Origin of the sequence: Actinosynnema sp. NPDC053489 (assembly GCF_044544865.1) — a bacterium.
Lineage (GTDB): Bacteria > Actinomycetota > Actinomycetes > Mycobacteriales > Pseudonocardiaceae > Actinosynnema.
The window spans coordinates 56,462-114,132 of the sequence record NZ_JBITXT010000015.1; the positions used below are offsets into that span (position 1 = coordinate 56,462).

Annotated in this window: 48 protein-coding genes (1 of these 48 cut by a window edge); 16 read left to right on the top strand and 32 right to left on the bottom strand. The window is 74.1% G+C overall.

From position 1 onward, the window contains the following. Positions 1-4,181, top strand: partial view of an SbcC/MukB-like Walker B domain-containing protein gene (locus ACIGNX_RS28760; RefSeq protein WP_396543940.1) — the 3' portion only. It extends 22 nt beyond the left edge of the window; the window shows 4,181 of its 4,203 coding nt (coding positions 23-4,203); its start codon lies beyond the left edge, outside the window; its stop codon occupies positions 4,179-4,181. Here ACIGNX_RS28760 and ACIGNX_RS28765 read toward each other — a convergent pair. Next, a complete protein-coding gene (locus ACIGNX_RS28765) occupies positions 4,178-5,380 on the bottom strand; it encodes an ROK family protein (RefSeq protein WP_396543941.1) in 1,203 nt (400 codons plus the stop codon). The genes ACIGNX_RS28760 and ACIGNX_RS28765 overlap by 4 nt on opposite strands. A 49-nt stretch (positions 5,381-5,429) precedes the next feature. Then, positions 5,430-5,897: a MarR family winged helix-turn-helix transcriptional regulator gene (locus tag ACIGNX_RS28770; RefSeq protein ID WP_396543942.1), complete on the bottom strand. Its 468-nt coding sequence runs from the start codon at positions 5,895-5,897 to the stop codon at positions 5,430-5,432. 58 nt (positions 5,898-5,955) lie between these two features. Here ACIGNX_RS28770 and ACIGNX_RS28775 point away from each other — a divergent pair, with 58 nt between their 5' ends. Then, the gene (locus tag ACIGNX_RS28775) at positions 5,956-6,819 is read left to right on the top strand and encodes an NmrA/HSCARG family protein (RefSeq protein ID WP_396543943.1); all 864 of its coding nucleotides are present in this window, start codon (positions 5,956-5,958) and stop codon (positions 6,817-6,819) included. A 20-nt stretch (positions 6,820-6,839) separates the two neighbouring features. Here ACIGNX_RS28775 and nudC read toward each other — a convergent pair whose 3' ends face one another. The 4 genes from nudC to ACIGNX_RS28795 all read right to left on the bottom strand — a co-directional run bounded on the left by nudC (position 6,840) and on the right by ACIGNX_RS28795 (position 12,434). Beyond that, entirely contained in the window at positions 6,840-7,790 is a 951-nt protein-coding gene (nudC, locus tag ACIGNX_RS28780) for an NAD(+) diphosphatase (RefSeq protein ID WP_396543944.1), read from the bottom strand. Continuing rightward, positions 7,787-9,175 (bottom strand): M16 family metallopeptidase, encoded by a 1,389-nt coding sequence (locus tag ACIGNX_RS28785; RefSeq protein ID WP_396543945.1) that lies wholly within the window; start codon positions 9,173-9,175, stop codon positions 7,787-7,789. Before ACIGNX_RS28785 ends, nudC begins: the two co-directional genes overlap by 4 nt. Further along, complete coding sequence (locus ACIGNX_RS28790) at positions 9,172-10,458, bottom strand: M16 family metallopeptidase (protein ID WP_396543946.1); 1,287 nt, start codon at positions 10,456-10,458, stop codon at positions 9,172-9,174. The genes ACIGNX_RS28785 and ACIGNX_RS28790 overlap by 4 nt, the downstream gene beginning before the upstream one ends. 335 nt (positions 10,459-10,793) lie before the next feature. Further along, the gene (locus ACIGNX_RS28795; RefSeq protein ID WP_396543947.1) at positions 10,794-12,434 is read right to left on the bottom strand and encodes a DUF2207 domain-containing protein; all 1,641 of its coding nucleotides are present in this window, start codon (positions 12,432-12,434) and stop codon (positions 10,794-10,796) included. A 249-nt stretch (positions 12,435-12,683) separates the two neighbouring features. On the opposite strand from ACIGNX_RS28795, the gene ACIGNX_RS28800 reads away from it, so the two are divergent. Both ACIGNX_RS28800 and ACIGNX_RS28805 read left to right on the top strand, forming a co-directional pair. Continuing rightward, positions 12,684-13,751, top strand: a complete 1,068-nt coding sequence (locus ACIGNX_RS28800) for a neutral zinc metallopeptidase (protein WP_396543948.1) — start codon at positions 12,684-12,686, stop codon at positions 13,749-13,751. A gap of 15 nt (positions 13,752-13,766) precedes the next feature. Next, a complete protein-coding gene (locus ACIGNX_RS28805) occupies positions 13,767-14,666 on the top strand; it encodes a neutral zinc metallopeptidase (protein WP_396543949.1) in 900 nt (299 codons plus the stop codon). Here ACIGNX_RS28805 and ACIGNX_RS28810 read toward each other — a convergent pair. Further along, positions 14,636-15,073, bottom strand: a complete 438-nt coding sequence (locus ACIGNX_RS28810) for a hypothetical protein (RefSeq protein ID WP_396543950.1) — start codon at positions 15,071-15,073, stop codon at positions 14,636-14,638. The two genes, ACIGNX_RS28805 and ACIGNX_RS28810, sit on opposite strands and share 31 nt — an antisense overlap. Positions 15,074-15,961: 888 nt before the next feature. Here ACIGNX_RS28810 and ACIGNX_RS28815 point away from each other — a divergent pair. Then, complete coding sequence (locus ACIGNX_RS28815) at positions 15,962-16,645, top strand: response regulator transcription factor (RefSeq protein ID WP_396543951.1); 684 nt, start codon at positions 15,962-15,964, stop codon at positions 16,643-16,645. Further along, positions 16,642-18,441 carry a sensor histidine kinase gene (locus ACIGNX_RS28820; RefSeq protein ID WP_396543952.1) on the top strand — a complete coding sequence of 600 codons (1,800 nt, stop codon included), beginning with the start codon at positions 16,642-16,644 and terminating at the stop codon, positions 18,439-18,441. Before ACIGNX_RS28815 ends, ACIGNX_RS28820 begins: the two co-directional genes overlap by 4 nt. Before the next feature lie 2 nt (positions 18,442-18,443). Here ACIGNX_RS28820 and ACIGNX_RS28825 read toward each other — a convergent pair whose 3' ends face one another. Beyond that, positions 18,444-19,511, bottom strand: a complete 1,068-nt coding sequence (locus tag ACIGNX_RS28825) for a potassium channel family protein (RefSeq protein ID WP_396543953.1) — start codon at positions 19,509-19,511, stop codon at positions 18,444-18,446. Further along, positions 19,508-20,920 (bottom strand): M20/M25/M40 family metallo-hydrolase, encoded by a 1,413-nt coding sequence (locus ACIGNX_RS28830; protein ID WP_396543954.1) that lies wholly within the window; start codon positions 20,918-20,920, stop codon positions 19,508-19,510. The genes ACIGNX_RS28825 and ACIGNX_RS28830 overlap by 4 nt, the downstream gene beginning before the upstream one ends. A gap of 68 nt (positions 20,921-20,988) precedes the next feature. Here ACIGNX_RS28830 and ACIGNX_RS28835 point away from each other — a divergent pair, with 68 nt between their 5' ends. Together ACIGNX_RS28835 and ACIGNX_RS28840 are read left to right on the top strand one after the other, a co-directional pair. Then, a complete protein-coding gene (locus ACIGNX_RS28835) occupies positions 20,989-21,369 on the top strand; it encodes a hypothetical protein (RefSeq protein ID WP_396543955.1) in 381 nt (126 codons plus the stop codon). 79 nt (positions 21,370-21,448) lie between these two features. Further along, the gene (locus tag ACIGNX_RS28840; RefSeq protein ID WP_396543956.1) at positions 21,449-21,988 is read left to right on the top strand and encodes a hypothetical protein; all 540 of its coding nucleotides are present in this window, start codon (positions 21,449-21,451) and stop codon (positions 21,986-21,988) included. Here the strand turns inward: ACIGNX_RS28840 and ACIGNX_RS28845 are convergent. Together ACIGNX_RS28845 and ACIGNX_RS28850 are read right to left on the bottom strand one after the other, a co-directional pair. Beyond that, positions 21,985-25,389 (bottom strand): UvrD-helicase domain-containing protein, encoded by a 3,405-nt coding sequence (locus tag ACIGNX_RS28845; protein ID WP_396543957.1) that lies wholly within the window; start codon positions 25,387-25,389, stop codon positions 21,985-21,987. The genes ACIGNX_RS28840 and ACIGNX_RS28845 overlap by 4 nt on opposite strands. 63 nt (positions 25,390-25,452) lie before the next feature. Next, entirely contained in the window at positions 25,453-28,668 is a 3,216-nt protein-coding gene (locus tag ACIGNX_RS28850) for an ATP-dependent helicase (RefSeq protein ID WP_396543958.1), read from the bottom strand. Positions 28,669-28,726: 58 nt separating this feature from the next. On the opposite strand from ACIGNX_RS28850, the gene ACIGNX_RS28855 reads away from it, so the two are divergent. Continuing rightward, positions 28,727-29,050, top strand: coding sequence for an MGMT family protein (locus ACIGNX_RS28855; protein ID WP_396543959.1), 324 nt, complete (start codon positions 28,727-28,729; stop codon positions 29,048-29,050). Here the strand turns inward: ACIGNX_RS28855 and ACIGNX_RS28860 are convergent. The 12 genes from ACIGNX_RS28860 to ACIGNX_RS28915 all read right to left on the bottom strand — a co-directional run bounded on the left by ACIGNX_RS28860 (position 29,016) and on the right by ACIGNX_RS28915 (position 43,738). Continuing rightward, complete coding sequence (locus ACIGNX_RS28860) at positions 29,016-29,402, bottom strand: tetratricopeptide repeat protein (protein ID WP_396543960.1); 387 nt, start codon at positions 29,400-29,402, stop codon at positions 29,016-29,018. The two genes, ACIGNX_RS28855 and ACIGNX_RS28860, sit on opposite strands and share 35 nt — an antisense overlap. A gap of 177 nt (positions 29,403-29,579) precedes the next feature. Then, positions 29,580-30,245 carry a sirohydrochlorin chelatase gene (locus tag ACIGNX_RS28865; RefSeq protein ID WP_396543961.1) on the bottom strand — a complete coding sequence of 222 codons (666 nt, stop codon included), beginning with the start codon at positions 30,243-30,245 and terminating at the stop codon, positions 29,580-29,582. Continuing rightward, on the bottom strand, positions 30,242-31,357 hold the full coding sequence (locus ACIGNX_RS28870; RefSeq protein ID WP_396543962.1) for a uroporphyrinogen-III synthase: 1,116 nt from the start codon (positions 31,355-31,357) through the stop codon (positions 30,242-30,244). Before ACIGNX_RS28870 ends, ACIGNX_RS28865 begins: the two co-directional genes overlap by 4 nt. Further along, positions 31,354-31,674 carry a nitrite reductase small subunit NirD gene (gene nirD, locus ACIGNX_RS28875; RefSeq protein WP_396543963.1) on the bottom strand — a complete coding sequence of 107 codons (321 nt, stop codon included), beginning with the start codon at positions 31,672-31,674 and terminating at the stop codon, positions 31,354-31,356. The genes ACIGNX_RS28870 and nirD overlap by 4 nt, the downstream gene beginning before the upstream one ends. Then, positions 31,671-34,181, bottom strand: a complete 2,511-nt coding sequence (gene nirB, locus ACIGNX_RS28880) for a nitrite reductase large subunit NirB (protein ID WP_396543964.1) — start codon at positions 34,179-34,181, stop codon at positions 31,671-31,673. Before nirB ends, nirD begins: the two co-directional genes overlap by 4 nt. Positions 34,182-34,300: 119 nt before the next feature. After that, positions 34,301-35,653, bottom strand: a complete 1,353-nt coding sequence (locus ACIGNX_RS28885; RefSeq protein ID WP_396543965.1) for an MFS transporter — start codon at positions 35,651-35,653, stop codon at positions 34,301-34,303. A gap of 98 nt (positions 35,654-35,751) precedes the next feature. Then, complete coding sequence (locus ACIGNX_RS28890; protein WP_396543966.1) at positions 35,752-37,194, bottom strand: FAD-dependent oxidoreductase; 1,443 nt, start codon at positions 37,192-37,194, stop codon at positions 35,752-35,754. Further along, positions 37,191-39,221, bottom strand: coding sequence for a molybdopterin oxidoreductase family protein (locus tag ACIGNX_RS28895; RefSeq protein ID WP_396543967.1), 2,031 nt, complete (start codon positions 39,219-39,221; stop codon positions 37,191-37,193). Before ACIGNX_RS28895 ends, ACIGNX_RS28890 begins: the two co-directional genes overlap by 4 nt. A 95-nt stretch (positions 39,222-39,316) precedes the next feature. Beyond that, complete coding sequence (locus tag ACIGNX_RS28900) at positions 39,317-40,111, bottom strand: TIGR02569 family protein (protein ID WP_396543968.1); 795 nt, start codon at positions 40,109-40,111, stop codon at positions 39,317-39,319. 213 nt (positions 40,112-40,324) lie between these two features. Further along, positions 40,325-41,497, bottom strand: a complete 1,173-nt coding sequence (gene moeZ, locus ACIGNX_RS28905; RefSeq protein ID WP_396543969.1) for an adenylyltransferase/sulfurtransferase MoeZ — start codon at positions 41,495-41,497, stop codon at positions 40,325-40,327. A gap of 102 nt (positions 41,498-41,599) precedes the next feature. Next, positions 41,600-42,634 (bottom strand): DUF3152 domain-containing protein, encoded by a 1,035-nt coding sequence (locus ACIGNX_RS28910; RefSeq protein WP_396543970.1) that lies wholly within the window; start codon positions 42,632-42,634, stop codon positions 41,600-41,602. A 120-nt stretch (positions 42,635-42,754) separates the two neighbouring features. Next, positions 42,755-43,738 (bottom strand): alpha/beta fold hydrolase, encoded by a 984-nt coding sequence (locus tag ACIGNX_RS28915; protein WP_396543971.1) that lies wholly within the window; start codon positions 43,736-43,738, stop codon positions 42,755-42,757. 139 nt (positions 43,739-43,877) lie between these two features. Here ACIGNX_RS28915 and ACIGNX_RS28920 point away from each other — a divergent pair, with 139 nt between their 5' ends. Then, a complete protein-coding gene (locus ACIGNX_RS28920) occupies positions 43,878-44,525 on the top strand; it encodes a TetR/AcrR family transcriptional regulator (RefSeq protein ID WP_396543972.1) in 648 nt (215 codons plus the stop codon). Between the two features lie 132 nt (positions 44,526-44,657). Here the strand turns inward: ACIGNX_RS28920 and ACIGNX_RS28925 are convergent, their stop codons facing one another. Then, positions 44,658-45,536 (bottom strand): alpha/beta fold hydrolase, encoded by an 879-nt coding sequence (locus tag ACIGNX_RS28925; RefSeq protein WP_396543973.1) that lies wholly within the window; start codon positions 45,534-45,536, stop codon positions 44,658-44,660. Continuing rightward, positions 45,533-46,432, bottom strand: a complete 900-nt coding sequence (locus ACIGNX_RS28930; RefSeq protein ID WP_396543974.1) for a diiron oxygenase — start codon at positions 46,430-46,432, stop codon at positions 45,533-45,535. Before ACIGNX_RS28930 ends, ACIGNX_RS28925 begins: the two co-directional genes overlap by 4 nt. A gap of 66 nt (positions 46,433-46,498) precedes the next feature. Between ACIGNX_RS28930 and ACIGNX_RS28935 the strand changes: the two genes are divergently transcribed. Next, a complete protein-coding gene (locus ACIGNX_RS28935) occupies positions 46,499-47,254 on the top strand; it encodes a TetR/AcrR family transcriptional regulator (protein ID WP_396543975.1) in 756 nt (251 codons plus the stop codon). Then, entirely contained in the window at positions 47,251-47,556 is a 306-nt protein-coding gene (locus ACIGNX_RS28940; protein ID WP_396543976.1) for a DUF4873 domain-containing protein, read from the top strand. The genes ACIGNX_RS28935 and ACIGNX_RS28940 overlap by 4 nt, the downstream gene beginning before the upstream one ends. Positions 47,557-47,630: 74 nt before the next feature. Here ACIGNX_RS28940 and ACIGNX_RS28945 read toward each other — a convergent pair whose 3' ends face one another. After that, positions 47,631-47,861 carry a DUF3107 domain-containing protein gene (locus ACIGNX_RS28945; RefSeq protein ID WP_396543977.1) on the bottom strand — a complete coding sequence of 77 codons (231 nt, stop codon included), beginning with the start codon at positions 47,859-47,861 and terminating at the stop codon, positions 47,631-47,633. 41 nt (positions 47,862-47,902) lie between these two features. Beyond that, complete coding sequence (locus ACIGNX_RS28950; RefSeq protein ID WP_396543978.1) at positions 47,903-48,601, bottom strand: ferritin-like fold-containing protein; 699 nt, start codon at positions 48,599-48,601, stop codon at positions 47,903-47,905. A 354-nt stretch (positions 48,602-48,955) separates the two neighbouring features. Here ACIGNX_RS28950 and ACIGNX_RS28955 point away from each other — a divergent pair, with 354 nt between their 5' ends. The 4 genes from ACIGNX_RS28955 to ACIGNX_RS28970 all read left to right on the top strand — a co-directional run bounded on the left by ACIGNX_RS28955 (position 48,956) and on the right by ACIGNX_RS28970 (position 54,638). Continuing rightward, positions 48,956-50,635, top strand: coding sequence for a DEAD/DEAH box helicase (locus ACIGNX_RS28955; RefSeq protein WP_396543979.1), 1,680 nt, complete (start codon positions 48,956-48,958; stop codon positions 50,633-50,635). A 1,024-nt stretch (positions 50,636-51,659) separates the two neighbouring features. Further along, positions 51,660-53,036, top strand: a complete 1,377-nt coding sequence (locus tag ACIGNX_RS28960; protein WP_396543980.1) for a PQQ-binding-like beta-propeller repeat protein — start codon at positions 51,660-51,662, stop codon at positions 53,034-53,036. Between the two features lie 42 nt (positions 53,037-53,078). Beyond that, positions 53,079-53,951, top strand: a complete 873-nt coding sequence (locus ACIGNX_RS28965; RefSeq protein WP_396543981.1) for an alpha/beta fold hydrolase — start codon at positions 53,079-53,081, stop codon at positions 53,949-53,951. 195 nt (positions 53,952-54,146) lie between these two features. Further along, positions 54,147-54,638 carry a ricin-type beta-trefoil lectin domain protein gene (locus tag ACIGNX_RS28970; RefSeq protein WP_396543982.1) on the top strand — a complete coding sequence of 164 codons (492 nt, stop codon included), beginning with the start codon at positions 54,147-54,149 and terminating at the stop codon, positions 54,636-54,638. A 73-nt stretch (positions 54,639-54,711) separates the two neighbouring features. Here the strand turns inward: ACIGNX_RS28970 and ACIGNX_RS28975 are convergent, their stop codons facing one another. From ACIGNX_RS28975 to ACIGNX_RS28995, 5 genes are all read right to left on the bottom strand, one after another. Continuing rightward, positions 54,712-55,014, bottom strand: coding sequence for a hypothetical protein (locus ACIGNX_RS28975; protein ID WP_396543983.1), 303 nt, complete (start codon positions 55,012-55,014; stop codon positions 54,712-54,714). Between the two features lie 10 nt (positions 55,015-55,024). Beyond that, positions 55,025-55,831: a RecB family exonuclease gene (locus ACIGNX_RS28980; RefSeq protein WP_396544073.1), complete on the bottom strand. Its 807-nt coding sequence runs from the start codon at positions 55,829-55,831 to the stop codon at positions 55,025-55,027. 78 nt (positions 55,832-55,909) lie between these two features. After that, positions 55,910-56,767 carry a PHP domain-containing protein gene (locus ACIGNX_RS28985; RefSeq protein WP_396543984.1) on the bottom strand — a complete coding sequence of 286 codons (858 nt, stop codon included), beginning with the start codon at positions 56,765-56,767 and terminating at the stop codon, positions 55,910-55,912. 14 nt (positions 56,768-56,781) lie between these two features. After that, positions 56,782-57,342, bottom strand: a complete 561-nt coding sequence (locus ACIGNX_RS28990) for a PH domain-containing protein (protein ID WP_360453820.1) — start codon at positions 57,340-57,342, stop codon at positions 56,782-56,784. Positions 57,343-57,380: 38 nt separating this feature from the next. Beyond that, positions 57,381-57,539, bottom strand: coding sequence for a hypothetical protein (locus ACIGNX_RS28995; protein ID WP_198932907.1), 159 nt, complete (start codon positions 57,537-57,539; stop codon positions 57,381-57,383). Between the last annotated feature and the right edge of the window lie 132 nt (positions 57,540-57,671).

The following is a 57,671-nucleotide window of genomic DNA, read 5'->3' on the forward strand; positions in this document are numbered from 1 at the left end:
GGGGCGGCATCGTCAACATCTGGCAGTACACCGAGCAGACGTTCGACTTCTCCGGTGGGCGCGCGATCTTCCAGGGCACCAACGGGTCGGGCAAGTCGCGCACGCTGGAGCTGCTGCTGCCGCTGTGCCTGGACGGCGACCTGCGGCAGGTCGGCTCCAAGGGCTTCGACACGGTGTCGCTGCGGCGGCTCATGCTGGACGACTACGACGGCGGGCCCAACCGGATCGGCTACGCGTGGGTCGAGCTGACCCGTGGTGACGACGAGTTCCTGACCTGCGGGTTGGGGGTGAAGGCCTCCAAGACCTCGCAGGCCATCACCGACTCGTGGCGGTTCGTCACCCCGTCCCGCGTCGGGCACGGCCTGGCGCTGGTGGGCGCGGACCGCACGCCGCTCGGCCCGGCGCAGCTGCGCGACCTGATCGGCGCGGACTGCGTGCTGGAGGAGGCGGCGTTCCGGGCGCGCGTCGCCGAGACCGTGTACGGCGTGCCCGCGCCCCGCTACGGCGACCTGCTGCACCTCCAGCGGACGCTGCGCAACCCGGACGTCGGGTTGAAGGTGCTGGAGGGGCAGCTGGAGCAGATCCTGTCCGACGCGCTGCCGCCGCTGGACCAGGCGATGGTCGAGCAGCTGGCGACGTCGTTCGACGACCTGGAGTCGATCCGGGAGAACATCACGCGGCTGTCGTCGGCCGACGCGGCGCTGGGGACGTTCCTGAAGACGTACTCCGACTACGCGTTCGGCGGGTTGCGGGCGGCGGCGGAGAAGGTGGGCGCGGCCGAGGACGGGGTGCGCAGGCTGGAACGCGCGTCCGCCCGGCTGTCGGCGTCGTTGGAGGAGGCGCTGTCGGCGCGGGCGGCGGCGGAGCACTCGTTGGCGTCGCTGGAGGCCGGCGAGCAGCGGGCCGAGGAGACGATCGGCGCGTTGAAGGAGCTGCCGGCGTTCCGCGACCTCCAGGACCTGCGGACCCGCGAGAAGCTGGTGGCGGAGAAGCGCTCGTCGGCGGTGGCGGCGCTGGACACGGCGAACAGGCAGCGGTTGCAGGAGGACGGCGCCGTCGACGGCGTGCTGCGGCTGCTGCGGCGGTTGGCGGAGGACCTGGGGTCGGCGCGGGAGCTGGTGGAGCCGTTGCGCCACCACCTGCGCGTGGCCGGGTTGTCGGCGGACACCGTGCCGGAGCTGCCCCGGGTGTCCACTTCGGACGCGGTCGTGCGCACCGAGTCGGTGCGGGCCAAGCCGGACCCGGAGAGCGAGCCGCTGCCGATCGAACGCCGGGTGCCGCCCGAGGTCTCGGTGGAGGCCGGTGCGCTGGAGGAGGCGGCGGCGCGGGCGGAGGAGGTCGCTTCGGCGGCCCGGCAGCGCGGTGCCCTGGCCCTGGCGCTGGCCGCGCGGGCGGCGGAGCTGGACGCGGCGCGGCGGGAGGTGGACGCGCTGCGGCAGACGGCGCGGGATGCCCGGCACGCGGCGACCGAGGCGGCGGCGCTGCGCGACCAGGAGGCGCGGGAGCTGGCGGAGGTCGCCCAGGCGTGGCTGGCCGACGTCGACTCGTGGCGCACCTCCGGTCCCTTGGCGGAGACGCCCCCGGAGCACCCGCTCCCCCTGCCGAACTCGGCCGACCCGACCACGGCGCGCGCTCTGACCACGGCGGCGCGCGAGTGGGCGAGCCCCTCGGTCACGGCCGCCCGCGCCGACGCGCACGCGGTCTCCCAGCGCCGGAAGGACCTGGCCACCGCGATCAACGCCCTGGACGCGGAACTGTCGGCCCTGCGGTCGGGCACGGGCCGGACCCCGGTGCGGGGCCGGTTCACGGCGGCGGACCGGGACAGCGCCACGGGTGCCCCGTTCTACCGCCTGGTCGACTTCCACCCGTCGGTGGACGAGGCGTCGCGGGCGGGTCTGGAGGCGGCCCTGGAGGCGTCCGGCCTGCTGGACGCCTGGGTCACCGCGACACTTCCGGGTGAAGAATCCGCCGAAGTGTACGGAAACACCGTTACCACACCTCGGTTGAAAACGAGCGGCCCCGCCGAAACCACCCCCGACCGCCCAACCCCGCCGGCCGTGCCCAGCACCCCGCTGGCCGTGCCCGGCACCCCGGTGGACGGCCCGTCCCTGGCGACGGTCCTGATCCCGGCCGTCGAGCCGAACTCCCCGGTCCCCGCCGCCGCGGTCGCCGACCTGCTCGCCTCGGTCAGCCTGCACCCCCTGCCCCCGGCCCCCGCCGCTCCCGCGCCCACTCCTGCACCCGCGGACGCGGACGCAACCCCGCCCCCTGCCCCCGGCACGGGCTTCGCGGTGTCGCCGGACGGGCGTTGGCGGGCGGGCGTGCTGACCGGCGCGTGGCACAAGGACGCGGCGGAGTTCATCGGGGCCGGTGCCCGCGAAGCCGCCCGCCGCCGTCGCATCGCGGAACTCGAGGACGAGCTGGCCACCCTGCGCGCCGACCTGGGCGCGGCCGAAGCCGACCTCGCCGCCGCGCACGCCCGGGTCGGGCAGTGGGAGGCCCACCTCGACCGCTTCCCCGCCGACCGCGAGCTGGTCGCCCGGCACGGCCGCCTCCAGGCCGCGCAGGAATCCGCCGACCGGGCCACCCGCCGCGCCGAGGAGCTGCGCGACGAGCTGGCCACCGCCCAGGCCCGCGGTGAAGCCGCCGCGGCGGAGGTCGTGCGGCAAGCCGGCGACGCGGGCCTGCCGGCGACCACCGACGGGCTCCGGCAGGCGCAGCAGGCGGCCGCCGAGGCCCAACGCACGGCCGACCGGTTGGGCGACGTGCTGCGCCGTCAGTGCCGCAGCACGGTCGCCGACCTGACCGACGCGGCGCACCGGTACCACGCGGCGGTGGAGGACCGGGTCGCGGCGGAGGCCGATGCGCAGGCGCGGTGCGTGGACTACGGGTCGCAGGCGTCGACGTTGGCGGAGCTGACGGACGCGATCGGCGGCGAGGCCAAGGAGATCGCGGACCAGCTGTCCACTCTGGAGCGTTCACGGCGCGAGATGCGCGATGAGCTCAAGGGGGTCCGCGAGCAGGTCGCGTCGGCGCGCGAGCAGGCAGCGAAGCTGTCCGCGCAGCTGGAAACGTCCGCCGAACAGCTCGCCACCGCCCGCGACGCCCTCACCCGCGCCACCGAGCACTTCAAGGCCACCGTGCGGGCCCCGGGCATCCTCGTCGCCGCGCTCCCCGACGTCCCTGAGGACGTCACGTCCGTCCGTGCGGCCCTCGCGGCGTCCGACCGGCGCGGCGCGGGCGAGGCCACGGTGATCACCAAGTTGCAGGCGTTGCAGACGTCGCTGGCGGGCAGCCACGACATCGCCGCCGAGCAGCACGTCGGCCTGCTCACGGTCACGGTCACCGGCGAGGAGGGCGCCCGCCCGGTCGCCGTCGCCGCGCGGCAGGTCACCGCGAAGCTGGCCGAGCAGCGCGGTTTCCTCGACGAGCGGTACCAGAACATCTTCGCCGACTACCTGATCCGCGACCTGGCCGAGTGGCTGCGCGGGCAGATCGCCGTCGCCGAGGACCTGTGCAAGCGGATGAACGAGGTGCTCGGCAAGGCGCGGTCGAGCCAGGGCGTGCACGTGAAGCTGGCGTGGAAGCCGTCGGCGGCGCTGGAGGAGGAGACGCGCGACGCGTTGGCGCTGGTCCGCCTGCCGTACGCGGAGCGCGACCCCGAGCAGGACGCCACCCTGCGCCGCGTGTTCACCGAACGCATCGAAGCCGAACGCGACGCCCACACGGGCAACTACGCCGAGATCCTGTCGCGCGCCTTGGACTACCGCACGTGGCACCAGTTCACGGTCACGGTCGCCGACACGGGCCCGGACGGCAACCCGCGCGAACGCCGGTTGCGCCAGCTGTCGTCGGGCGAGACGCGGCTCATCTCGTACGTGACGCTGTTCGCGGCGGCGGCGTCGTTCTACGACGCGGTCAGCGGCGAGTTCTCGCCGCTGCGGCTGGTGCTGCTGGACGAGGCGTTCGAGCGGCTGGACGACCCGACGATCGCGCGCATGCTGGGCCTGCTGGTGGACCTCGACATGGACTGGGTGATCACCTGGCCGAGCGGCTGGGGCGTGTCCGACAAGATCCCCCGCATGCACATCTACGACGTGCTGCGGCCCAAGAACGGGCGCGGCGTGGCGTGCACGCAGACCACGTGGGACGGCGCGGCGCTGGACCGGATCGACCCCTAGACGGCGCGGCTGGCCGCGCGGCGGCGCACACCGCCCGCGGCCAGGAACTCGGCCACCGGCAGCGTCGCCGCACCCAGGGCGACCGACTCCGGGCCCAGCTCGCACAGGGTGATCGACGCCTGCTCGAACGGTCGGTGCAGGGCGTGGCGCGAGGCCTGGGCGCGGATGTCGTCGAGGATCCGCGCGCCCAGCAGCAGGCCGGCCCAGCCGCCCACGATGACCTGCGACGGGTTGAACAGGTTGATCAGGTTCGCGATGCCGAGGCCGGCGTAGCGGGCGGTCTCGGCGAGGACGTCCCGGGCGGCGCGCGACCCGTCCTCGACCAGCGCCGCCAGCGCCGCCTCCTGCTCGGCGGGCACGTCGGCCTTCACCGCGCGGTACCGCCGCACGACGGCCGACGCGCCGATGTACGCCTCCAGGCACCCGTGCGCGCCGCACCGGCACGGGCGGCCGTCCAGCGCGACCGTCGTGTGCCCCCACTCCCCCGCGCCGCCCGACGAACCCCGGTACAGCACGCCGCCGGTGATGACGCTCGCGCCGACGCCCGACCCGATCAGCGCGACCACCGCGTCACCCGTGCCGCGACCGGCGCCGAACCACACCTCGGCCTGCCCGAGCGTGTTCGCGCCGTTGTCCAGGAACAGCGGCAGGTCGGTGCCGGTCCGCAGCAGGTGCTCCAGCTCGACGCCGTGCCAGCCGACGGTCTGCGCGTACACCAGGCCGTGCTCGACCTGGCCGGGCACGCCGATGCCGACGCCGAGCACGTCGTCCACCCCGCTCGCCGCGAGGCACCGGTCGAGCCCTTCCAGGACGCGCCGGGCCACGTCGTCCACCGAGTGGGCGTCGGGCTCCATCGGGAAGGTCGCCTCGGCCAGCCGCCGCAGCGTCAGGTCGAACACCTCGACCAGCACGTGCGTCTCGCCGACGTCGACGCCCACCACGGCCGCGTGCGCCGGGTTCACGCGCAGCAGCACGCGCGGCCGCCCGCCGTCCGAGTCGACCTGCCCGGCCTCGACCACGACGCCGTCGGCGATGAGTTCGGCGACCACGTTGCTGACCGACGCCTGGCTGAGCCCGGTGAGGCCGGCGAGCTCCTGCCGGCTGCGCGGTTCGTCGAAGTACAGCGCGCGCAGCACCCGCGCCCGGTTTCCGGCGCGCAGGTCGCGCACGGTCAGCTTGCGGTGCACGGCGACCCCCATCGGGCGAGTAGGACCACGGCCGCCACACGGGCGCGTCGAAGTCCCGACGTTAGTCGGTTGCGAACCGCTTGGTGCCCCATTTGCCGTGCGCCTCCAGCAGTTTCCGCCCGATGCGCTTCAGATCGGCGACGTCGCGGTCACTGAGCGCGGCCGCGAACTCCTCGGCGACCGATTCGCGGTACGCGGGGGCGCTCGTCGCGTCCACGACCCGCCGCCCCTCGTCGGTCAGCACGGCGTACACGACCCGGCGGTTGTCGGGTGGTTGCTCGCGGGCGACCCAGCCGCGCCGGACGAGCCGCTCCACCAGTCGGGTGACGCCGCTGGGGCTGACCGCGAGCAGGTCCGACAGTTCCGACATCAGCAGCCGACCGTTCATGTCGATCCGGTACAGCGCCTCGTGCTCCAGCAGCGAGCACCCGGCCGCGGCCTCGATCCGCTTCTCCATGGCGACCCGCACGGCGTCCACGCCCTGCTGGGCGTAGAGCCAGGCGAGCAGGGCGTCACTCGGCTCGTGCACGGCCGAAGCCTACCAAACTCACTTGACGGGCAAACACTTCCATAGTCAACCTTTGCGCATGGAACCTATTCTGGTCACCGGCGCGACCGGCGCCCAAGGCGGAGCGGTGACCCGCGCGCTCCTGGCCCGCGGCCACCGCGTCCGCGCCCTCACCCGCACCCCGCACAGCGCCGCGGCTCGGGAACTCCGCCGGTGGGGAGCCGACGTCGTGCCCGGCGACTTCGACGACCCGGCGTCCCTCCGCGCGGCCCTGCGCGACGTCCGGGCGGTCTTCGCCGTCACGACGCCGTTCGGCAGCGACCCGGACACCGAGACCCGGCACGGCACCGCGTTGATCGACGCCGCCCGGGACGTCGAGCACATCGTGTTCACCTCGGCGTCCAACGCCGACCGCGGCACCGGCGTGCCGCACTTCGACAGCAAGCAGCGCATCGAGGAACACCTGGTCAACGCCGGTCCGCGGTGGACGGTCCTCGGCCCGGCCGCGTTCATCGACGACAAGTTCGGCGACTGGACGCTGACCGGCCTGCGGCAGGGCACGCTGCACCTGCCCATGCCGTCGGACCGCCCACTGCACCTGGTCGCCGTGCGCGACATCGCCGCCGTCGCCGCCCTGGCCCTCGAGCAGCCCGACCGGTTCGCGGGCAGGCGGCTGGACCTGGCCGGCGAGGCCCTGACCCCGGCGGGCATGGCCGAGGCGTTGACGGCCGCCACCGGCCGCCCGATCCGCCACCACCGCCCGCCGTTGGACGTGGTGGCGCGCCACTCCGCCGACCTGGCCGCGATGTTCCGCTACTTCACCGAGGTCGGCACCGACGTCGACCTGCCCCGGCTGCACGCCGAGCTGCCGGAGGTCACCTGGCACCGGTACGCGGACTTCGTGCGCGCGCTGAACTGGCCCGCCCTGCTCCAACCGGCGTGATCCGCGGCGACGCGCCGGGGTCAGCCCGCCGCCGCCCACGACTGGATCATCCGGTAGGCGATGGACGCCCCCGGCGCGAGCAGCAGGTCCGGCACGCTGCCGGGCTCGGCGAGCGCCTGCAGCACGTCGGCCCGGCTCACCCACCTGGCCTGCGCGATCTCGCCGTCCGCGAGCACCAGCGGCTCGGCCGGGTCGGCCACCGCCTCGAACGCCACCATCAACGACCGCGGGAACGGCCACGGCTGGCTGCCGAGGTAGTGGATGTCGCCGACGACGACACCCACCTCCTCCAGGATCTCCCGGGCCACGCACGCCTCCAGGGACTCGCCCGCCTCGACGAACCCGGCCAGCACCGAGTACCGCCCCTCGGGCCACCCCTCGCCGCGGGCGAGCAGCACCTGGTCCGCGCCGTCGTGCACGAGGCAGATCACGGCCGCGTCCGTGCGCGGGTACTCCTCGCGCCCGCACTGCTCGCACACCCGCGCCCACCCGGACTTGACCGACTCGGTCCGCCCGCCGCACACCGAGCAGAACCTCGCCGACCGGTGCCAGTGGAACAACGCGACCGCCGACGTGAACAGGCCCGCGCCCGTGTCGTCCAGCAACGCCCCGACCGCCCGCAGGTCGAGCCACTGCGGCTCGTCGGTCAGCTCCGGCCGGAACCACGCCCGACCGGTCGGCGCGGCCACGTCCGTCTCGTCCTCGGTCAGCGGAACCGCCCAGTACGCCACCCCGCCCTGCTCGCCGAGCAGCACGGCCGTGTCCGGCGGGCCGTCGCCGAACTCCGTGGCGGGACGGTCGACCAGGCGCGAACCCCGGTCGGCCACCAGCGTTCGGCCACGCGCGTCCACGGTGATGACCCGGGCCTTCGGCCACAGCTCCGCGAGGCGTTCCGCGTCCCCGCGCAGCGACTCGCGCCGATCGACCGTGGACCGCGACAGCGCGGGCAGTTCCACCAACTCGAAGCTCACGGCAGGGTCACACCACCCAACGCCCGCAGCTGCGGGGTCAGCAACTCCGCGTCGCCCACCAGCACGCCGGTGAACGCCGTCGGCGCGAAGAACTCCAACGCCACCTCCGCGACCTGTTCCACGGTCACCGCCGCCAGCCGGTCGGGGTGCCCGGTGAACCACTCCACGCCCAGCCCCAGCCCGGCGAGGTTCATCAGGAACGACGCCAGCCCGCCCTGCGACGACGTCGCCGTCAGCAGCGACCCGATCGCGTACCGGCGCGCGGTGTCGACCTCCGACTCCGTCGGCGGCACCAAGCCCAGCTTGGCCAGCTCGTACCGGGTCTCCAGCAGCGCCGCCGCCGTCACCTCGCTGGCCGTGTCGGCGTCCACCAGCAGCGTCGCCCCACCCGGCGTGAACTCCGGGTGCGACCGCGCGCCGTAGGTGTAGCCCTTGTCCTCGCGGATGTTCTCCACCAGCCGGGAGGAGAAGAACCCGCCGAACACCAGGTTCGCGAGCTGCAACGCCGGGTACCGGTCGTCGGTGCGCTCCAGCCCGCGCCCGGCGAGGCGGATCTGCGACTGCACGGCACCGGGGCGGTGCACGAACAGCACGTCGCCACCCCGCACGGGCGGCAGCGGCGACAACGCCACCGCGGTGCCCTCACCGGTCCAGCCGCCCAGCGCCTCCTCGACCGCGCGCACCGCCGCGTCCGGCTCCACGTCGCCCACCACGACGACCACCGAACCGCGCGGCAGCACGGCCGACGCGTGCAGCGCCAGGACGTCGTCCCGCGTGACCGCCGCGACCTCCTCCGCCTCGGGCATCTCCTTGGCGAACGGGTGGTCGCCGTACAGGTGGCGCTGCAACGCCTCCCGCGCGATCACGTTCGGCTGCGACCGCGCCAGCCGGATGCGCTCCACCAGCCGCGCGCGCTCCCGCTCGACCTCGTCGGCCGGGTACGTCGTACCGGTCAGCACGTCGCGCAGCACGTCCAGCACCGTGCCGAAGCCGGACACCAGCGCGTTGCCGGACAGCGCCAGCCGCTCCGGGTCGACCACCGCGTCCAGCTCGCCGCCGACGAGCGCCAGCTCGGTGTCCACGTCCACCCGGCTGCGGGTCGCGGTGCCGGTGAGGATCGTGTTCGCCAGCACCTCGGCCCGCGCCGCGTGCGCCGAGCCGACGCTGCTCGACGCCGGGTCGCCGAACGGGATGCGCAGCCGCACCTCGACCAGCGGAACCGACGACCGGCGCACGGCCAGCACCCGCAGGCCGTTGGCCAGCGTCGTGTCGACCGTGTCCAGGTCGGCCGCCGCCCGCTGCTCGCCCAGCTCCGGGAACGGGCGAGGCCCTAGCTCCGTACGGCCGATCTCCTCGGCGCTGCGGTGCTTGGTCGGGGCGCTCACTCGGTACCTCCGTCGGCGGGGTTGAGGATCAGGACGGCGCGCGAGTCCGGCCGCAGTGCCTTGGCGGCCGCGGCGACCGCGTCGGTGGTGATGCCGGCCAGCTTGTCCGGCAGCTCGTACAGCAGCTCGGCCCGCCCGAACAGCAGCTCGGCCGACCCGAGGCCCAGCGTCCGGCTGGTGAGCCGGTCGTGCTCCCGGTGCATGGTCGACACCCAGCGGGCGGTGACCTTGGCCAGCTCCTGCTCCGTCGGCCCTTCCTCGGCCAACCGCAGCAGCTCCTCGTCCACCGCCGCGAGCACCTGCGCGGAGGTGACCTCCGGCGGGTGGATCGCGGTGACGCTGAACGTGTCCGGGTCGCGCGCCTCCAACGGCCCGAACAGCCCGCACCCCGCGCCCACGTCGACCACGATCGCGTCGCGGTGCACCAGCCGCTGCTGGAGCCGCGACCCGTCGCCGTCGGTGAGCACACCGGCCAGGACCAGGTAGGCGAGATAGCCCTCGATCTCGTTCACCGGGTCCGGGATCCGGTAGCCCACGGCGATGGCGGGCATCGGCGCGTGCTTGTCGGTGTGCTCGGCCCGCAGCTCGCCCTTCGGCGCCGCCTCGGCGAACGACGGCCGGGTCGGCACCGGACGGGCGGGCACGTCACCGAAGTGCTGCTCGACGAGCGCCTTCGCCGCCTCGGGCTCGAAGTCGCCCGCCACCGTCAGCACCGCGTTGCCGGGCGCGTAGTAGGTGTCGAAGAACGCCGCGCAGTCGTCCACGGTGGCGTTCTCCAGGTCGGTGAAGTCGCCGTAGCCGTTGTGCGCGTTGGGGAACGTCTGGAACAGGACCGGTGGCAGGAGGATCCACGGGAACCCCCCGTACGGTCGGTTGAGCACGTTGAGCCGGATCTCCTCCTTCACCACGTCGATCTGATTGCGCAGGTTCTCCTCAGTGATCTTCGGCGCCCGCATGCGGTCCGCCTCGAGGAAGAGCGCCCGCTCCAGTGCCGCCGACGGCAGCACCTCGTAGTAGTCGGTGTAATCGGGATGGGTCGACCCGTTGAACGTGCCGCCCGAGGACTGCACGTGCCGGAAGTGGGCCAGCTTCTCCAGGCTCTCGCTGCCCTGGAACATGAGGTGCTCGAAGAGGTGCGCGAACCCCGTCCGCCCCTCCGGCTCGGAGCGGAAGCCGACGTCGTAGTGCACGCTCACTCCTACGACCGGGGCGCTGCGGTCGGGTGCGAGCACCACCCGCAGACCGTTGGGAAGCGTGAACCTGTGCAGTTCGGGTAGCGCCATGAACGCAGCCTACGGGTTCGCACCACTGCCGGGCTCGATGGTCGCCCGCCCACCGAAGCGCGCCGCTACGCCCAGCGCGAACCGACCGGGGTGGGACCGGCCGACCGGCGGCTCGACGGCCGATCCGGAACCGGGCACGCGCCCGCGCCGATCCGGACCACCGTCTGTCTCAGCAGGCCGCCCCTCCCGGTGGAGCCGGCGCGTGTGGGCACCGGGTCGGGTTCCGGCCTCGATCCCCGCCCACCTTCGTCCGCCGCCCGTCGGGTCCGGTGTTCGGGGTGGCTCTATTGTCGAACGGCTGTTCGAGAGGTGACAAGATCACGTTCGGGTGAACGTCAGCCGCGCAGCGACCTCAGGTGCCCCGCCTGCGCCAGCACGCCGTCCACCGCGCCCAGGAACACCGGGAACCGCTGCGCGAACCGCCCCAGGTCACCACCCCGCTCGGCCTCCCCGAACCAGTACAGCCCCGGCCGCGTGCCCGCGAACGCCGCCAGCCACCGCTCCGTCTCGCCCAGCACCACCGCGTAGGGCAACGACCGCGAGAACACCAGCTCCCGATCCGCCTCCGGGACGTCCTGCGGCGTGGCCGTGTGCAGGTACCCGCGCAACCCGCGCACGTGCTCCAACAAAACGCTCCCGCGCCTGGTCCGAGCGGGCATCGTCCGCGCGCCCACCGCCAACGCCACCCCGGCCACCACCACGACCAGCCCGAACAACGCGGCACCGCCCACCAGCGCCAGCACCACCGTCAGCACCGCGCCCAGCACGCCGATCCCCGCGCCGACCCACCACCAGAGGCTGCGCTCGGCGTCCGGCCGCCGCGCGAACCAGTCCCGGGCCACCACGTCGGCGTACAGCTCGTCCCGCACTCGCGACAGGTCGACCCGCTCGGCCCTGAGCTGCGACAACGTTACCGCGTCCACCCCGTCGGGCAGCAACGCCTCGTACACCGCGCGCTCGTACCCGGACAGCGACGGGTCGGCCGGGTTGCGCCGCACGAACCGCCAGTCGTGCCCGTCGACCTCCTCGATCCACACGTAGTTGCGCACCGCGAGGTCCACGATCGTCGCGGTCACGTCCACGACGTCCACGTGCTCGTCCACCACGGTGCCGACCTGGCCGGGCAGCACGCCGTCCGGCGAGGCGAACGCCACCCGCCCCGCACCATCGGTGACCAGCACGTTCACCGGCCCGACCTCGCCTGCCAACGCCCGCGCGTCCCGACCGCGCAGGTACCACAACAACAACCCGCCGCCCAGCAGCAGCACGACCAGCCCACCGAGGCCGGCGCCCGTCAACGGGGTCAGCGCGAACGCCGCCGCCAACCCGGACGTCTCCTCCACCCGCGCGTTCGCGGGCGCCACGCCCTCCTGCAACCCGACCGCGAGGTCGACCCGCTCGCCGGCGGCCAGGCCGATCTCGGTCACCCGCACGCCCCGCCCGTCGCCCAGGTCGGCGCTGGTGCACGGCGTCGACGTGCCCGGCTCGCCCGCCAGGCAGTTCACCGACCTCGGGGCGTCCGGCGTGATCACGGAGACCTTCACCGAGTCGAGCGCGGTGTCCCAGCCGCTCGCGGGCTGCCAGCGCAGCTCCAGCGTGTCGCCGATCTTGGCGACCGCCCCCACCACGGAGTACCTGACGGTCGACGTGCCCGGCTGGAGTGCGATCGTGAGTTCGCCGTCCGATGCTGTAGCCGTGCCGTTGCCGTCGACAGCCACGTCCGAGACCTGGAACACCCGCTCCCGGTCGGACGAGACGGGCACGCGTAACGCGACCGCCCGGGTGGCCGTCCTCCCGTCGGGGACGGTGACGACCTCGGTCACGGTCAGCCTGCCGTCGCGCTCCAGCTTGAGCCGCACGTCCGCGCCGACCGTCCCGGGCAGTCCGGCCGTGCCGCTCGGCTGCGCCGACGCCGTGCCGCCGCCCGTGCACAGCGCGACCGCGCACAGGGCCGCCACTCCCCAGTTTTTCAACACGGCCGCGGAGGATAGCGGAGTTCGCCTAAGCTCTTGTGCTGTTTCGGGCATCCGCGATATGGGGGACGACCAGCGATGACGCAACCACCGCCGCCGGGTGGCTGGCCGCCCCCACGACCGGTCGGACCGCCGCCGATGCCCGCCTCGCTCCACCCCCAACAGCCCCAGCCGACCCAGCAGTGGCCCCAGCGGCAACCCCTACCGCCCACCGGCCCACAGCAGCGGCCGTGGCCCTCCCGGGGACCGGCGATGCCGCCGCCGACGGCCCCGCCGCAGCCGCCGCCCGTGAGCTGGGGGCCGCCGCCCGGACCGCCGCCCGGCTGGGGCCCGGCACCGATGCCGTACCCGCCGCTGCCCCGGAAGAAGAGCAAGGGCCCGCTCGTCGCGGTGCTGATCGTCGGCTTCCTCGTCCTCGGCGTCGCGACGATCGGCATCCTGGCCGCGACCCGCGGCAGCAGGGTGGCCGGCGACTCCCCCAGCGCCGGCTACCAGAACTACACGTACACGCCCGAACCCACCACCACGACCACCACGACGACGACCACCGCGGAGAGCAGCAAGCCGTCCGCGTCGACCAGCACGCCCAAGGCCGGCCCGAAGGCCGTCATCACGCTCGGCGACAACCCCATCCACGGCGCGGGCCTCGGCGCGTTCGACATCGACGGCTGCCCGCTGCCGCCGATGGACTACTCGCCCGCCGGCCAGGACCGGTTCCTGCGGGCCGCGCTGCCGTGCATCGAGGCGATGTGGAAGCCGTCGTTCCAGCGCGCGAACCTGCCCTACCAGCCCGTCGAACTGGTCATGGTGACGTCCCAGATCACCAACACGTGCGGCAACATGGGCCCGGACCGCACCGCCATGTACTGCGACGGCACGATCTTCTGGACGCCGAACCACTACGCCAACGAGCAGGGTTCGGCCAACCCCAACCACCCGGGCAAGTACCTGGGGCAGCTCGCGCACGAGTACGGCCACCACATCCAGTGGCTCTCGGGCATCCTCCGCGCGTCCAGCCAGGCGCAGTACGACAAGGGCGGCTGGGACACCCCCGAGGGCCTCGACCTGAACCGGCGCAAGGAGCTGCAGGCGACCTGCTTCGGCGGGATGACGCTCGCGCCCCTCTCCCACGGCGCGGTGCCGTCCGACGTGATCTCGGTGGCCCTGACCGACGCGGGCAACCGCGGCGACTACCCGATCTACCCCAACCGGGACCACGGCGCGCCCGAGAAGAACGCCGCCTGGGTCAACCACGGCTTCAAGAACAACGAGACCAGCGCGTGCAACACTTGGGTGGCGAGCGCGGCGGACGTCAGCTGACCGGACTGGAGGACCGTGCACACGCCCGAGGAGCCCCGGAACAACCCGATCGTCCTCATCGGCGTGTTCTCGTTGATCGTGTTGTGCGTGCTGGGGCTCGGTGGCCTGACACAGCTGGAGACGTCCCGGCGGGTCGACGGCCACGCGGTGGCCGCGCCCGGCGTCCAGGTGGCGGAGACGACCGGCACGGAGGCACCGCGCCCGCGTGCCGTGCACCGGTTGGCCGACCACCCGTTCCTGACCACGCCCGTGCGGCTGCCGGCGGTGGCGTGCGCGCTGCCGGGTTTCGGGGTGTCGGACACGGAGCTGTCGACGTACTACAAGGCCGGTGTGGCGTGCCTGGACCAGGCGTGGCGGCCGGCTCTGGAGCAGGCGAACCTGCCGTTCGACCCGCCGGCGCTGGACACCTCGCCGGACCTGGCCGAGGGGCCGTGCGGCTCCGCGCCCGCCGAGAGCGAGGCGGTCGCGTACTACTGCGGTCGCAACAGGACCATCTACATGCCCACGCGGCGGCTGCGGGACAACGGCGGCGGTGAGCGCGCCGGGTCGCACCTGGCGACGTTGGCGCACGAGTACGGGCACCACGTGCAGGCGTTGTCGGGGATGCTGCGCGCGGCGGACGGCAAGATCGCCGACGCGGGCGAGCAGACGCCGGCGGGGCTGGAGATGTCGCGGCGGATCGAGCTGCAGGCCAACTGCTTCGCCGGGATGTTCCTGGTGGCCGCGTCCGGGTCGATCGGGAGCGGGTTGGCGCAGGAGGCGGCGGACGACTTCCAGTACGCCGTGGAGGAGCCGCCGGAGAAGAACGCCCACGGCAGCCCCGACAACCAGGCCGAGTGGGCCACGCTGGGGTTCACCGACGGCGTGACGTCCTCGTGCAACACCTACGCGGCGCCGGCGGCGGACGTCGGCTGAGAACGCCTGGTCAGCAGGTGGGCGTAGAGGCCGCCGGCGAGACCGCTCAGGCACAGCAGCAGCGTCGTCAGCCTGGCCGGGAACGGCATGCCGACCGGGGTGCTGGCGGCGGCTTGGACGGTGAACTCGCCGCTGGTGTCGGCCGGGAGGACGACGTCGACGACCTCGTCCCGCTGGTGGCCGCAGCCGTCGAGCTTGGCGGTGTGGGTCCGGTCACCGATCGTCAGTTCGACGCGGTCGTAGGCGTTCGCGTCGCCGCAGGAGGCCGGTGCGACCACGGTGGCGGCGACCCGCTGGACCTCGGCGGACGTGCGCGGCCACCACGACGCGACCGCTGCCGCGACGCCCGCCAGCCCCACGACCAGCAGCACCAGCGCCCACCGGACCGGGCTTCGCGGAACCGCCACGCGTGGATGGTCGCAGACGCCGCAAGCAGGTGTCGTGCGGGTCGAGCCGCGTGACCTGGGCGGAAACATCACCCGATAGTGATCTTGCCCACCCTCGAACTCCTGTTCGACACTATCCCCATGCCCCACAACCCGAAACTCCTGGAACCCCTCCGCCCCCGAGCCCGTCGCCGGATGCCACACCGAGCGCCCCGTCGGGATCTCCGATCCTGGGCCCGTCGGTCGCGCCTGAGACGTCCGCGGTCCGGGTGGAGCCCTCCGGCATGGCCGTCGTGGCGCAACCACGGTCCGCCTTGACCACCGATCGATTTCCGATGACCGGTGCCGGCAGCCGCTGTCCGCAGCGGCGTCCTCCCGGTCCTCGGGCGCTCCTGAACGGCACACCGCTCGAAGCCCTCCGACGCGGTGCGCCCTCCGGGAGCCACGGACGGCCGGCCTCTCCCTTCCGCGCCCACGTCGGGTGAGGTCAGCCCACAACGTCCCGCCCGCCACGTACCACCGGGGGTCGTCGTCCCGGTCGATCCCCTGACCGGAAGCGCGGCGACCGTCAACGCTCGCGTCCACCAGCCAACTACGCACGCGGTGCCGCCGGGAGTCGCCCTGCCGACTTCCGGACGGGTCCGACCGGTCGCCGCACCGGCACGGCCCACCACCGCTCCTCGAACGGCCCGCGGTCAGGGCGGTGACGGGTAGCGCGCCTCGACGCGCGGTCGAACACCGCCCGACCGACCCGGCCTGGCCCGGCCCGACATCGCCGAAGCCCGTGGCGTCGGTCCGGAGCGGGCCGGCCGAGCCCTTCACCCCCGCCCACTGCCTTTCCGCGGGTGACCGTCATGAATTCCGGCTTGTCGGGGCTTCACGGCCGCCATGAGCCACGCGACGCAGAATATGGAGGTGTCGACTGATGCCAGGGTGCTGGTGATCGAGGACGCGGAGGCGATCGGTGCCGCGGTGAGTTCGGCCCTGCGGGACGCGGGCTACCAGGTGCAGGTCCGGCCGGACGGTCGTGAACTGGAGGGCGACCTGGCCCGGTTCCGGCCGGATCTGGTGGTGCTCGACGTGATGCTGCCCGGTCGGGACGGCTTCACGCTGCTGGAGGTCATCCGACGGACCTGTGGTGCCGGGGTGGTGATGCTGACCGCTCGGGACGGGGTGTCCGACCGGTTGCGCGGGCTCGACCGGGGTGCGGACGACTACGTGGTGAAGCCGTTCGTGCTGGCCGAGCTGGTCGCCCGGGTGAGCGCGGTGTTGCGGCGGCTCGGTCGGACGCCGTCGACCGTGCAGATCGGCGACCTGGTGGTGGACGCCGACTCGGCGGTGGTGCTGCGGGGTGACGTGCCGGTCGAGTTGACCGCCACCGAGCTGCGCCTGCTGCGGTACCTGGCCGCGCAGCGCGGGCGGGTGGTGGGCAAGACGCAGATCCTGACCGCGGTGTGGGGGTACGAGGACTACGACCCGAACCTGGTGGAGGTGCACGTCAGCGCCCTGCGCCGGAAGTTGGAGGAGCACGGCCCCCGGCTGCTCCACACGGTGCGCGGGCTCGGCTACGTGCTGAGGGCGGACGACGCGTGAGCCTGCGGACCGTCTCGCTGCGCCGGCGGGTCGCGCTGTCGGCGATCGGCGTGCTCGGTGTCGTGCTGGTCGGGGTCGTGCTGTTGGTGGACGCGCTGTTCGCGGCGGAGTCCAAGCGGGACGTGGACACCGCGCTGGTGGAGAAGGCGCGGGTGGCCCAGCAGTTGGTCAGGCAGCGGGTGCGCGGGGCGGACCTGGTGGACCGGCTGCAGGGCCGGGGTGTGGAGGTCCGGCTGGTCATGCCGGACGGGACGGTGTTCGGCAACGATCCGGACGAGGAGGTGGCGAACGAGGTAACCCGGCAGTTGGGCGACGGGTCGACGATCACGGTGTACGCCGAGTCGTCGGCGATCACCGTGGCGCAGGCGAGGCTGCGGCGGCTGCTGATGCTCGTCGGGTTCGGCGCGCTGGCGGTGACGGCGGGGGCGATGGTGCTGGTCGTCCGCCGGGCGTTGGCACCGCTGGACGCGATGACGACGCTGGCCCGTTCGATCGCGCGCGGCCGGCGGGGCTCGCGCCTCAACCCGTCGCGGACGGACAACGAACTCGGTCGGACGGCGGCCGCGTTCGACGACATGCTCGATTCGCTCGAGGGATCGGAGGAGAGGACGAAGCGGTTCGTGGCCGACGCGGCGCACGAGCTGCGGACGCCGGTGGCCGGCGTGCAGGCGGTCGCGGAAGCCCTGATGCAGACGTCGAGCGCCGAGGAGCGGGAGCGGTTGAACCTGCTCCTGGTGCGCGAGTCGCGCCGGGCGGGGCGGCTGGTGGACGACCTGTTGGCGTTGGCGCGCATCGACGCGGGTCTCGAACTGCACCGGGAACGGGTCGACCTGCTCGCGCTGGCCGAGGCCGAGGTGGGGCGCACGAAGTTGCTCGCGCCGGACTTCGACATCGCCGCCGAGGGCGAGTCGACGTTCGTGTCGGGCGATCCGCAACGGCTGGCCCAGGTGCTGGCGAACCTGGCCGACAACGCCCGTCAGGCCACCGGTCCGTCGGGGCGGGTCCGGCTGCGCGTGTCGAGGGCGGGCAGCTTCGCGAAGCTGGCCGTGTCCGACAACGGACCGGGCGTGCCGCCGGAGGAGAGGGAACGCATCTTCGACCGGCTGGTGCGGTTGGACGAGGCGCGGGACCAGCGGTCCGGCGGTTCCGGCCTGGGGCTGTCGATCGCCCGAGGCGTGGTGCGCGCCCACGGGGGCGAACTGTCGTGCCTCGGTCCCGACCGCTCGTCGCCCGACACGGCGTCGCCTGACACGGCGTCGGCAGGTGCGGCCATCGCAGGGACGACCACCGCAGAGACGGGCGCAACAGAGACGGGCGCGACGAGCGCGGCCACCGCCGGTGCGTCGGCCGCCGCCGCGCTCGGCACCGGCGCTCCGGAGCCGAGCGCGGCCGGCAAGGACAGGACGGCCACGGGTGCGGGCGACACGGGCACCTCGGGGGCGAGGGGAGCCGGCACCGGCGCTCCGGGTTCGAGCCTGGCAGACAAGGGCTCGACGGCGACGGGTGCGGCCGGGACGAGTACGTCGAGGCCGCCGGGTGCCGACACGGGCACGTCGGTCACGGGCGCGGCCGACGTGGGCACGGCCGACGTGGGCACGCCCGCTACCGGCGCGGTCGCCGGGCGCGCGGTGGTTGCGGGCTTGGCCGCGGCGGCGAGCGTTGGGAAAGCAGACGTCGAGAGGGTGGGCACCGGGCAGCCGGGTGGTGGTGACCGGCCGGCCCGGGGTGGTCCGGTGGTGGGGCCGACACGCAGGCGCGGGGCGGTGTTCGAGGTTCGGCTTCCGCTGGCCGACTGAGGTCAGACCTCCTTCGGCGGGGTGACCTTCTTGACGTAGAGGAGGCGGTCGCCGGCTTCGACGGCGTCGGCTTCCGGGGCGTCCACCCGGTAGAGGGTGCCGTCCCGCACCACGCCCAGCACGATGTCGGGCAGGTGGCGCGGGGAGCCGCCGATCTCCGACGGCTCGACGTCGCGTTCGGCGATGGACAGGCCCGCGTCCGGCGTCAGGAGGTCCTCCACCATGTCCACCACGGACGGGGTGGCGGTGGCCATGCCCAGCAGTCGGCCCGCCGTCTCGCTGGACACCACGACCGAGTCCGCGCCGGACTGGCGGAGCAGGTGCTCGTTCTCCCGCTCCCGCACCGACGCGACGACCTGGGCCTTCGGTGCCAGCTCCCGGGCGGTGAGGGTGACCAGGACGGCCGTGTCGTCGCGGTTCGCCGCCACGACCACCGCCCGGGCCCGCGGCACGCCCGCCACCCGCAGCACGTCGTTGCTGGTGCCGGACCCGTGCACGGTGACCAGGCCGATCGCGGACGCGGCGTCCAGCGCCGACTGCGCCGTGTCGACCACGACGATCGAACCCGGCTCGGCTCCGTCACCGAGCAGGGCGCTGACCGCGGACCGGCCCTTGGTGCCGTACCCGATGACGACCACGTGGTCCCGCACCTTGGTCCTCCACTTCTGGATGCGCAGCGCCTGCCGCGAGCGCTCGGTGAGCACTTCGAGGGTCGTACCGACCAGGACGATCAGGAACAGCACCCGCAGGGGGGTGATCACGAGGACGTTGACCAGCCGCGCCGACGAACTGGCGGGGGTGATGTCACCGTATCCGGTGGTCGACAGCGACACGGTGGCGTAGTACACCGCGTCGAGGAACGACAGGCCGTCCTCGTTGACGTCCCGGTAGCCGTCGCGGTCGAGGTAGACGATCAGCACCGCCGCCATGAGCGCGGCGAGCGCGCCGATCACGCGTTTCAGGATCGCCCGGACGGGGCTCTGGACCGTGTCCGGCATCCGGATCACGCCGACGAGCGAGTGACCGGGCCGGGTGGCCAGCGGTTCGCCGGGGCTGGTGCGGCGGATCATGACAACCTCTCCGGCAGTAGCCGCCACAGCCGGGCGGCGGCCTCGGCCCCGCGCAGCAGCAGGGGGACGACGACGCGCTCGTTCGGCGCGTGGATGCGATCATCCGGCAACGTCGCGCCGAGGTACACGACCGGCACGCCGAGCGCCTCGTGCAGCACCGCGGCCGGCCCGGAGCCGCCCGTCCGGCTGAACCGCACGGGCTGGTCGAACGCGGCCTCCACCGCGTCGCGCACGGCTCCCACGGCCGGGTGCGAGACGTCCACCGCGTAGGGCGGCACGCCGTCACCGCGCGTGATCACCTCGGCGTGCAGCCCGGCCGGGGTGTGCCGGGCGACGAACGACCGCAGCGCCTCCGCCACCCGTTCGGGCCGCTGGTCGGGCACGAGCCGGAACGACAGCTTCACCGCCGCCCGGGCGGGCACGATCGTCTTCAGCCCCGGCCCGGTGTACCCGCCGTGGATGCCGTTGACCTCGGCCGTCGGCCGCACCCACGTCCGTTCGAGCGTCGACCAGCCGGGTTCGCCGGCCACCCCCCGGGCACCACCCGCGTTCGCCAGCCACACCGCCTCGTCGAACGGCAACGCGGCGTAGTCGGCCCGCTCCGCGTCGGCGGGCTCGACCACGTCGTCGTAGAAGCCGGGCAGCCGAACGCGCCCGGTATCGTCGTGCAGGGCCGCGACGAGCCGCGCGATGGCCGTCGCCGGGTTCGGCACGCTGCCACCGGCCCGCCCGGAGTGCACGTCGGACGTGCCGCCGGTGAACACGACCTCCGCCCCGTACACCCCGCGCTGCCCGGTGCACACGGTCGGCGCGTCGCGCCCGTACAGCGGCGTGTCGGTGAACACCACGAGGTCGCACGCGAGGTCGTCGCGGTGCTCCTCCAGCAGCCGGGCGAGGTGCGGCGAACCGGACTCCTCCTCGCCCTCCACGAACAGCTTCAGCGTCACGGCGGGCCGCGCCGCGCCGGTCGCCGCGAGGTGCGCCCGCACCCCGAGCAGGTGCATCGCGACCTGGCCCTTGTCGTCGCTGGCACCTCGCGCGAACAGCTCCTCGCCGACCAGCGTCGGCTCGAACGGCGGGTGCTGCCACTGCTGCACCGGGTCGACCGGCTGCACGTCGTGGTGGCCGTAGACCAGCACGGTCGGCGCGTCGGGATCGGCGGCGGGCAGGCAGGCGTACACGGCGGGCAGCGCCGGTCCCTCGTCCCAGACCCGCACGTCGGGCCACCCGTCGCGGCGCAGCGCCCCGGCGAGCCAGTGCGCGGACGCGGCCACGTCGTCGTGGTGCGCCGGGTCGGCCCCGATCGACGGGATGGCGAGCCACTCGCGCAGGCCGATCAGGAAGTCCTCGGCGAACGCGGCCACGGCCGCCCGCTCGGGATGCTCGGGTTCTTCTGGATCACCGGTCACGGTGCGGCAGGATAACCTCGGGCAACCCTGCGAGCGCCCTTCGGCGGACGACGTGACAGGGTGGTCCCATGGAACCGACTCGTTCCCGTTCCCGGTCGGCGCTGGCGCTGGCCGGGCTGCTCGGCGCGGCCGGGGTCACGCACTTCGCCAAGCCGAAGCCGTACGACTCGATCGTGCCGCGCGCGCTGCCGGGCAGGCCCCGGACCTGGACCTACGTCTCCGGCGCGGTGGAAGTGGCGCTGGCGGCGGCGGTCGCCGTGCCGCGGACGCGGGGCGTGGGCGGGAAGCTGGCGGCCGCGTTCTTCGCGGCGGTGTTCCCGGCGAACGTCAAGATGGCGTACGACTACCGCACGAAGTCGCCCAGGGCGAGGGCCATCGCCTACGGGCGGCTGCCGCTGCAGGTGCCGCTGGTCCTGTGGGCCTTGCGCGTGGGCCGCTCAACTCCCTGATCACTCTGGGCACCGGGTCCGACACCCAGCGCGCCCGAGGGTCTGTCATTGAAACCGCAACCAGTCCTAGGATGCCCGAGTGCAACCGCTCCTCCACCCTGCCGCGACGGCGTTGGGTTGGCGCGGCATCGTCGTGCCCGACGTCGCCGTGCTCGGCCACCAGGTGTCGGCCGTCGTGCGGGTCCGTGCCGACGTGCACGAGTGGCGCAGCGCGAACGGCTGGCCGCCGCAGGCCGACCCGTCGTGGTTCCGCTCGTGGTTCGAGCCCGCCGCGCACGACCGGCTGCCCCTGCCCGCGGTGGAGCTGGTGGGCGTGCTGGTGGGTGAGTCCACGGTCGACCGGGCGTTGCAGTCGTGCGGCACCCTGATGACGCTCGCGCCGTGCTCGGTGGTGCTGCCCGCGCCGCAGGGCGACGAGCAGGCGTGGCCGCTGATCGAGCTGGACTACTACGGCATCGGCGTCGTCTCGGTCGACGCGGCGGGCGCGGCCGAGCTGCTGGTGCCGCCGGAGGACCGGTCGACGGAGTTCGGGCCGTCGCTGTTCGGGCGGTGGCTGCTGGAGGTGCTCTACGACCGGGTGCTGCGGGAAGTTCCCGCGGACGCCCGGGTGAACAGCTAGTCCGGGATCGAGCGCAGCAGCGCGCGCAGGCCGTCGGCGTCCAGCAGGTCGGCGGGGCGCAGCGTGTGGTCCTGGCGGACGTAGTGGAACGCGGCGCGCACCCGCTCCACGGGCGTCCCGGTCAGTGACGCCCACGCCAGCCGGTAGGCCGCGAGCTGCACGGACAGCGCCGGCAGGCGGTCCTCGTCGGGCACCGCGCCGGTCTTCCAGTCGACCACGGTCCAGCCGCCGTCGTCGTCGGCGAACACCGCGTCCATCCGGCCGCGCACCGACATGCCGTCGATCTCCGCCTCGAACGGCACCTCGACGTCGTGCGGCACGCGGTCGGCCCACGCGCTGGCCAGGAACGCCTCCTGGAGGCGGGTCAGGTCGCTGTCCGGGGCCGCCCCCTCGTCGGCCGCGCCGGGCAGCTCGTCGAGGTCGAACAGGCGGCTCGCGCCGAACCGCTGTTCCAGCCAGGTGTGGAACGCCGTGCCGCGGCGGGCCAAGGGGTTGGGCGGGAACGGCAGGGGGCGGCGCAGCCGGCGGGCGAGCTGGTCGGGGTCGGCGGCGAGTTCCACCAGTTGGCTGACGGAGAGGTGGTCGGGCAGCACGACGCGCTCCCGGCGGTCGGCCGCGGCGGCGCGTTCGGCGAGGAGCACGTCGACGTCGCGCGCCCACCCCTCCGGGTCGTCGGCCGACTCCGGGTCCTCGGCAGGCTCCGGGCCCTCGGCAGGCTCCGGGTCCTCGACAGGTTCCGGGACGTCGGTCCCCTCCGCGCCCTCGGGCGCGAGCGTCGAACTCGGGGGTCCCGGAGGTTCGACACCCGGGGCCTGGGCGTTCGACTCACGGGCGGCCAGGGCGGCCAGGACCAGTTCGGCGCCCTCGACCACGGCGGCGCGGCGCCTGCCCAGCGGGTCGGTCGGCCACTGGGCCGTCTTCGTCTGGGCGGCGAGGGGGTTCGGCTCGTCCTCGGGCGGTCGAGGTGCCCAGTGGGCGAGGTCGGCGGGCGGGTGCTCGGCCGCCAGCACGGCCTCGCGGATCTCGGTGAGGAACGCGGACGGCCCCTTCGGCTTGTCGCCCGTCTCGCCCCACCAGTGCCCCGACACCAGCAGGCTGTGCTCGGACCGCGTCAGCGCCACGTACAGCAGCCGCCGCTCCTCCACCAGCCGCCGCTCGTCGAAGTCCTCCTCGTGCCGGACCAGCGCCTCCTCCACCTCCTTGCGGTTGGCGTCGGGCGCGACGCGCAGCGTCGGCAGGTCCTCGGCGTCACCGCGCAGGTGGGCGGGCAGCTCGGCAACGGCGCGCAACCAGCTGGACGACTTCTTGCGGCCCGGGAACACGTCCTTCACCACGTGCGGCACGGCGACGATGTGCCACTCCAGGCCCTTCGCCGAGTGCATGGTCAGCACCTGCACCCGGTTCTCGGCGACCTCCACCTCGCCCGGTTCCAGCCCGTCCTCGGCCTGCTCGGCGGTGTAGAGGTAGTCGAGCAGGGCGGGCAGCGTGGCCGACGGGCTGGCGGCGGCGAAGTCGTTCACCACGTCGGCGAACGCGTCCAGGTGCGCCCGGCCCACCCCGCCGGGCCGGGCCATCGCCTCGATGTCCAGCAGCAACGTGCGCTCGACGTCGGCGACCAGCTCGGGCAGCGGCTGGTCCAGCCGGCGGCGCAGCGCCGCCAGCTCCGCGCCCAGCCGCCGGATGCGCCGGTAGCCCTCGGCGGAGTACGGGGTCGGGTCGCCCGGGTCGTCCAGCGCGTCGGCGAGCCCGGCCTGCTCGGCGTGCTCGCCGGGCAGGGCGTCCGCGATCACGGCCAGCGGGTCGTCGGCCACCGCCTGCCGGGTCGGCGCGCCCGCGAGGTCGCGGGCCCGCGCCCACAGCGCCGCCAGGTCGTAGGCGGCGACGCGCCACCGCGAGCCCGTCAGCAGCCGGGCCGCGGCCGTGCCCGCCAGCGGGTCGACCAGCACGCGCAGGGCGCTGACCAGGTCCCGCACCTCCGGCTCGTCCAGCAGCCCGCCCAGGCCCACGACCTCCACCGGCAGGCCGCGGTCGCGCAGCGCCGCCGCGATGTTCGCCATGTCCGAGCGGCGGCGCACCAGCACCGCGGCGGTCGGCGGCTCGTCGCTGGTGTCGAGGTGCTGCTCCCACTGCGCGGCGACCGTGTCGGCGACCCAGTCCAGCTCCTGGCGCACGTCGCCGAACAGCGCCACCCGCACGTCACCGGGGCCCGCGCCGTCCCGCGCGCGCAGCTCCTCGACGTCCAGGCCCAGGGCGCGCAGCGGCGCGGACACGGCGTTGGCCAGCGCCAGCACCTCGGGCGGGTTGCGGAAGCTCGTGAGCAGGCCGTACTTGCGGGCGGGCGGGAAGTCGTGGACGAAGCGCGGCAGGTTCGCGGCCGACGCGCCGCGCCAGCCGTAGATCGCCTGCGCCGGGTCGCCCACCGACGTGACGGGCATCGGCTCGCCCCGCCCGAACAGCGACCGCAGCAGCACGCGCTGCGCGTGCCCGGTGTCCTGGTACTCGTCCAGCAGCACGGCCCCGTACCGCTCCCGCTCGCCGCGCACGACCTCCGGGTGCTCGGACGCGAGCCGGGCGGCCAGGGACATCTGGTCGGCGAAGTCCATCGCCGCCTCGCGCCGCTTGCGCGCCTGGTACGCCTCCAGCAGCGGCAGCAGGGCCACGCGCAGCCGCTGGGCGTTCACCACGGCCTTCAACGACTCCGGCAGCCCGTCGCGCTGCCGGGCCGTCCGGGGCGCGTTCTCGACCACCCCGCACAGCCACTCGGCGTGCTCGCGCAGCGCGGACGGGTCGACCAGGTGCTCTCCCAGCTCGCCGGCCAGCGCCAGCAGGTAGCCGGTGACGGTCGCGGGCACCTTGTCGGTGTCGATGTCCTCCGCCCACGTCGACACCACGCGGTGCGCGAGCTGCCACGCGGCGGTCTCGGTGAGCAGCCGCACGCCCGGCTCGACGGGCAGCCGCAGGCCGTGCTCGCCCACGAGCCTGCCCGCGTACGCGTGGTAGGTGAGGATCACCGGTTCGGTGGTCAGCACGGCCGCCCGCCGCTCGCCGCTCGGGTCGAGCCGGTCCAGCAGGGAGGAGCCGGCGAGCCGCCGCAGCCGCAGCCGCACCCGGTCGGAGAGCTGCCGCGCGGCCTTGCGGGTGAACGTCAGGCCGAGGACGCGGTCGGGGCTGACGAAGCCGTTCGCGACCAGGTAGACCACGCGGGCGGCCATGGTCTCGGTCTTGCCCGCGCCGGCGCCCGCCACGACCAGGGCGGGCGCGGTGGGCGCGGCGACGACGGCGGCCTGCTCGGGCGTCGGCCGGGGCAGGCCGAGGGCCTCGGCGACCTCGAACGGGCTCGCGAGCGCCACCGGCTCATCCGCCACCCGTTGGACCCCGCTCGGCACGACCACGCCCCGCATTCTCCGTGGTCGGGTCCGGATGCCTTCGGCGACCCGCAGGGCGGCGGCGTATCCGCTGGTCGGCTACTGGCTGACCTGCCGGCCGGAGGAGTGCACCGGGCACGTGGTGCGGGCCGGGCAGCGATCGCAGTCCGCGTTCCGGTTCGCCGGGTAGGACGGCCCGACGCTCGACCCGGCGGCCAGCTGCACCGCCTCCAGCCACACCCGCACGCCCTGCTCGTCCAGCGGCGCCTGCTCCCGCTCCACCGCGCCGGTCCTGCGGTCCTCCTTGGCCACGTAGAGCAGCCGCGCGCCGCCCGGCTCGGTGCCCAGGCCCAGGTGCGTGAAGCCGCCCAGCGCCGACGCGAGCTGGTAGACGGCGAGCTGCGGGTGCTCCTGCGCCTTGTCCTTGCTCACCGGGCTCTTGCCGGTCTTGACGTCCACCACGACGGGCCGGCCGTCGCGGTCGGTCTCCAGCCGGTCGACGCGGCCGCGCACCCGCAGCCCCGGCCCGCCGTCGCGCCGGGGCACCTCGACGGAGATTTCCTCCTCGACGGCGACCTGGGTGAGCTGCGACCGGCTGGAGGCCAGCCAGGTCAGGAACGTGTCGAGCATGCGTTCCACCCGGATGCGCTCGCGCCGGGAGAACCAGGGCGCGCCCGCGTCGACGGCGGCCCACGCCTCGTCCAGCCTGACCCGCAGCTCCTTCTCGTCCGCACCCGTCGCGGCGGCCTGCGCCAGCGCGTGCACGAGCGTGCCGGTGACCGAGGCCAGCTCCGCCGGGTCCTGGCCGCCGTGCCGTTCGACGACCCACCGCAGCGGACACGTCGCCAGCGTCTCCACCGTGGACGGCGACACGCTGACCGTGTGCTCCTCGGTCCACAGCGGGTTGTCCGTGGTGACGTCCGCCAGGCCGTACCAGGAGTCCGGGTGCGCGCCGGGCACGCCCTCCGCCGCCAAGCGGGCGAGCTGCGCGGCCGCGCGCTCGCGCCGGTCCGCCGGCTCGTCGTCGGAGCACACGACCCGGCGCAGCTCGCCGACCAGCTCGGCCAGCACCAACCCCCGCTCGGGCGTGAACGTCGGCCGCTCGGGCTCGCCGGTGGACAGCTCCTCGATCTCGTCGAGGAACCGCGACGGCTGCTCGTCCTCCCCGCGCACGGCGCTGACCAGCAACGTCCGCCGCGCCCGGCTGGCCGCGACGAGCAGCAGCCGCCGTTCCTCGGCCAGGATCGGCGCGACCGCGGAGACCGTCTCCGCCGACACGCCCGCGACCACGTCGACCATGCGCTCCACGCCCAGCAGCGAGCCGCGCAGCCGCAGGTCCGGCCAACTGCCCTCCTGCACGCCCGGCACCGCCACGACGGTCCACTCGCGACCGGCGGCGGCGTGCGCGGTGAGCACCGACACCGCCTCGCCGACCGGCGCGGACGCGGCCAGCGTGTCGCCCACGATCTCCTGCGCGGCCAGGTAGTCCGCGAAGCCCTCCGCGCCGGAGCCGGGCAGCCGGTCGACGTACTTCGCCGCCGCCTCGAACAACGCCACGATCGCGTCCAGGTCCCGGTCGGCCTGCATGCCCACCGTGCCGTGCCGCGCGGACTGGGCCACCCAGCGCGCCTCCAGCCCGGTGGCCTGCCACAGCTCCCACAGCACCTGCTCGACGGTCAGCCCGTCCGCGATGCCCTTGCGCGCCTTGCGCAGCAGCCCGCCGACCCGCCGCGCGGGCTGCGCCTCGGCGTCCTCCAGCGCGGCCAGCCGGTCGGCGGACTCGATCACCTCGACCAGCAGCTCGCCGCTGGGCCGGTCGCGGCCCGCGGCCAGTTCGAGCCGGCGCAGGCCGCGGCGCAACCGCCGCAGCGCGAGCGGGTCCGCGCCGCCCAGCGGTGACGACAGCAGCAGCGCCGCGGTGTCCTCGTCCAGGCTGCCGGGCACCGCCGCGCACCGCAGCAGCGCCAGGAACGGCAGCACGGCGGGCTGGCGGGCCAGCGGCAGCTCGTCGCGCGGCACCGCGACCGGGACGCCGGCCGCGAGCAGCGCCCGTTGCAGCACCGGCAGCGACCGCGTCGCCGACCGCGCCACCACCGCCATCCGCGACCACGGCACCTCGTCGATCAGGTGCGCCCGGCGCAGCTGGTCGGCCACCCAGCTCGCCTCCTGCGCGGCCGAGGCGAACAGCCGGACCTGCACCTGGCCCGCGCCGTCGACCGGGGACACCTCGCGGGTGGGCGACGCGCCCGGCAGGCGCGCCGCGAGCCGGCCGACGGCGGCCCGGACCTCCGGCGCCATCCGGTGCCCGACCGTGAGCACGACCTCCGGCGCGTCCGCGTCGGCCAGCAGCGCCGGGTCCGCGCCGCGGAACGAGAACACGGCCTGGTCCGGGTCGCCCGCCAGGATGAACTCGTGCGCCGCCACGCCCAGCTCGCGCAGGAACGCGTACTGGAGCGGGTCGAGGTGCTGCGCGTCGTCCACCAGCAGGTGCCGCACCCGGCGCCGCTCGCCGTCCAGCACGTCGGGCTCGGTCTCGAAGGCCAGCAGCGCGCTGTCGACCAGCTCCGCCGCGTCGAACGACGGCGCGTGCCCCTGCCCGCTGCTGGCCAGCAGGTTCACCTGCTCGTACTGGGTGGCGAACAGGCCGGCCGCCACCCACTCCTCGCGCTGGTGCCTGCGGCCCAGGTCGGTCAGGTCCTCGGGGGCGAGGCCGCGTTCGGTGGCGCGCAGCATCAGGTCGCGCAGCTCGTGCGCGAACCCGGGCAGCGCCAGGGCGGGCCGCAGCCGTTCCGGCCACTTCGGCGCGCCCATGTCCACGTCGCCGGCGAGCAGTTCCCGCACCACGGCGTCGTGCTCGGGCCCGGACAGCAGGCGGGGCGCGGGCTCGCCCCGGAGCACGGCCTGCGCGCGCAGCACCGCGAACGCGTACGAGTGCACCGTGCGGACCAGCGGCTCCTGCGTGGTCGGCAGCACGGTCCCCTCGGCGCGGGCGCCGGTGAGCAGGCGGGTGATGTGGGCGCGCATCGCCTCGGCCGCCCGCCGGTTGGGCGCGAGGACCAGCACGTTCTCCGGGTGCGCGCCGCCGTGCAGGACCCGGTGGGCCGCGACCTCGGCCAGCAGCGTCGTCTTGCCCGTGCCGGGGCCGCCGAGCACCCGCAGCGGGCCGCCGGCGTGGTCGAACACCGCGCGCGCGGGCGCGTCCCAGTCCCGACGGGGCTCCTGCTGCCGCTCCCGGCGCACCAGCAACGGCGCCCTGTTCCCTGCCACGGCGAAGATGGAACCACGCCGCCCCGACAGCGCCCGATCCGGAATCATGATCGACGGGGACCGGGTGGGGGGCGGTCGGGGCGGTCGCGCGTGGAAAGCTGTGCGCGTGGACGAACAGTTGCACGAGATGGTCCGCGAGGTCGTGCGCCGCATCCCGCGCGGCCGGGTCGCGACCTACGGTGACGTCGCCGACATCGCCCGCGCGCCGTCGCCCCGCCTGGTCGGGCAGGTGCTCAACCAGGACGGGCTCGACCTGCCGTGGCACCGGGTGCTGCGCGCCAACGGCACGTGCGCGCCCCACATCGCCGACGAGCAGTTGCAGCGCCTGCGCGAGGAGGGCGTGGTCGCCAAGGACGGCAAGGTCGACCTGCGCACGTACCGCTGGGAGGACGCGGTCAAGGAGAAGGAGGAGCCTCCCGCGCTGTGGTGACCCGCTCCTCGACCCGGGTGACCTCCCGGGCGACCTCGGGGTCGCGGGTGATCGCGGCGGCCAGGCGCAGGTGCGGCAGCGCCTCGGCGTGCCTGCTCTGCCGGCTCAGCGTGCGGCCGAGCAGCAGGCGGGTGTAGCCGTCGGACGGGTCGAGGTCGACCAGCCCGGTCAGGACGCGCTCGGCCCGGCCCAGCGCCGCCGACTGGAAGTGGGCCAGCGCCAGCTCGGTGAGCACGGTCCGGTCGTTCGGCGCGTGCTCCGCCGCCTCGGCGAGGTAGCGGGCCGCGCCGCCGGGGTCGCCGGAGGCGCGGAACATGCGGCCCTTGCGCAGCAGTTCCCGGACGTCGGTCATGGCAGCTCCTCACTCGGAAGTCCCCGCCCGCACCGCGGTGCGGCGGTTCGCCGACGTCAACCTCGTTGAAGCTTCAACTATTCCGGGGTGCCTGAGCGTTGAACTCGGGGTGCCTGGACGTAGGACTCTCGGGCCGCGAACGTAGGACTCTCGGGGCCTGGAGGGACGACTCACGGGTCAGGCGACGTCCTGGAAGCAGCGGGCCTCGTAGTAGCGCAGGAGGACCGCTTCGACGACGCGCAGGTGGGCGCCGATCGGGGCGGCCACGACGGCGGCGCCGGAGGCGGCCGCGGCCCGGTGGAACAGGCCCGGCGCCAGCAGCCAGGAGGCGACGGCCACGCGACCGGGGGCGGCGGCGACCACGTCGGCCACGCGGGGTTCGGCGGTGGCGGCGTAGCCGACAGCCACCGGGCCGACCCGGCGGGACAGGGCGGTGGCGACCGCGCGGACGTCGGCCAGGGCGCGCGGGTCCGACGAGCCCGCCGCCGCCAGCACCACCGAGTCGCCCGGCCGCCAGCCGGCCTCGGTCAGGCGGGCCAGCACGGCGGGCAGCAGCGCGGGCCCGATCGGGTCGGTGACGACCGCGTCGGGGTGGCCGGACGCCGCCACCTGCGCCGGGATGTCCACCCGGACGTGGTAGCCGGCGGCGAGGAACGCGGGCACGACGACGGCCGGGCCGGGCACCGACCGCAGCACCGACGTGACGTCGGGCTGCCGCACGTCGGCGTAGGCGACGCGCACCGGCACGCCGCCCAGCCGGGCCCGCACCAGCGACGCGATCTCCTCCACGACCACCGCGCCGGCGGGGTCGCGGGTGCCGTGCGCGACGAGGACGAGGGTCATACGGCCACTCCGGCGGGGTCCATGGCGAGGCGGTAGCCGCGCTTGACGACGGTCGCGACCATGCGCGGCTCGCCCAGCGCCGAGCGCAGGCGGCCGATCGCGGTCTCCACGGCGTGCTCCTCGCCGCCGCTGGGCAGGGCCGCCAGCAGGTCGCGCCGGGACACGACCCGGCCCCGCGCGGCGGCCAGCACGCGCAGCACGGCCATCGGGGCGGGCGGCACGGGCCGCAGCTCGCCGTCCACCACCGCCGCCTGGCCGCGCAGCTCCACCTCCCGGCCCGCGATCTTCAGCCGGGTCGCCCGCGCGGGCAGCTCCAGGGTCAGCTCACGGGCCAGCGCGCCGATCCGGGCGCGCGCCGGCTGCACCACGGGGACACCGGCGGCGACGAGCGGGCCGGCCGTGATCGAGCCGACGCCCACCACCAGCACGTCCCGGCGCAGCAGCGAGACCAGCTCGGGCAGCTTCCCCATCGCCCCGGCGGTCCGCAGCACGGACGCGGCGGCGGGCGCGCTGGTGAACGTCAACGCGTCGACCTGGCGCGCCAGCACCGCCTCCAGCAGGCGTTCCAGCGGCGCGGGGTCGGCCGGGCCGGTCCACCGGTAGACCGGGACCTCCACGACCTCGGCCCCGGCCGCGCGCAACGTCGCCGTGAACTCCGGCAGCACGTCGCCGTGCAGCTGCACGGCCACCCGCTTGCCCGACACACCGGACCGCAGCAGGTGGTCGAGCAGCTCGGCGTTGCTCTCCCCCTCCGGCGACCACGCCTCCACCAGCCCGGCGGCGCGCACCGCGCCCCGCGCCTTCGGCCCCCTGGCCAGCACCCGCGCCCCGGACAGCCGCGCCAGCAGCCGCGAGCCCAGCCCCCAGCCCTCGGCGGCCTCGACCCAGCCGCGGAAGCCGATGCCGGTGGTCGCCACGGCGAAGTCCACCGGCTCCTCCACGACGGTCCGCGTCGCGGCCAGCAGCTCCGCGTCGTCGGGCAGCGGCACGATCCGGATCGCGGGACCGTGCAGCACGGTCGCGCCCTTGCGCTCCAGCAGCGCCGAGAGCTCGTCGGCCCGCCGGGCGGCGGTCACCCCGACCGTGTACCCGGCCAGCGGGGCGGCGGTCACGGCGACCCGACCTGGACGACGCCGTCGGTCACGACCACCGGGTGCACCGGCACCCCGGTCGAGGGGTCGTCCAGGCACTTGCCGGTGGTCAGCTCGAACGCCTGCTTGTAGACCGGCGACACCACGACGGGCACGCCGCCGCGGTCGCCGACGATGCCGCGCGACAGCACCGCCGCGCCGCTGAACGGGTCGATGTTGCCCAGCGCGTGCACGGTGCCCGCCGAGGTCAGGAACACCGCCACCTGGGAACCGTCGGGCAGCAGCGCCGCGACACCCTGGTCGGGGCGCAGCGCGCTCAACTCGCACACCGGTGTCATCGGGGAACCTCCTGCTCGCCCGCCTCGGCGAAGGCGGGGACACCCAACAGAACCGGCACCTTCTGGCCGCGCTCCTCGCGGAAGGAGATCGTCGGGTCGGGCGTGCCGGGCGCGTTGACGAACGAGGTGAACCGGGCCAGCTTCTCCGGGTCCTCCAGCACCCCGCGCCACTCGTCGGCGTAGTTGTCGACGTGCTCGGCCATGGCGGCCTCCAGGTCGGCGCAGATGCCGAGGCTGTCGTCCACGACGACCGCGCGCAGGTGGTCCAGGCCGCCCTCCAGCGACTCGATCCACGCCGACGTGCGCTGCAACCGGTCCGCGGTGCGGATGTAGAACATCAGGAACCGGTCGATCAGCCTGATCAGGGTCTCGGTGTCCACGTCCGAGGCCAGCAGGTCGGCGTGGCGCGGGGTGAAGCCGCCGTTGCCGCCGACGTAGAGGTTCCAGCCGTTCTCCGTGGCGATGACGCCGAAGTCCTTGCCGCGCGCCTCGGCGCACTCGCGCGCGCACCCCGACACGGCGGACTTCAGCTTGTGCGGCGACCGCAGGCCGCGGTAGCGCAGCTCCAGCTCGATCGCCAGCGACACGGAGTCCTGCACGCCGTAGCGGCACCACGTGGTGCCGACGCACGACTTGACCGTGCGCAGCGCCTTGCCGTAGGCGTGCCCGGACTCGAACCCGGCGTCGACCAGGCGCTTCCAGATCCGCGGCAGCTGGTCCACGGTCGCGCCGAACAGGTCGATCCGCTGCCCGCCGGTGATCTTGGTGTAGAGGCCGAAGTCGCGGGCGACCTCGCCGATGACGATGAGCTTCTCCGGCGTGATCTCGCCGCCGGGGATGCGCGGCACGACCGAGTAGGTGCCGTTGCGCTGCAGGTTGGCCAGGAAGCGGTCGTTGGTGTCCTGCAGCCCGGCCTGCTCACCCTCCAGCACGTGGCCGCGGTCCAGCGAGGCGAGGATCGAGGCGACGGCGGGCTTGCACAGGTCGCAGCCCAGGCCGCGGCCGTACCGGGCGATCAGCTCGCTGAACGTGGTGATGCCGGTGGAGCGGACGATCTCGAACAGGTCCGCGCGGGAGTGGTCGAAGTGCTCGCACAGCGCGCGGGACTGCTCGACGCCGCACTCGGCGAGCAGCTTCTTCAGCATCGGCACGCACGAGCCGCAGCCCGTGCCCGCCTTCGTGCACGCCTTGATGCCCGGCACGTCGACGGCCTCGCCGGAGTTCACCACGTCCACGATCCGCTGCTTGGTGACCGCGTGGCAGGAGCAGACCTGCGCGTCGTGCGGCATGGTCAGCTCCACGCCGCCCTCGGGCCCGATCAGCGCCACCGGGTCGCCGGGCACCGGCCGTCCCACCAGGGACCGCAGCACCGTGTACTTGGCCGCGTCGCCGACCAGGACGCCGCCGAGCAGGGTCTTCGCGTCGTCGGAGACCACGACCTTGGCGTAGGTGCCGGCCACGGCGTCGTTGACCACGACCTCCAGCGCGCCCTCCTGCCTGGCGTGCGCGTCACCGAACGAGGCCACGTCCACGCCGAGGAGCTTGAGCTTGGTGGACAGGTCGGCGCCGGGGAACTCGGCCTCGCCGCCGAGCAGGCGGTCGGCGACCACCTCGGCCATGGAGTTGCCGGGCGCGACGAGCCCGTACACCACCCCGTCGAGGTTGGCGCACTCACCGATGGCGTAGACGTGCTCGTCGGAGGTGCGACACGCCCGGTCCACGACGACGCCGCCGCGGTCGCCGACGGCCAGGCCGGCCGCGCGGGCCAGCTCGTCGCGGGGCCGGATGCCCGCGGAGAACACCACCACGTCGAGGTCCAGCTCGACGCCGTTGGACAGCTTCGCGATCAGCCGCTCGCCGTCGGGCTCGATGGAGGTCGCGGACGTGCCCGTGTGCACGGTGAGGTCCAGCTTCTCGACCAGGCGCTTGAGCAGCGCGCCGCCGCCCTCGTCCACCTGCAGCGGCATCAGCCGGGGGCCCAGCTCGACCACGTGCGGCGAGATGCCCATGCCGCGCAGCGCGTTGGCCGCCTCCAGGCCCAGCAGGCCGCCGCCGAGGACCATGCCCGCGTGCCGGCCGGCGGCGCGCGCCGACTCGACCGTGCGGCGGATGCCGTCCAGGTCGTCGATGGTGCGGTAGACGTGGCAGCCGGGCAGGTCGCGGCCGGGGACCGGCGGCACGAACGGCACCGACCCGGTGGCCAGGACCAGCGCGTCGTAGGCCTGCACGCGGCCGCTCGCGGTGCGCACGACCCGGCCGGCGCGGTCGAGGTGCACGACCTTGTCGTCCAGGTGCAGCTCCACGTCCCCGTCGTGCGGCGCGAGGGCGAGCGACCCGGGGTCCCACGTGTCGACGTAGGACGACAGCGCCACCCGGTCGTAGGCGGGGCGGGCCTCCTCGGCGAACACGACGACCCGCCACCGGCCCGTGGCGTCCTTGTCGCGGAGGGCTTCGACGAGCCGGTGCCCGACCATGCCGTGACCGACCACTACGAGCGTTCGCGTCATGGGACCAATCCCTCCTCCTGCCCGGGTCAATGCTCACCGGGCACCGTGTCGTGCCAAGGTCGCGAATGTTGCGCAGGCGTTAAAGCGGGCTCACACCGCACGTCAGGGCGTTGTGTGGGTCACACGCCGGCGTAGGCGAGGCTGGGCACGCGGGTGAACACGCGACGCCGCAGGTAGAACCACCAGGTGGTGGCCATGCACAGGCCGTAGAAGACCAGGAACGCGGTGAGCGCGGGCCCGAGCGTCTTGCTGCCCTCGAGCGAGAACTTGAACACGAGGTTGACCAGCACGCCGCCGAACGCGCCGACCGCGCCCGCGATGCCCACCACGGCGGCGGCCTGCCGCTTGGCCGACCGCACGTCCTCGGCCTGCGCCGCGAAGATCGCCGGGATCATCCGGTAGGTCGAGCCGTTGCCCACGCCGGCCAGCACGAACAGGGCGATGAACGAGCCGAAGAACAGCGCGAAGCTGCGGACCTCCAGGCTGACGAGCAGCCCGACCGTGCCCGCGGCCAGGCCGAGGAACACCGCCATGGTCATCCGCGCGCCGCCGAACCGGTCGGCCAGCCACCCGCCGAACGGCCTGCTCACCGAGCCGATGAGCGCGCCCAGGAACGCGAGCCCGACGAAGCTCTTGTACTCCACGAAGCTGAGCTTGATCAGCGACGGGAACGCGAACGAGAAGCCGATGAACGAGCCGAACGTGCCGATGTAGAGGAACGACATCACCCACGTGTGTTTGTTCGCCATCGCCTTGCGGTAGGACGAGCCGTCCGGCTTGGCCTGGGTGAGGCTGTCCATGAGGAACCACGCGCAGGCCGAGGCCAGGACGATGAACGGCATCCAGACCAGCGCCGCGTAGGCCAGGTGCACGCCGGTGCCGACGGAGATCACGATCGGCACGACGAGCTGCACCATCGCCACGCCCAGGTTGCCGCCCGCCGCGTTGAGGCCGAGCGCGAGGCCCTTCTTCCCCTCCGGGTAGAAGAACGAGATGTTGGCCATGGACGACGAGAAGTTGCCGCCGCCGAAGCCCATCGCGGCCGAGGTGAGCAGGAAGAACCAGTAGGGCGTGGTCGGGTCGCTCACGCCGATCGCCAGCATCGCGCACGGGATCAGCAGCAGCCCGGCGCTGATCGTGGTCCACGCCCGCCCGCCGAACCGGGGCACGGCGAACGTGTAGGGGATGCGCAGCACCGCGCCGACCAGGTTCGGCACGATCAGCAGCCAGAACGTCTGGCCGACGCCGAAGCTGAAGCCGACCGACCCGAGGCTCACCACCACGATGCTCATCAGGCTCCACACCGTGAAGCCGAGGTTTTCCGCCAGGATGGAGAAGACCAGGTTCTTGCGGGCCACCCGCTTGCCGGTCGCCTCCCAGAACGCCGGGTCTTCGGGCTCCCAGTGCTCGATCCACCGGCCGCCGCGCTTCGCCTGCGGCGCAACGCCCGCGGTCTCCACCACCGTGCTCATTGGACCCTCCCGCACACCGATTTCGTTGGGGGAACCGTAGGAACGCCCCGTTACCCCGGCGTTCGGGCAGGTGTCGCCGGCGGCAACTCCGCCGCACATCAGGCGGTCTGGGGCTGTGAGGCCGCGAGCCAGTCGACGATCCCGCACACGGCGTCCTTGCAGCCGCCGCACCCCGTGCTCGCGCGCGTGACCTCGGCGATCGCGGACAGCGTCGTCGCGCCCGCCCGCCAGGCGCCGACGAGCTGCCCCTTGCTGACGGTGTTGCACCGGCACACCACGGCGGAGGCGGGCAGGTCGGCGGGGCTGGCCTCGTTCTCGGCGGGCAGCGCGCGGCCCAGCAGCAGCGCGAGCCGGTCGGTGGGCGCGGGCAGGCCGCGGTCGTACAGGTGGGTGATGGCCGCCGCCGCGTCCGGCGCCCCCAGCACGATCGCGCCGGCGACCTTGTCGTCGCGCAGCACGAGCTTGGCGTACCGGCCGCGCGCCGGGTCCTGGAAGCACAGCACCTCGTCGTCGGCCGAGTCCACGCCCACGTGCACGTCGCCCAGCGCGGCCAGGTCGACGTCGCGGGCCTTGAGCCGGGTCACCACCGTGGTGCCGAGGTAGCGGGCGGCGGGCGCGACGCCGGTGAGCCGGTCGGCGAGCACGGCCGCCTGCTCCCACGCGGGCTGGACCAGGCCGGACACCGTGCCGACGTGCTGGGCGCAGTCGCCGATGGCGTGCACCCTGGGGTCGCTGGTGCGCAGCGCGTCGTCCACGAGGATGCCCCGGTCGACCTCGATGCCCGCCTGCTCCGCCAACCCGATCTCCGGGCGCACGCCCGCCGAGACGACGACCAGGTCCGCCGGAACGTGCGTGCCGTCGTCCAGCTCCAGCCCCTCGCCGGCCGTGTACTTCGCGGCCGGCGTGCCGAGCCGGAACTCGATGCCCAGGCCGCGCAGGGTGGCCGCGAGCACGCGTCCCGCGCCCGGGTCGAGCTGGCGCTCCATCAGGTGCCCGACCGGGTGCACGACGGTGACCAGGCAGCCCCGCCCGGCCAGGCCGCGGGCGGCCTCCAGCCCGAGCAGCCCGCCGCCGAGCACGGCGACCGGCGTGCCGGGCGCGGCCTTGTCCACGATCCGCGCGCAGTCGTCCAGCGACCGGAACGCGACCACGCCGGGCGCGAGGTCGCCGTTGCCGTCCAGCAGGCCGGGCGTCGGCGGCACCCACGACCGGGAGCCGGTGGCCAGCACCAGCGCGTCGTAGGGCACCTCGGTGTCGTCCACGTGCACGACCCGGCGGGTCCGGTCGACCTTGGTGACCGCGCCGCCCAGCCGCAGGTCCACGTGGTGCTCGGCGGCCCAGTCGGCGTCGTGCAGCCGCACCGCGTCGGGCGAGAGCGACCCGGCCACCACGCTGGACAGCAGCACCCGGTTGTAGGCGTGGTGCGCCTCGTCGCCCAGCACGGTCACCGCGACCCGCTCGGCCTTCGGGTCGCGGCGGCGGACCTCGTCGGCCAGCCGGGCGCCGGCCATGCCGTAGCCCACGATGACAACGTTCCTCATACCGGCTCCAATCGGACCGCGCACACCTTGAACTCGGGCATCCGGCTGGTCGGGTCCAGCACCGGGTTGGTCAGCAGGTTGGCCCGGCCGTCGCCCGCGTAGTGGAACGGCAGGAACACCACGTCGACCCGCAGCGAGGGCACGCACCGCACGCGCGCCAGGGTCCGGCCGCGCCGCGACACCACGGCCGCCATGCCGCCGTGCCGCAGCCCGGCGCGCGCCGCGGTGTCCGGGTGGACCTCCACGTACGCCTCGGGCTCGGCCCGGGTCAGCTCGGGCACGAGCCGGGTCTGCGCGCCGGACTGGTAGTGCTGCAGCACCCGCCCGGTGGTGGCCTGCAACGGGTACTCCTCGTCGGGGACCTCGGCCGGGCCCCGGTGCTCCACCGCGACGAACCGCGCCCGGCCGTCGGGGTGGGCGAAGCGGTCGAGGAACGTGCGGGGCGTGCTCTCCTCGACCACGGGCCAGTGCAGGGCCTCGCCGCGGCGCAGCCGCTCGTAGGTCACGCCCGAGTAGTCCGCCGCGCCGCCCTTGGACGCCCGGCGCAGCTCCTCGAACACCACCTCGGGCTCGACCGGGAACCTCTCGGCGGGCTGCCCCAGCCGGGTGGCCAGGCCCTGGAGCACGTCCAGGTCGCTGCGCACGCCCTCCGGCGGCGCGACGGCCACCTGGCGCAGCAGCACGCGGCCCTCCAGGTTCGTCATCGTGCCGCTCTCCTCGGCCCACTGCGTCACCGGCAGCACCACGTCCGCGACCGCCGCCGTCTCCGACAGCACCAGGTCGGCCACCACCAGCAGGTCCAGCGCGCCCAACCGGTCGGCGACGTGCCGCGAGCGCGGCGCGGACACGATCAGGTTGCTGCCGAACACCAGCAGCGCCTTCGGGCCGCCGGGCTGCCCCAGCGCGTCCAGCAGCTCGTAGGCGGAACGGCCGGGCCCGGGCAGGTCGTCCACGCCCCAGACGCCCATCACGTGCTCGCGGGCCGCCGGGTCGTCGATCCTGCGGTAGCCGGGGAGCTGGTCGGCCTTCTGGCCGTGCTCGCGCCCGCCCTGCCCGTTGCCCTGGCCGGTGAGGCAGCCGTACCCGGAGCCCTCCACGCCGGGCAGGCCCAGCGCCAGCGCCAGGTTGATCCAGGCCGACACGGTGTCCGCGCCGCTGGCGTGCTGCTCGGTGCCGCGGCCGGTCAGGACGTACGCGCGCCGCGCCTCGGCCAGGATGCGCACGGCCGCCCGCTGGTCGGCGACCGGCACCCCGGTGACCCGCTCCACCCGTTCCGGCCACCACGTCGCCGCGACGCGCCACGCCTCGTCGAACCCGGTGGTGCGCGCGTCGAGGTACTCCTCTTCCAGGTACCCGTCCGCCACGGCGGTGTGCAGCAGGCCCAGGGCCAGCGCCAGGTCGGTGCCCGGCGCGGGCCGCAGGTGCAGCGTCGCCAGCTCCGCGGTGGGCGTGCGGCGGGGGTCCACGACGATCAGCTCGGCGTTCTTCAGGTGCTGCACGAACGGCGGCATGGTCTCGGCCGGGTTGCCGCCGACCAGCAGGATCGCGTCCGCGTGGTCGAGGTCGGTCACCGGGAACGGCATGCCCCGGTCCAGCCCGAACGCCCTCGTGCCCGCCGCCGCCGCGCTCGACATGCAGAACCGGCCGTTGTAGTCGATCTGCGAGGTGCCCAGCGCGACCCGGGCGAACTTGCCGAGCAGGTAGGACTTCTCGTTGGTCAGCCCGCCGCCGCCGAAGACGCCGACCGAGTCCGGCCCGTGCGCCGCCCGCAGGTCCGCGAGCCGGGCCGCGACGAAGTCCAGCGCCTCGTCCCAGGACGCGGGCGTCAGCTCACCGCCGCGGCGCAGCAGCGGCGTGGTCAGCCGCGCGGGGGAGGTCAGCAGCTCGGCCGACGTCCACCCCTTCTGGCACAGGCCGCCGCGGTTGGTGGGGAACTCGCGCGGCGACACCTTGCCGTTCTCGATCGACATGGCGCACTGCAGCGCGCAGTAGGGGCAGTGCGTGTCGACGCTCGCGGAGGCGGTCACGGCCCCGACGGTAGGAACCGGCTGTTAACGCCGGAACGCGGATTGTTTCGTCCACGCGAACTTGACTGCTCAGCGGCACCGCGCGGGGGGTGAGGTCACACCAGGTCGAGGACCAGCGCGGCCGTCCGCTCCAACCCGACCAGCGACTGCCTGCTCGACCGGGGGTGCAGGGCGTGCACCGCGAGCCGGAACAGCACCGCCCGCAGGAGCACCTGCGGCCACTCGTCCAGGTGCGCCCACCGCCGCGCCAGGCCCTGGTCCGCGCCGCCCCAGGACAGCGCGTCGACCACCACGACGGCCGCGCCGTACGGGGCGGGGCGCCAGTAGGCGACGAAGTCGATGATCGCCGGGGCCGCGTCACCGGCGAACAGCACGGTGCCGAACAGGTCGCCGTGCACCACCTGCGGCCGCAGCGCCACGGGCTTGCGGTGCGCCGCGAGGAGCTCGAACAGCCGGCCGCCCAGCTCGGGGTCGAGGTCGGCCGCCTCCTCGTCCCACGCGCAGCGGTCCGCGACGGCGAACAGGTCGGTCCGCGCGTCCAGGAACCGGGGCCGGGGCAGCTCGGCCGTCGCCCGGTGCAGCTTGACCGCCACGTCGACCACCTCGTCGTGGCGCGGCTCGGCCCGCCCGGACAGGTACTTGGTGGCCGCCCACCCACCGACCACGTACCGCCCGTCGGTGGAGCGCAGCGGCCGGGCCACCCGCAGGTTCTCCACGTCCAGCGCGTCGAGCGTCCTGGCCACCCACGTCGCCTCGGCCGGCTTGCCCGCGGGGCGGATGGCCGCCTCGCCGCACCGCCACACCGGACCGCCGTCGATCAACTCCGGCTCGGCGTCGCGCGCGCCGAACGCCGCGCGCACGTGCGACGGCGGCGGCTCCGGAGTGGTCACGGCGGGCACGCTACCTGCACCGGGCCCGCGGGTGGTGGACGTGAGGGCTTCGAACAGGTGGTGTCCACGCATTCGGCCTAACCGCAAAAGTGCGGCTTCGCCGTGCGTGACGCACACCACACCGCGGCGAACGGCCGCGGCACGGCGGTTCCGCCCCCGAACGCGAACAGGGGTCCCCGGACGGGGACCCCTGCCGCGGAGCGACGACCTGCCTCAGTACGTGGGCAGCGACGGGTCGACCTCGCGCGCCCAGGCCAGCACCCCGCCGCCGACGTGCACGGCGTCCTTGAACCCGGCCTGGTGCAGCACCGCGAGCGCCTCGGCCGACCGCGCGCCCGACTTGCAGTGCAGCACGACCTGCTTGTCCTGCGGCAGCTCGGCGAACGCCTCACCGGACAGGATGCGGTCCTTGGGGATCAGCACGGAGCCGGGGATGCGCACGATCTCGTACTCGTGCGGCTCCCGGACGTCGACCAGCAGGAAGTCCTCGCCGCCGTCCTGCTTCTGCTTCAGCTCCAGCGGCGTGATCGTGTTGCCCGCCGCGGCCTGCTGGGCGTCGTCGGACACCACGCCGCAGAACGCCTCGTAGTCGATCAGCTCGGTGATCTTCGGGCTGTCCGGGTCCTTGCGGATCTTGATGGTGCGGTACGACATCTCCAGGGCGTCGTACACCATCAGCCGGCCGAGCAGCGGGTCGCCGATGCCGGTCAGCAGCTTGATCGCCTCGGTCACCATGATCGAGCCGATCGACGCGCACAGCACGCCCAGCACACCGCCCTCGGCGCACGACGGCACCATGCCGGGCGGCGGCGGCTCCGGGTAGAGGTCGCGGTAGTTGAGGCCCTGGCCGTTGGGCGCGTCCTCCCAGAACACGCTGACCTGGCCCTCGAACCGGAAGATCGAGCCCCACACGTACGGCTTGCCCAGCAGCACGGCCGCGTCGTTGACCAGGTACCGGGTGGCGAAGTTGTCCGTGCCGTCCAGGATCAGGTCGTAGTCGCGGAAGATGTCGAGCGCGTTCTCCGAGTTCAGGTGGGTCTGGTGCAGCACCACCTTGACGAACGGGTTGATCTCGGCGACCGAGTCGCGCGCCGACTCCGCCTTCGGCCGGCCGACGTCGGACTGGCCGTGGATGACCTGCCGCTGGAGGTTCGACTCGTCGACGACGTCGAAGTCGATCACGCCCAGCGTGCCGACGCCCGCCGCCGCGAGGTAGAGCAGGGCCGGGCTGCCCAGGCCACCGGCTCCGACGACCAGGACCTTCGCGTTCTTCAGCCGCTTCTGCCCGTCGACCCCGACGTCCGGGATGATCAGGTGGCGGCTGTAGCGCGCTACTTCTTCCTTGGTCAGCTCCGCTGCGGGCTCCACGAGCGGCGGAAGCGCCATCTGAGTCCTCCTCGACGAAACATGTCCTCTACCGACGGACAACACCAGCGTGCCCCTCCGTCTTCCCGCATGGGAAGTCGTCCCAAGGCGCGGGACGGGGGTTCACTGGGGCGCGACCGGGAAGGGGTTGGGCGTGCAGACCAGCCCGTTGGCCTCCACCGCGTACCGGTTCGAGGCGTCGACGGAGTTGAGCTGGGCGACGTAGTCGTTGGCCACCCCGAACGACTGCTGCATCATCACGGGCGCGGCCTTGCCGTTCTCCTTGCAGCCCTCGTGCGGGTTCTTCAGCACGTGGCCGACCTCGTGGTTGACGGCGTAGGTCCGGTACGCGGCGAGGTCGCTGCCGTAGACCTTGCCGCCGCGCACCCACCGGGCCGTGTTGATGATGACCCGCTTGGACAGCTCGTGCCAGCACGACGACTCGAACTGGATCTGGTAGCCGCACATGGCGTGAGTGGTGCCGGTGGTGGTCAAGCTCACGGTGAAGTCGACCGGTCCGCCCTCGACGCGCTGCATGGCCACCTGGCCGGTGCCGATCCAGCTGCGCGGGTCGGCGAGGATGCCGTCGACCGTGCGGGCGAACGCCTCGCGGTCGCCGTTGTAGTCGGAGGGCTCGACGCCGTCCTCGATGGCGACGGCGTAGCGGTAGAGCTTGCCGCCGGCGCCCGCCTGCTGGGTGCCGCCCGGCACGACGGCCCACGTGCCCGCGCCCTGCTCGGAGAACTTCGGCCCGTCCGGCAGCTGCGCGGTGGGGAAGTTCTTCAGGTCGATGTCGACCGGCGGCTTCTCGGTGGCCTCCGGCGGGCCGGACGACGTCCCGGACGCGGACGTGCCGGAACCGGGGTCGGTGGCGGACCCGCCGTCCACCGGCGTGGACGGCGCGGCGGTGTCCAGCACGACCAGCGCGGTGAGCACGAGCAGCACGGGGATGGCGTAGATGCGCCAGCCGTAGCCGGCGATGAGGCCCTTGACCCCCCGACGCCGCCGGGGGCGGTCGCGGCCGGCCGGTTCCCAGGACGCGGCCAGCGGCTCCGCGCCGGTGCGGCGCGTGCCGCGGCGGTAGCGGTCCTCGGAGAGCGACGGCCGGTCATCGGCGGACGGCGGCGTGTCAGGCGCGCCCTGCGACGTCCGGTTCACGGCGACCAGGGTGCCACAACCGCACCCGGACGGCGGATTCCAGGTGACCTGGACGAGCGTCACCGATCGGGTGAACCGGTGACCACGTCACCACCGCTCCCGCGTCACCACCGCTCCGCGTCACCACTGCTCCCGCTCGACCGCCTCCCACATGCCGACCACGGCCCGCGCCACCGACACCGGCCGCTCCATCTGGGCCACGTGACCGGTCCGGGGCAGCACCAGCAGCCGGCCGCGCGGGATCAACCGGGCCACCCGCGGCGCCTTGCGGACGCTGACCAGCCGGTCCTCCGTGCCCCAGACCACCAGGGTGGGCGCGGCGATCCGGGGCGGCAGCAGCCACATCGACTTCGACCGCGGCACGAGCCAGGTGCGGATCAGGTCGATCGTGCTGGCGCTGAGCGCGTTGACCGCCCACGCCTGCGCCGACCGCTCGCCGTACTCGCGCTCGCTCTGCTCGATCCGGTCGGCGGGCACCGAGTCCGGGTCGGCGAAGCACAGCCGCAGCATCTGGTGGGCGCGCTCGCGCGGCGTGACCGCGGCCAGCTGCTCCCGCACCCGCGCGCCCACGACCGGCAGGAACGCCAGCGGCAGCCGCCGGTCCGACACGCGGCGCAGGCTCAGCCGCAGGTCCGGCACGGCCGGCGAGACCAGCGTCAGCGTGCGGACCAGGTCGGGTCGGGAGGAGGCGACCATCAGCGTGATCGCACCGCCCATGGAGTTCCCGAACAGGTGCACCGGGCCCGCGCCCAGCGACTCGACGTACTCGGTGACGACCCGGGCGTGGGTGGCCATCCGGAAGTCGTAGCCGTCGACGGGCTCGGAGCGGCCGAAGCCGGGCAGGTCCAGCGCGTGGCCCTCGACGCGCTCGCGCAGCTGCGCGGCGAGGTCGGTCCAGTTGGTCGAGGAGCCGCCGAGGCCGTGCACGTAGACGGCCTTGGCGTCGGTCGGCCCGGGGGTGCGGCGGACGTGCACGCGGTGCCCGCCGACCTCGACGTAGTCACCAGGCCACGGCTCGGTCGTTGAATCCAGCGGAGGGAGTGGCGCGGCGGACAGGGGCACGTGGGTGATGGCGGATCTGCGGGCCTCCAGCGTCTCGGTCACCTCCTCAGGATGCCTGCCCCGGCGTCCTACGAAACGAGAAGCTTTCCCGGATCGCTGCTACCAGCGAGTAAGGTTGCCGTCGAGCCGAAAGGGCAACCCCCTTTCGGTTCCGCGAAGTGATTGGTCGGCTGGAGGCACCATGACGGAGACGGCCCAGACTGCGGTCGGGCACCACGGCGGCGCGGCGGGGCGGGGTGTACGGCTCCCGCGGACCGCTCGACGTGCCCAGCTGTTGGCCGCGGCGCAGGACGTGTTCGTGAACAACGGCTACCACGCCGCCGCGATGGACGAGATCGCCGAGCGCGCCGGGGTCAGCAAGCCGGTCCTGTACCAGCACTTCCCCGGCAAGCTCGAGCTGTACCTGGCGCTGCTGGAGTCCCACGTGGACGAGCTGGTGAACCGCGTGCGCGGCGCGCTGGCGTCCACGACGGACAACAAGCAGCGGGTGAAGGCCGCGGTGGCCGCGTTCTACGACTTCGTGGACGGCGAGGGCCAGGCGTTCCGGATGGTGTTCGAATCGGACCTGCGCGGCGAGCCCGCGGTGGCGCGCGCGGTCGAGCGGGCGACCACCGACAGCGTCGAGGCCATCACCGACACCATCACCGCCGACGCGGGCCTGGACGAGCACCGGGCCCGGCTGCTGGCCGTGGGCCTGGTGGGGCTGTCGCAGGTCACGGCCCGTTCGTGGCTGGCGGACGACCGGAAGCTCGCCAAGGAGGACGCGGTCGCCCTGATCTCGAACCTGGCCTGGCGGGGCATCGGCGGCGGCTTCCCGCTCCAGCACTGAGGTGAACGGCCGCTGCTCCGCGGACGGCGGGCGAGGCCGCCGGGGAGTCGCGGCCTCGCCGGGTGCGCGGTTCGGCGGCCTGGCGGGCGGGTCGGTGAGGGCCGCCCCCCGACGGCGGCCCTCACCGGTCGGTCACAGCAGCGCGGTGATGCGCGCCGCGACCGCGTCCGCCCGCTCCAGGGGCAGCATGTGACCCGCGCCCGGGTGGATGACCAGCTCGGCGTGCGGCAGCCCGTCGGCCAGCACGCGGGCGTGGCGCGGCGGCGTCAGCCGGTCCCGCGAGCCGGCCAGCACCACGGCGGGGACGCCCGCCAGCGCGGCCAGCGCCTCGCGCCGGTCGTGCTCGTCCAGCGAGTCGCGGAACGCGACCATGGCGACCGGGTGGCAGCGGCCCACCATCGCGGCCGTCACCGCCACGTGCCGCCACGACGGCCGCCTGCCGAACAGCAGCCACCGCAGCCCCGGCCGGGCGACCCCGGTGCGCTTGAGCAGCTCCGCCCGCCGCAGCCGGGCGATCCGCCGGTTCACGGCCTTCTCCCCCGCCAGGAACGCCCGCCCGAGCACGCCCGGCAGGCCCAGCGTCGACCCGGCGAGGTCGCCCGACGACGTGGCGACCAGGACGACACCGGCGACGCGGTCGAGCAGCGAGGGGTGCTGCTCGGCCAACGCCATGATCGTCATGCCGCCCATGGAGTGCCCGGCCAGCACGACCCGCCCGGTCGGCACGCGGTCCGCGAGCAGCTCGGCCAGGTCGTCCGCGCACCGCGCGATGGTGGCCGTCCCGGCGGGGCCGGGCCCGGAGCCGCCGTGACCCCGGTGGTCGTACCGCAGCACGCGCCCCGGCAGGCGCGCCGCGACGAGGTCCCACGACGTGTGGTCCAGCGTCCAGCCGTGCAGCAGCACGGTGGTCACCCCGGCGTCCCGCGGTCCGGTGTCGACGACGTGCAGCGCGGTGCCGTCGGAGGTCACGAACCGGCCGTCGACCCGCGGCGCGCCCGTCCCGGCGGTCATCCGAGCAGGAACGACCGGCGCCACGCCCGCATGCCCGGCGCGCCGACCAGCCCGACCTCGTCCAGGAACTTCATGATCCGCTCGCCGGACCAGCGGATGCTCTCCCGCCAGTGCGGGTTGCCCAGCGCGGCCTTGTGCGCCTGCTCCTTGTCCAGGCCGACGGCGGCGTACACCTCGGGGTTGATCAGCGACCGGGTGATGAACATGGACGTGGTCGCGATCAGCCAGCGCTGGTAGGGCAGCTCCTTGCGGGTCAGCCGCTCCATCCCGCGCACGACCTCCTCGCGCGCGAACCGCACGTGCCGGGCCTCTTCGAGCACGTGGATGCGGTTGACCATGCGCACCAGCGGCTGCACGGTCTCGTCGGCCATCGTCTCGCGCTGCAACCGGTCGAGGATCTCCTCGGCGACCAGGATCGACCCGTACAGCGCGGGCCCGTAGCCGATCACCGGCAGCAGCTTGCCCAGCTGGTGGGTGTACTGGCGCGGGCCGTACGGCGGGCAGCCGATGCGCTCGACCATCCGGGCGAACATGGTGGAGTGCCGGCACTCGTCGGCGACCTCGGTCAGCGCGTACTGCGCGTGCTTGGTCGTCGGGTCGGAGCGGTAGACCTCCTTGAGCAGCATCTGCATCAGCAGGATCTCGAACCACAGCCCGACGCTGGCGACGCTGGCCACCTCGTGCCGGGACAGGTCGACGCGCTGCTCGGGGCTCATCCGCTCCCACAGCTCGGTGCCGTACAGCGAGCAGCGGTGCTCCGGCGTGTACCGCAGGCCGTCGACCAGGGGCGCGGACCAGTCGATGTCGACCTCGGGGTCGTAGAACTTGTCGGCCGAGGAGTTGAGCAGCCGCTCGGCGGTCTTCTCGCGATCAGCGACCTTCAAGGTCCTGGTCATCGTCGGTCCTCCCCGGGGAGTTATCTGCGACTTGAGGTAACAGTTACTTCTGGTAGCGTGCTTCACATGGCTCGAACTGTCAAGGGCGGACCGGACGCGCGCCGGGAGCGGTGGAAGGGTCACCGCGAGGCGCGGCGCGCCGAGTTCGTCGAGGCGACCATCCGCGCGGTCGCCGAGCACGGCCCGGACGTGGGCATGGACGAGATCGCCGCCGAGGCGGGCGTGAGCAAGCCGGTCCTCTACCGGCACTTCGCCGACAAGTCCGACCTGTACCTGGCCGTCGGCCGGCGCGGCACCGAGATGCTGATGGACCGGATGGGCCCGGCGATCGAGCACGACGGCCCGATCCGCGGCCGCATCAAGGGCATCGTGGACGCCTACCTGTCGGTGATCGAGGAGCACCCGAACCTGTACCGGTTCGTGGTGCGCAAGTCGTTCACCGACCGGCCGGTCGAGCAGGACGTCGTGAACGAGGACAAGCAGCTGATCGCGGCGGCCCTGGCCCGGCTGCTCGGCGATCACCTGCGGGCGTTCGGGATGGACTCCGGCGGCGCGGAGCCGTGGGCGCACGCGCTGGTCGGCATGGTGCAGAACGCGGGCGACTGGTGGCTCGACCGGCAGTCCATGACGCGGGCGAGCCTGGGCGACTACCTGGCCACGATCATCTGGCACGCCATCGACGGCCTGCTCCGCTCCGCGGGCGTGGAACTCGACCCGGACGCGCCGCTGACCGCCGACCCGGCCGCCGCCGACCCGGCCGCCGGGGACCACGGGCACGAAGGACCCCGGTTGCGGGTCGTGGACGTCGAGGAGGCGCGATGAGCGAGGAGCACGGGCACGACGAGGAGGGCTACACCGGCGACGCGGTGCTGGTGTTCGCCGGCGAGCGGGAGGTGCCGGTGAGCGTGGAGCTGCGCGGCTACTTCCAGCCCATCGACGGCCGCTACCACTGGTACGGCCGGATCGCCGCGAACGACGAGGTCACCGAGCTGGTGGAGGGCGGCGCGCGGTCCGCGCTGCTGCGCACGCCCGACGGCTCGGCGACCGGCTCGCTGACCGACCCCGACCCGTGGCGGCGCTACCGCGTGGCGGGCACCTCGACGCCCCCGTTCGCGGTCGGCTGACCGGGACGGCGCGCGAACGAGAGGAGGGGCACCCGACCGGGTGCCCCTCCGCTTTCAAGCTCGTCGTGCGCCGCTCAGTCGCCGGAGACGAACCCGACCCGGCGCGAGTCGCTGGGCCCGATCTCCACGTACGCGATGCGCGCCGCCGGCACCACGTAGCGGGCGCCCTTCTGGTCGACCAGCACGAGCTGCCCGGTGCCGGCCTTCAGCGCGTCCGCGACCTGAGACTCGACCTCCTCGGGGGTGAGCCCGCTGGACACCACGAGCTCCCGCGGGCTGTCCGCGATCCCGACCCTGACCTCCACGCTGACCTCCGTGCGGCGTTGATGGCGTTCGAACACCAACCCTAGCCGAGCCCGAGCGCCGTCATGCGGCGCGTGTGGCTCTGCTGGAGCCGCCGGAACAGCGCCGCGATGCCCGCCAGGTCGCCCGAGCCGCGCACGATCAGCTCCGCGAGCCCGTCCCGCTCCGCCACCACGTACTGGGCCTGCGTCAACGCCTCGCCGAGCAGCCGGCGACCCCACAACGTGAGCCGGTCTCGCAACTTCGGGTCGTCGTCGCACGCCGCCCGGACTTCGCGCTCGGCGAACGCCGAGTGGCCCGTGTCGGCCAGCACCGCGAGCACCAGGCGCTTGGTCGGCTCGTCCAGCCACTCGGCGACCTCGCGGTAGAAGTCGGCCGCCAGCGCGTCCCCGACGTAGGCCTTCACCAGCGACTCCAGCCACGTGCGCGGCGCGGTCGAGGCGTGGAACGCGTCGAAGCCCGCGGCGAACGGCCGCATGGCCTCCTCCAGCGAGTGGCCGCGCTCGGCCAGGTACCGCTCCAGCAGCCCGTAGTGGCCGATCTCGGCCGCCGCCATCCGCGACAGCGCGGCGCGCCCGGCCAGCGTGGGCGCGGTGCGGGCGTCCTCGGCGAGCCGGTCGAACGCCGACAGCTCGCCGTAGGCCAGCGCGCCGAGGAGGTCGACGACACCCTCCGCCACCTGGTCACCGTCACCCACCGCAACCGCCTGACCCACCGCTTCGTCCACTCCCGGGTCGCTCATGGCCCGAAGCCTAGTCGGGTGTCGTCGGCAACACCCCGGGCACGCGAAACCGCACTCGACCTCGTGATCCGGCCCGATCGGCGTAGCCGCCGGGTAGACTCGGCAGATGACGCCCGGCGCGGCGCGGCCCAGTGGGGGCTCGCAGCGGTGCCGACGGTGGACACTGCGGCGGCACCGTGCCGTCAGGAGAGGGTGCGCGCACACACCTCGCTGGCCCTCCCGCGACCCGCCCGGCCCCTTCCGGTGGCCCGAGTGGCGGTGACGCGGTCGAGCGGCCCGTACAGGCCGTGGCGCGCTGGTACGAGAGAGGCGATCACCCTGACCGCGACGAACGAAGAGACCCAGGTCGACCCCGTGCGGCTGGAGCACAGCGAGGCGGGGCTGCCCGCCGAGGACACCTCGCACCCGCTGGTGGCCGACGCGCCGGTGAAGAACGACTCGCCCACGTTCGGCGAGCTGGGCGTGCGCGAGGAGATCGTGCGGGCGCTGGCCGAGGCCGGCATCCACCGCACGTTCGCCATCCAGGAGCTGACCCTGCCGCTGGCGCTGGCCGGCGCGGACGTCATCGGGCAGGCCCGCACGGGCACCGGCAAGACGCTCGGCTTCGGCATCCCGCTGCTCCAGCGGATCACCGTGCCGGGCGACGGCACGCCGCAGGCGCTGGTCGTCGTGCCGACGCGCGAGCTGTGCCTGCAGGTCACCCACGACCTGACCGACGCGTCCAAGCACCTCGGCGTCCGCGTGCTGGCCATCTACGGCGGCCGGCCCTACGAGCCGCAGATCGCGGCGCTGCGCAAGGGCGTCGACGTGGTCGTCGGCACGCCCGGCCGGCTGCTGGACCTCGCCGAGCAGCGCCACCTCGTGCTGGGCAAGGTGCGCGGCCTGGTGCTGGACGAGGCCGACGAGATGCTCGACCTCGGGTTCCTGCCCGACATCGAGCGCATCCTGCGCATGGTGCCCGACGAGCGGCAGACCATGCTGTTCTCGGCGACCATGCCGGGGCCGATCATCACGCTGGCCCGCACGTTCCTCAACCAGCCCACGCACGTGCGCGCCGAGGAGAACGACGCGGGCGCGATCCACGAGCGCACCGAGCAGTTCGTCTACCGCGCGCACGCGCTGGACAAGTCAGAATTGCTGGCCCGCGCCCTCCAGGCCCGCGACCGGGGCCTGTCGATGGTGTTCACCCGGACCAAGCGCACCGCCCAGAAGGTCGCCGACGAGCTGGTGGAACGCGGCTTCGCCGCCGCCGCCGTGCACGGGGACCTGGGGCAGGGCGCGCGCGAGCAGGCGCTGCGGGCGTTCCGCTCGGGCAAGATCGACGTGCTGGTGGCGACCGACGTGGCCGCCCGGGGCATCGACGTCGAGGGCGTCACGCACGTGATCAACTACCAGTGCCCGGAGGACGAGAAGACCTACGTCCACCGCATCGGCCGCACCGGTCGGGCGGGGCGGACGGGTGTCGCGGTCACGCTGGTCGACTGGGACGAGACCCCGCGCTGGAAGATGATCAGCGACGCGCTGGACCTGGGCCAGCCGGAGCCGGTGGAGACGTACTCGACGTCCGACCACCTGTTCGACGACCTGGACATCCCGGCGGGCTCGACGGGCCGCCTGCCGCTGGGGCTGCGGACCCGCGCGGGGCTGGACGCGGAGCCCGAGGAGAACCTGAAGGACGAGAAGAAGACCCGCAAGCGCCGCCGCGGCGGTCGGTCGGGTGACGGTGGCCAGGGCGCCGGCGAGCCCGGTGGCGCCCCCGGCGGCGCGACCGGTTCGGGCTCGGGCGCGGCCGGCGGTTCCGGCACCGGTTCGGGCTCGGGCGAGGAGGGCGGCACCCGTCCCCGTCGTCGCCGGCGGAGCCGCGCCGGTGTGGCGGCGGGCGAGGCGGCCGAGTCGTCGGCCGAGGTGACCGCGGGCGCTCCGGCGGCCGAACCGGCCGCGGGCGCGGAGGGCGACCGCCCGCGCCGTCGCCGGCGTCGCCGCACGGGCGGCGGCGAGTCCGCGGCGTCCGGCGAGCCGACTCCGGCGGAGTAGGGGAGAATCGCGGCGGGCAGCGCGGCCACGAGCGCTGCCCGACCGAACACGATCGGGTGATCATGGCCCGAAAACGTACGGAAACGCTGTTACCGCACCTCGGTTGAAACGAGGAGCGCCCGAACCACCCCCGCCTGCCACGACGACGGGTCCCACGCCCGAACGCCATCGGCCGGCCGTCCACCGGCCAGCCGGTCCACCGGCCGACCGGCCACCCCGCCAGGCGGCCACCCCGCCAAGTGAGCCGACGGGCGAAACGCACCGGACGCGACGGCCGAACCGGGACGCACCCGGCGCGATCGCCCCGCCCAGCGGGGCGCGCCCGCCCAGCACGCAGACCGTGCCCAGTGGGAAGGCCGCCCAGGGGAAGGCCGTGCCCAGCGGGAAGGCCGTGCCCAGCAGGAAGCCGCCCAGCGGGACGGTCTCTCGGTCAGCGGGAGATCCGGTCAGCGGGAGGTCCGGTCAGCGGGAGGTCCGGTCAGCGGGAGGTCCGGTCAGCGGGAGGTCCGGTCAGCGGTAGGGCCCGGCGGGAAGTTCCCGGTCAGCGGACAGGTCCTGATCCGCGGATGAGTCCTGGGCAGGCGGGACCCGGCCAGGCGAGGCCAGGTCGGCGAGCGGCTCAGGCCGGTGCATGGGTTCCGGCCGGCGGCGAGTCCCGGCAGGCCAGGCGGGCCAGGCAGCCCGAAGAAGCCCGACGCTCGGGCCCGGCAGGCGGTCGGACCGCGGCCGATGCACCAGGACCAGCAGCGCGAACCCACGCCACCCACCCCCAGCCACCAGCGCGAACCCGCGCCCAGCCCGTGCGGGCACCAGCGCGAACCTGTCCCCGCCCCCCGTGCGAGTGCCGGCCGCAGGTGTGCGGTGGGCGGGTCGTTGCGCGGGAGTGGGCGCGCGATCGAGGCGTGGCGGGATAGGCTGCCGAGCCGCGGCCGGTGCGGGTCGGTCGCGCCGGCGGATGCGGGATTCCCGCCGGGCCCGGGTCGGTGCCGCCGCCTCACACCGACCTCTTCCCCGTGGTGGCAGCATGTCGCCAGAGCGAACGCGAGAGATCACCGACATCGGGAGCCGGGCAGTGGGCCAGCCGGAGCAGGCGGAGTCGAACGGGCAGGTCGTGCTGGACGAGGAAGACGTCCTGGCCGAGTCCGGCGAACCGCGGGTCGAGCCGCAGGACGACGACGCCGAGCAGGCGCCGCCCCGGTCGTGGCGCACGAAGGGCGACTTCGTCGGCCTGGCGGTGGTCGTGGCGGCGGTCGTGGTGGCGAGCCTCGTGCTGTGGCTCACCAGCGACGTCCGCAACACCGTCAGCCAGACGGGGCCGTCCGAGATCACCCCGTTGCAGCCCGTCACCGCCATGCCCCCGACGCTGGCCGAGGTCTGGCGGGCACCCAACGGGGCGTCACCCGTGCCGGTGAACGTCGACTCCGTGGTGGTCACCGGGGACGGCGGGGAGGTGGTCGGGCGCGACGCGCTCACCGGCGACGTCCGCTGGCGCTACGCCCGCGACCTGCCCCTGTGCTCGGTCTCCACCGCCTGGGGCCGCGTCTTCGCCGTGTACCACAAGGACACAAACTGCTCCGAGGTCACGACCCTCGACACCGCCTCCGGCAAGCGCGGCCCGCAGCGCAACGGCGACGCCGAACTCGGCACCCGCCTGCTGAACGAGGGCTCGCACGTCCTGGTCACCGGCGGCACGTACGTCGAGGTCTACCGGCGCGACGACCTGGTCCGCTCGCTGGAGTACGGCGCCCTGCGCGCCATCGTGAACCCGAACAAGCAGCCGCGCACCGGCTGCACCTACCACTCGTTCGCGGTCACCGGCGGCAAGATCGCGCTGATCGAGCGCTGCCCCTCGCTCGACCCGTCCGACCGCCTCACGATCCTCAAGCCGAACCCGGAGAAGTCCGACGAGCCGCAGGTCATCACCACCACGGTGACGGGCGAGACCGGGGCCCGGGTGATCGCGGTGACCGCGAACCGGGTCGCGCTGGCCGTCCCTGGCCGGATCGTGGTGTTCGACTCCGAGACCGGCTCCGCGGTCGGCAGCTACCCGGTGGACGTCTCGGCCGACGAGCTGGCGGGTGACCCGCCCGGGCGGGTGGCGTCGACGTTCACCAGCACCGCGAACACCTACTGGTTCACCGGCTCCAAGACCGTCGCCCTGTCCCCCGTCGACCTGAACCCCCTGTGGACGGCGAACGACACCCTCGGCCCGGGCACCACGCTCGCCGGCCGGCTGCTGGTGCCGGTCGAGGGCGGGCTGAAGGTGCTCGACCAGGTCACCGGCGAGCAGGCCGCCGAGATCCCGGTCGACCGCGGGGGCCACACCGGCCCGGTCGAGATGGCCACCGAGGGGCCGGTCGTGCTGGAGCAGCGCGGGGACACGCTCGTCGCACTGCGGTAACGCGCCACGCGCCCGCGCGGCCGGTGGGGCAGACTGCCAGACGTGCACTCGCAGTTCAGCCCGAACCGGGCGCAACGCGTGGACCTGCCCGGCAGGCACGGCCCGATCGCGGCCCTGCACGTGCCCGCCGCCGGTCACGACCTCGGCGCCACCGCGCTGCTCGTCCCCGGCTACACCGGGTCCAAAGAGGACTTCGCGCCGCTGCTCGACCCGATCGCCGACGCGGGCGTCGAGGTCGTGGCGGTCGACCTGCCGGGCCAGTACGAGTCGCCCGGCCCGCCGGCCGAGTCGGACTACCGGCCCGCGGCGCTGGGCGAGGTGGTGGCCGAACTCGTGGCGAAGCTCGCCGCCGAGGGCAGGCGCGTGCTGCTGCTCGGCCACTCGTTCGGCGGCCTGGTCGCGCGGGGCGCGGTGCTGGCGGGTGCGCCGGTGTCGGGGTTGACGCTGATGGCGTCCGGCCCGTCGGAGCTGCCGCCGGGCGCGCGCCGCACCGCCCTGGACTACGGCGAGGTCGTGCTGCGGGAGCAGGGCATCGAGGCGTCGCACGAGGTCAACGAGACGCGGCAGGCGCTCAACCCGAACTGGCGGGCGCTGCCGCGGGAGCTGAAGGACTTCTACCGGGAGCGGTTCGTCCGGTCGTCGCCGGCCGGGCTGCTGGGCATGGGCGAGGCGCTGCGCACCGAGCCGGACCTGGTGGCCAAGCTGGCGCGGGTGATGCGGCAGTCGGGCATCCCGTGCCTGGTGGTGTGCGGCGACCTGGACGACGCCTGGTCGGCGGCGAGCCAGCGGGACATGGCCGAGCGGTTGGACGCCGACTTCGCCGTGCTGTCGGGCGTCATGCACAGCCCGAACACCGAGGCCCCGGACGCGCTGCTGGCCACGCTGCTGCCGACCTGGCGCGCGTGGCTGTCCTGAGCCTTCGGTCGTCTCACTCCTGCCAGGCGGGTGATCACCGGTTCCGGTGACGGCAGCGGCGGACCGCGCGTGACAGGTGCGTCGAGAGGTTCACCGGGCCGTGTCGTTGCCTAGCCTGATGGTGTTTCTCGCCCGTCGGCGCTCGTCCCGGGCCCTTTGACTCGGTGCGTCCGACCCCGACAGGAAGGAACACCGATGGCTTTCCGACGGATCCTCACCGCCGTGGCGATCGCGGCTTCGGCGCTGCTCGTGGCGCCGACCGCCTACGCCGACCAGGCCGACCCGGCCGACACCGATCAGGCCTGGTACAGGATCCAGAGCTACACCGTGCGGAACGACGTGTGGGACCAGACGAACTGGGACTGGGACCCGATCTACCCGACCATCGCCCACCCCTCCCACGGCGGCGCCAACCAGCAGTGGTCGATCTCGGACGACGGCACGTTCCTGGACCGGGAGTACGGGTGGTGCGCGACCGCGGTCGACGGCGTGGTGGCGGGCAGGGCGTGTGAGCACCTGCCCGAGCAGCGGTGGAAGGGCTCGCCGTCCGGCGACTACGAGTACTGGCTGATCGAGCTGGAGGGCACCGGGCTCTGCGTCACGCACGACGGCACCTACGCGCCGCTGCGGCTCGCCAACTGCGACTTCGAGCGGCACGACCAGCGCTGGATCATCGGCAGCGTCTGACGGGTCCCGCGGGGCGTCGGCCGGGTGCGCCCCGATCGACGCCCCGCGGTCAGGTCAGGGCCACGCAGTCAGGTCAGGCCCACCAGAAGAACCACAGGGTGCCCGCCGCCAGCAGCACCACCAAGAGCCCGCACACCGCCACCGCCCAGCCGCGCCGGCGGTCGGCGACCACCTGGGCCCCCGCCGCCGCGGCGGCGGCCACGACGTGGCCCGCCACGGCACCCGCTCCCGGTCCGGGCAGGTCGTGCGCGCCGGCGTAGACCTGCACGCCGATCATCGCCAACGCCAGCAGCGCCAAGCCGACGGCGAGCGCGCCGCTGACGCCGCGCCACAGCTTGGCCAGCCGTGGTTCGGGTCCGCTGTCCACCATCGTCACGCGGCCAACTCTACGGCGCGAGCAGCGCCCACGGGTCGAGCGCCGGCGCGGCCCGCTGCCCCTCGGGGCAGGACCTGCGGAAGTCGCACCACGTGCACTGCCTGCCGGTGCGCGGCGGGAACAGCACCTCCGGGTCGCCGCCCGCTTCGAGGGTGTCGGTGGCCAGCCGGAGGTCGTCCGCCGCCTCCTCGGCCCGGGTCACGTGCCGCGCCAGGCTCTCCTCGGTGTGCTCCCACACCGACACCGTGCCCGTGGGCAGGTGGTGCAGCTCCACCCGGCGGCACGGCTTGCGCAGGGTCCGGCGGGCGGCCAGCGCGTACAGCGCCAGGGCCTGCGAGCCGCGCGCGTCGTCCACCGTCAGCGCGTGCCGGCCGGTCTTGTAGTCGACGATCACCAGCTCGCCGTCGCGCAGGTCGATCCGGTCGACGCGGCCCTCGGCGACGATCCGGGACGTGGGCGTGGACACCCAGCGCTCGATGCCGACCGGTTCGATCGACGTGTCGAGGCCCTCGACGTAGTCGCGCACCCAGCCGACCGCCCGGTCGCGGTACACGGCGGCCTGCTCGGCGTCGCGGAACCCGTCGTTCTTCCACTGCCGGTGCAGCAGGGCCACCGCCTGCTCGGGGGTGCGGCGCTCGGCGGGCAGGTCGAACAGCGCCTTGAGCGCGTTGTGCACGACCGCGCCGAGCGTGTTGTGCGCCCACGCCCCGCCGCGGGGCGGCGACGGCCGGTCGAGGTAGGCCATGCGGAACCGGCGCGGGCAGTCGGCCCACGTGGCGAGCTTGGCCGGCGTCACCCGCACCAGCTTCTTCGGCATCGCGCCGAAGTCGAACCCGAGCTGCTCCTGCACCCCACCACGCTACCGAGGGGGTCCGACAGCCCTCGCGGTGCCGCCTCAGCCGACCAGCACCTTGCACCCGGTCGCCCGGTCCGCCAGGGCGTCCAGCACCTCGGGCGACGTCGTCTCCGCGCCGAGGCGGACCGTCTTGTTGGTGCCGTGGTAGTCGCTGGACCCCGTGGTCAGCAGGCCCAGCTCCCCCGCCAGGCCGCGCAGCCGCGCCCGCGTCGCGGGGTCGTGGTCGGGGTGGTCCACCTCGACGCCGCCCAGGCCCAGCCCGGCGAGGTCGGCGACGACCTGGTCGGTGACGATCGGGCCGCGCGAGGCGGCGAAGGGGTGCGCCAGCACGGTCACCCCGCCCGCCTCGGCGATCATCTCGATCGCCCGCGCCACGGGCGTGTCGGTGCGCGGCACGTAGTACCGGCCGCCGGTGAGGTAGCGGGCGAACGCCTCGTCGACCGTCTCCACCACACCCGCCCGGATCAGCGCCATCGCGAGGTGGGGGCGCCCGGCGGGGGCGTCGGCCGGCATGGCGGCCATCAGCTCGTCCGGGTCGATGGGGAACCCGTCGGCCACCATCCGCTCGGCCATCCGGCGCAGCCGCTGCCGCCGTTCCAGGCGCAGCCTGAGCTGCTCCTCGACCAGCGCGGGCGAGGTGTGGTCGTAGAGGTAGGCCAGCAGGTGGACGGTGATGACCCGGCCCCGGCCGTCGTCGGAGGCACAGGACAGCTCGGCGCCGCGCACGAGCTTGAGGCCCGGTGGCAGCGCGTTGGCCGCCTCCGTCCAGCCCGCCGCGGTGTCGTGGTCGGTGAGCGCGACCGCGGACAGGCCGGTGGCGGCCGCGGCCGCCACCAACTCCGCGGGCGTGTCGGTGCCGTCGGACTCGGTCGAGTGGGTGTGCAGGTCGATGCGCACCCACCCAGTCTGACCTACGGCACCATCTTCTTGCCGCGCGCCGCCCGCTGCGCCTTGATCATCGAGAAGCGCTCCGCCTGGGCCTTCTTGTCGCCGAAGGTCAACTCCGAGATGGCGTCGTAGACCTCCTCGGGGTTGGGCAGGTACTCGATCCGGTTGAGGGCCTGGATCTGACCCGCCGACTCGACCACGAGCGTCCCGAAGCCGAACATGCGCCCGAGCACCGAGCGCTCGTAGGTCAGGTCGGTGACCTTGCTGATCGGCATCATGGCGACCTTGGTCTCGAAGACCCCCGAGGAGATCATGAACCTCTTGTCGGTGACGACGATCCGCTCCACCCACCACTCCATGACGAAGTAGGCCAGCCTGAGCAGCACGAACAGCGAGGCGTACCAGAGGATGTTCTGGATGATGCCCGCGTTGTCGGGCAGCAGGTACGAGATCATCATCGCGCCGGCGAGCAGCGCCGCCGCCTCGAGGAGATCCCAGAGCAGACTGCTCCAGTGCCTGCGGACCCGGATGACCCGACGCTCCGTGGGGAGCAGGTACTCGTCGGGGTCCCGTGGTGCGAACATGCTTCGACCTCTCGCCGTGGGGGGAGGAGCCGGTCGACTCAGAACAATTGTTTCACGAAGGTGATGAGCGCCTCAGCGGCGTCCCGCAGCGTGCCCAGGATGTTCTGCACCAGCTGAGCCGCCTGCTGCGGCTCCGCGATGAGGAAGAACAGGAGCAAGCCGACCCCGGCGAAGGTGAGAATCTTCTTCAGATTCACGGTGATCAACCCCGTTCGCTACCGCACCCGTTTGGCGCCAGTGAAAACCGTTGTACCGCACTCCGCGACACGTCGGGAGATTTGTACCGCACTTGGGTCAGCGCGCTGCACCGCCAACCCGGTGTGACTACT

What these genes read in the sequence shown, in the direction of transcription:
- ACIGNX_RS28845 (WP_396543957.1), bottom strand. Translation starts at nt 25,389, where the DNA reads ATGCGGGGCGTGGTCGTGCCGAGCGGGGTCCAACGGGTGGCGGATGAG.
- ACIGNX_RS28860 (WP_396543960.1), bottom strand. Translation starts at nt 29,402, where the DNA reads ATGACCGACGTCCGGGAACTGCTGCGCAAGGGCCGCATGTTCCGCGCC.
- moeZ (WP_396543969.1), bottom strand. Translation starts at nt 41,497, where the DNA reads ATGGCGCTTCCGCCGCTCGTGGAGCCCGCAGCGGAGCTGACCAAGGAA.
- ACIGNX_RS28920 (WP_396543972.1), top strand. Translation starts at nt 43,878, where the DNA reads ATGACGGAGACGGCCCAGACTGCGGTCGGGCACCACGGCGGCGCGGCG.
- ACIGNX_RS28775 (WP_396543943.1), top strand. Translation starts at nt 5,956, where the DNA reads ATGGAACCTATTCTGGTCACCGGCGCGACCGGCGCCCAAGGCGGAGCG.
- ACIGNX_RS28925 (WP_396543973.1), bottom strand. Translation starts at nt 45,536, where the DNA reads ATGACCGCCGGGACGGGCGCGCCGCGGGTCGACGGCCGGTTCGTGACC.
- ACIGNX_RS28790 (WP_396543946.1), bottom strand. Translation starts at nt 10,458, where the DNA reads ATGGCGCTACCCGAACTGCACAGGTTCACGCTTCCCAACGGTCTGCGG.
- ACIGNX_RS28815 (WP_396543951.1), top strand. Translation starts at nt 15,962, where the DNA reads ATGGAGGTGTCGACTGATGCCAGGGTGCTGGTGATCGAGGACGCGGAG.
- ACIGNX_RS28960 (WP_396543980.1), top strand. Translation starts at nt 51,660, where the DNA reads ATGTCGCCAGAGCGAACGCGAGAGATCACCGACATCGGGAGCCGGGCA.
- ACIGNX_RS28800 (WP_396543948.1), top strand. Translation starts at nt 12,684, where the DNA reads ATGCCGCCGCCGACGGCCCCGCCGCAGCCGCCGCCCGTGAGCTGGGGG.
- ACIGNX_RS28835 (WP_396543955.1), top strand. Translation starts at nt 20,989, where the DNA reads ATGGAACCGACTCGTTCCCGTTCCCGGTCGGCGCTGGCGCTGGCCGGG.
- ACIGNX_RS28980 (WP_396544073.1), bottom strand. Translation starts at nt 55,831, where the DNA reads ATGCCGAAGAAGCTGGTGCGGGTGACGCCGGCCAAGCTCGCCACGTGG.
- ACIGNX_RS28940 (WP_396543976.1), top strand. Translation starts at nt 47,251, where the DNA reads ATGAGCGAGGAGCACGGGCACGACGAGGAGGGCTACACCGGCGACGCG.
- ACIGNX_RS28825 (WP_396543953.1), bottom strand. Translation starts at nt 19,511, where the DNA reads ATGATCCGCCGCACCAGCCCCGGCGAACCGCTGGCCACCCGGCCCGGT.
- nirB (WP_396543964.1), bottom strand. Translation starts at nt 34,181, where the DNA reads ATGACGCGAACGCTCGTAGTGGTCGGTCACGGCATGGTCGGGCACCGG.
- ACIGNX_RS28885 (WP_396543965.1), bottom strand. Translation starts at nt 35,653, where the DNA reads ATGAGCACGGTGGTGGAGACCGCGGGCGTTGCGCCGCAGGCGAAGCGC.
- nirD (WP_396543963.1), bottom strand. Translation starts at nt 31,674, where the DNA reads ATGACACCGGTGTGCGAGTTGAGCGCGCTGCGCCCCGACCAGGGTGTC.
- ACIGNX_RS28950 (WP_396543978.1), bottom strand. Translation starts at nt 48,601, where the DNA reads ATGAGCGACCCGGGAGTGGACGAAGCGGTGGGTCAGGCGGTTGCGGTG.
- ACIGNX_RS28970 (WP_396543982.1), top strand. Translation starts at nt 54,147, where the DNA reads ATGGCTTTCCGACGGATCCTCACCGCCGTGGCGATCGCGGCTTCGGCG.
- ACIGNX_RS28990 (WP_360453820.1), bottom strand. Translation starts at nt 57,342, where the DNA reads ATGTTCGCACCACGGGACCCCGACGAGTACCTGCTCCCCACGGAGCGT.
- ACIGNX_RS28930 (WP_396543974.1), bottom strand. Translation starts at nt 46,432, where the DNA reads ATGACCAGGACCTTGAAGGTCGCTGATCGCGAGAAGACCGCCGAGCGG.
- ACIGNX_RS28765 (WP_396543941.1), bottom strand. Translation starts at nt 5,380, where the DNA reads ATGGGGGTCGCCGTGCACCGCAAGCTGACCGTGCGCGACCTGCGCGCC.
- ACIGNX_RS28890 (WP_396543966.1), bottom strand. Translation starts at nt 37,194, where the DNA reads ATGAGGAACGTTGTCATCGTGGGCTACGGCATGGCCGGCGCCCGGCTG.
- ACIGNX_RS28850 (WP_396543958.1), bottom strand. Translation starts at nt 28,668, where the DNA reads ATGATTCCGGATCGGGCGCTGTCGGGGCGGCGTGGTTCCATCTTCGCC.
- ACIGNX_RS28865 (WP_396543961.1), bottom strand. Translation starts at nt 30,245, where the DNA reads ATGACCCTCGTCCTCGTCGCGCACGGCACCCGCGACCCCGCCGGCGCG.
- ACIGNX_RS28935 (WP_396543975.1), top strand. Translation starts at nt 46,499, where the DNA reads ATGGCTCGAACTGTCAAGGGCGGACCGGACGCGCGCCGGGAGCGGTGG.